This is a genomic window from Shewanella sp. BJSY2023SW007 (assembly GCF_047314525.1).
GTDB classification, from domain to species: Bacteria; Pseudomonadota; Gammaproteobacteria; order Enterobacterales; family Shewanellaceae; genus Shewanella; species Shewanella chilikensis.
In genome coordinates this window covers 115,344-171,617 of record NZ_JBKORL010000027.1, presented here as the reverse complement: position 1 = coordinate 171,617, position 56,274 = coordinate 115,344, and the positions used below count along the sequence as shown (strand labels likewise).

Annotated in this window: 56 protein-coding genes and 1 tRNA gene (2 of these 57 running past the window's edge); 38 read left to right on the top strand and 19 right to left on the bottom strand. The window is 53.7% G+C overall.

Annotated elements, in window-relative coordinates:
- The 4 genes in view from ACMHXE_RS05755 to ACMHXE_RS05740 are tightly spaced (at most 26 nt apart) and all read left to right on the top strand, a layout consistent with a single transcriptional unit that may run on beyond the window.
- On the top strand, positions 1 to 466 hold the 3' portion of the coding sequence (locus tag ACMHXE_RS05755) for a GNAT family N-acetyltransferase (protein ID WP_025011398.1). The gene continues 20 nt to the left of window position 1, outside the view; only the last 466 of its 486 coding nucleotides appear in the window; the start codon falls outside the window, past its left edge; it ends in the stop codon at positions 464 to 466.
- Positions 467 to 469: 3 nt separating this feature from the next.
- A complete protein-coding gene (locus ACMHXE_RS05750) occupies positions 470 to 820 on the top strand; it encodes a DMT family protein (RefSeq protein ID WP_025889282.1) in 351 nt (116 codons plus the stop codon).
- A gap of 26 nt (positions 821 to 846) precedes the next feature.
- Positions 847 to 1,098 carry a DUF2960 domain-containing protein gene (locus ACMHXE_RS05745; protein ID WP_109248044.1) on the top strand — a complete coding sequence of 84 codons (252 nt, stop codon included), beginning with the start codon at positions 847 to 849 and terminating at the stop codon, positions 1,096 to 1,098.
- Between the two features lie 25 nt (positions 1,099 to 1,123).
- Positions 1,124 to 1,633: an RDD family protein gene (locus tag ACMHXE_RS05740; protein WP_071237031.1), complete on the top strand. Its 510-nt coding sequence runs from the start codon at positions 1,124 to 1,126 to the stop codon at positions 1,631 to 1,633.
- Positions 1,634 to 1,833: 200 nt separating this feature from the next.
- On the opposite strand, the gene lptG is transcribed toward ACMHXE_RS05740, so the two are convergent.
- Both lptG and lptF read right to left on the bottom strand, forming a co-directional pair.
- On the bottom strand, positions 1,834 to 2,892 hold the full coding sequence (gene lptG, locus ACMHXE_RS05735) for an LPS export ABC transporter permease LptG (RefSeq protein WP_144168034.1): 1,059 nt from the start codon (positions 2,890 to 2,892) through the stop codon (positions 1,834 to 1,836).
- On the bottom strand, positions 2,889 to 4,001 hold the full coding sequence (lptF, locus tag ACMHXE_RS05730) for an LPS export ABC transporter permease LptF (protein WP_039033175.1): 1,113 nt from the start codon (positions 3,999 to 4,001) through the stop codon (positions 2,889 to 2,891). Before lptF ends, lptG begins: the two co-directional genes overlap by 4 nt.
- A gap of 238 nt (positions 4,002 to 4,239) precedes the next feature.
- On the opposite strand from lptF, the gene pepA reads away from it, so the two are divergent.
- The 7 genes from pepA (at position 4,240) to ACMHXE_RS05695 (ending at position 14,432) form a co-directional block, all read left to right on the top strand.
- On the top strand, positions 4,240 to 5,748 hold the full coding sequence (gene pepA, locus ACMHXE_RS05725) for a leucyl aminopeptidase (RefSeq protein WP_028781604.1): 1,509 nt from the start codon (positions 4,240 to 4,242) through the stop codon (positions 5,746 to 5,748).
- Positions 5,749 to 6,257: 509 nt separating this feature from the next.
- On the top strand, positions 6,258 to 6,863 hold the full coding sequence (locus ACMHXE_RS05720) for a TetR/AcrR family transcriptional regulator (protein ID WP_187575707.1): 606 nt from the start codon (positions 6,258 to 6,260) through the stop codon (positions 6,861 to 6,863).
- Positions 6,864 to 6,955: 92 nt separating this feature from the next.
- Positions 6,956 to 7,993: an NADP-dependent oxidoreductase gene (locus tag ACMHXE_RS05715; RefSeq protein ID WP_234556215.1), complete on the top strand. Its 1,038-nt coding sequence runs from the start codon at positions 6,956 to 6,958 to the stop codon at positions 7,991 to 7,993.
- Positions 7,994 to 8,434: 441 nt separating this feature from the next.
- Positions 8,435 to 8,899: a DNA polymerase III subunit chi gene (locus ACMHXE_RS05710; protein WP_234556216.1), complete on the top strand. Its 465-nt coding sequence runs from the start codon at positions 8,435 to 8,437 to the stop codon at positions 8,897 to 8,899.
- A 15-nt stretch (positions 8,900 to 8,914) separates the two neighbouring features.
- Entirely contained in the window at positions 8,915 to 11,794 is a 2,880-nt protein-coding gene (locus ACMHXE_RS05705) for a valine--tRNA ligase (RefSeq protein WP_226564731.1), read from the top strand.
- A 333-nt stretch (positions 11,795 to 12,127) separates the two neighbouring features.
- Positions 12,128 to 13,084, top strand: a complete 957-nt coding sequence (locus ACMHXE_RS05700; RefSeq protein WP_165565506.1) for a TerC family protein — start codon at positions 12,128 to 12,130, stop codon at positions 13,082 to 13,084.
- Between the two features lie 253 nt (positions 13,085 to 13,337).
- Complete coding sequence (locus ACMHXE_RS05695) at positions 13,338 to 14,432, top strand: calcium:proton antiporter (RefSeq protein WP_224867861.1); 1,095 nt, start codon at positions 13,338 to 13,340, stop codon at positions 14,430 to 14,432.
- Here the strand turns inward: ACMHXE_RS05695 and ACMHXE_RS05690 are convergent, their stop codons facing one another.
- Both ACMHXE_RS05690 and ACMHXE_RS05685 read right to left on the bottom strand, forming a co-directional pair.
- Complete coding sequence (locus ACMHXE_RS05690) at positions 14,433 to 14,966, bottom strand: GNAT family N-acetyltransferase (RefSeq protein WP_224867864.1); 534 nt, start codon at positions 14,964 to 14,966, stop codon at positions 14,433 to 14,435. It abuts the gene before it with no gap.
- Positions 14,967 to 14,979: 13 nt separating this feature from the next.
- On the bottom strand, positions 14,980 to 16,155 hold the full coding sequence (locus ACMHXE_RS05685; RefSeq protein WP_413731639.1) for an acyl-CoA dehydrogenase: 1,176 nt from the start codon (positions 16,153 to 16,155) through the stop codon (positions 14,980 to 14,982).
- A 203-nt stretch (positions 16,156 to 16,358) separates the two neighbouring features.
- Between ACMHXE_RS05685 and ACMHXE_RS05680 the strand changes: the two genes are divergently transcribed.
- The 4 genes from ACMHXE_RS05680 to ACMHXE_RS05665 are packed head-to-tail and all read left to right on the top strand — an operon-like array spanning position 16,359 to position 19,666.
- Positions 16,359 to 17,231 carry a MipA/OmpV family protein gene (locus ACMHXE_RS05680; RefSeq protein ID WP_101055619.1) on the top strand — a complete coding sequence of 291 codons (873 nt, stop codon included), beginning with the start codon at positions 16,359 to 16,361 and terminating at the stop codon, positions 17,229 to 17,231.
- Between the two features lie 5 nt (positions 17,232 to 17,236).
- Positions 17,237 to 17,656, top strand: a complete 420-nt coding sequence (locus ACMHXE_RS05675) for a DUF3019 domain-containing protein (protein WP_039033170.1) — start codon at positions 17,237 to 17,239, stop codon at positions 17,654 to 17,656.
- On the top strand, positions 17,656 to 18,369 hold the full coding sequence (locus ACMHXE_RS05670) for a response regulator (RefSeq protein ID WP_101055623.1): 714 nt from the start codon (positions 17,656 to 17,658) through the stop codon (positions 18,367 to 18,369). The genes ACMHXE_RS05675 and ACMHXE_RS05670 overlap by 1 nt, the downstream gene beginning before the upstream one ends.
- 19 nt (positions 18,370 to 18,388) lie before the next feature.
- Positions 18,389 to 19,666 (top strand): ATP-binding protein, encoded by a 1,278-nt coding sequence (locus tag ACMHXE_RS05665; protein ID WP_165565508.1) that lies wholly within the window; start codon positions 18,389 to 18,391, stop codon positions 19,664 to 19,666.
- On the opposite strand, the gene ACMHXE_RS05660 is transcribed toward ACMHXE_RS05665, so the two are convergent.
- On the bottom strand, positions 19,653 to 19,964 hold the full coding sequence (locus ACMHXE_RS05660; protein ID WP_101055629.1) for a DUF1289 domain-containing protein: 312 nt from the start codon (positions 19,962 to 19,964) through the stop codon (positions 19,653 to 19,655). The two genes, ACMHXE_RS05665 and ACMHXE_RS05660, sit on opposite strands and share 14 nt — an antisense overlap.
- A gap of 150 nt (positions 19,965 to 20,114) precedes the next feature.
- On the opposite strand from ACMHXE_RS05660, the gene ACMHXE_RS05655 reads away from it, so the two are divergent.
- Positions 20,115 to 20,642 carry a DUF4136 domain-containing protein gene (locus ACMHXE_RS05655; protein WP_226564738.1) on the top strand — a complete coding sequence of 176 codons (528 nt, stop codon included), beginning with the start codon at positions 20,115 to 20,117 and terminating at the stop codon, positions 20,640 to 20,642.
- On the opposite strand, the gene ACMHXE_RS05650 is transcribed toward ACMHXE_RS05655, so the two are convergent.
- A complete protein-coding gene (locus tag ACMHXE_RS05650; RefSeq protein WP_165565509.1) occupies positions 20,633 to 22,099 on the bottom strand; it encodes an AAA family ATPase in 1,467 nt (488 codons plus the stop codon). The genes ACMHXE_RS05655 and ACMHXE_RS05650 overlap by 10 nt on opposite strands.
- A 184-nt stretch (positions 22,100 to 22,283) precedes the next feature.
- Between ACMHXE_RS05650 and purT the strand changes: the two genes are divergently transcribed.
- Together purT and cyaB are read left to right on the top strand one after the other, a co-directional pair.
- Entirely contained in the window at positions 22,284 to 23,459 is a 1,176-nt protein-coding gene (gene purT / locus ACMHXE_RS05645) for a formate-dependent phosphoribosylglycinamide formyltransferase (protein WP_413731635.1), read from the top strand.
- 11 nt (positions 23,460 to 23,470) lie between these two features.
- A complete protein-coding gene (gene cyaB / locus ACMHXE_RS05640; RefSeq protein ID WP_413731633.1) occupies positions 23,471 to 24,019 on the top strand; it encodes a class IV adenylate cyclase in 549 nt (182 codons plus the stop codon).
- 16 nt (positions 24,020 to 24,035) lie between these two features.
- Here cyaB and ACMHXE_RS05635 read toward each other — a convergent pair whose 3' ends face one another.
- From ACMHXE_RS05635 to ACMHXE_RS05615, 5 genes are all read right to left on the bottom strand, one after another.
- Complete coding sequence (locus tag ACMHXE_RS05635) at positions 24,036 to 24,989, bottom strand: D-2-hydroxyacid dehydrogenase (protein WP_413731631.1); 954 nt, start codon at positions 24,987 to 24,989, stop codon at positions 24,036 to 24,038.
- Positions 24,990 to 25,011: 22 nt separating this feature from the next.
- The gene (locus ACMHXE_RS05630) at positions 25,012 to 25,626 is read right to left on the bottom strand and encodes an outer membrane beta-barrel protein (RefSeq protein WP_234556227.1); all 615 of its coding nucleotides are present in this window, start codon (positions 25,624 to 25,626) and stop codon (positions 25,012 to 25,014) included.
- A 58-nt stretch (positions 25,627 to 25,684) separates the two neighbouring features.
- Positions 25,685 to 26,458, bottom strand: a complete 774-nt coding sequence (gene djlA, locus ACMHXE_RS05625; protein ID WP_039033160.1) for a co-chaperone DjlA — start codon at positions 26,456 to 26,458, stop codon at positions 25,685 to 25,687.
- 81 nt (positions 26,459 to 26,539) lie between these two features.
- Positions 26,540 to 27,223: an N-acetylmuramate alpha-1-phosphate uridylyltransferase MurU gene (gene murU / locus ACMHXE_RS05620; protein ID WP_101055644.1), complete on the bottom strand. Its 684-nt coding sequence runs from the start codon at positions 27,221 to 27,223 to the stop codon at positions 26,540 to 26,542.
- Positions 27,220 to 28,278, bottom strand: a complete 1,059-nt coding sequence (locus ACMHXE_RS05615; protein WP_413731628.1) for an aminoglycoside phosphotransferase family protein — start codon at positions 28,276 to 28,278, stop codon at positions 27,220 to 27,222. Before ACMHXE_RS05615 ends, murU begins: the two co-directional genes overlap by 4 nt.
- A gap of 159 nt (positions 28,279 to 28,437) precedes the next feature.
- Between ACMHXE_RS05615 and lptD the strand changes: the two genes are divergently transcribed.
- The 11 genes from lptD to ACMHXE_RS05560 all read left to right on the top strand — a co-directional run bounded on the left by lptD (position 28,438) and on the right by ACMHXE_RS05560 (position 40,657).
- Positions 28,438 to 30,750, top strand: a complete 2,313-nt coding sequence (lptD, locus tag ACMHXE_RS05610) for an LPS assembly protein LptD (protein ID WP_101055646.1) — start codon at positions 28,438 to 28,440, stop codon at positions 30,748 to 30,750.
- Between the two features lie 114 nt (positions 30,751 to 30,864).
- Complete coding sequence (gene surA, locus ACMHXE_RS05605; protein WP_101055649.1) at positions 30,865 to 32,169, top strand: peptidylprolyl isomerase SurA; 1,305 nt, start codon at positions 30,865 to 30,867, stop codon at positions 32,167 to 32,169.
- A gap of 5 nt (positions 32,170 to 32,174) precedes the next feature.
- Entirely contained in the window at positions 32,175 to 33,161 is a 987-nt protein-coding gene (gene pdxA, locus ACMHXE_RS05600) for a 4-hydroxythreonine-4-phosphate dehydrogenase PdxA (RefSeq protein WP_413731626.1), read from the top strand.
- Positions 33,162 to 33,176: 15 nt separating this feature from the next.
- Positions 33,177 to 33,983, top strand: coding sequence for a 16S rRNA (adenine(1518)-N(6)/adenine(1519)-N(6))-dimethyltransferase RsmA (rsmA, locus tag ACMHXE_RS05595; RefSeq protein ID WP_101055654.1), 807 nt, complete (start codon positions 33,177 to 33,179; stop codon positions 33,981 to 33,983).
- A gap of 59 nt (positions 33,984 to 34,042) precedes the next feature.
- Entirely contained in the window at positions 34,043 to 34,423 is a 381-nt protein-coding gene (apaG, locus tag ACMHXE_RS05590; protein WP_025011370.1) for a Co2+/Mg2+ efflux protein ApaG, read from the top strand.
- 13 nt (positions 34,424 to 34,436) lie between these two features.
- Positions 34,437 to 35,258 carry a symmetrical bis(5'-nucleosyl)-tetraphosphatase gene (locus tag ACMHXE_RS05585; RefSeq protein ID WP_413731623.1) on the top strand — a complete coding sequence of 274 codons (822 nt, stop codon included), beginning with the start codon at positions 34,437 to 34,439 and terminating at the stop codon, positions 35,256 to 35,258.
- Between the two features lie 97 nt (positions 35,259 to 35,355).
- Positions 35,356 to 37,377, top strand: coding sequence for a methyl-accepting chemotaxis protein (locus tag ACMHXE_RS05580; RefSeq protein ID WP_101055657.1), 2,022 nt, complete (start codon positions 35,356 to 35,358; stop codon positions 37,375 to 37,377).
- Between the two features lie 300 nt (positions 37,378 to 37,677).
- The gene (locus ACMHXE_RS05575) at positions 37,678 to 38,718 is read left to right on the top strand and encodes an NADP(H)-dependent aldo-keto reductase (RefSeq protein WP_101055658.1); all 1,041 of its coding nucleotides are present in this window, start codon (positions 37,678 to 37,680) and stop codon (positions 38,716 to 38,718) included.
- A gap of 79 nt (positions 38,719 to 38,797) precedes the next feature.
- Positions 38,798 to 40,012: an aminotransferase class V-fold PLP-dependent enzyme gene (locus ACMHXE_RS05570; RefSeq protein ID WP_413731621.1), complete on the top strand. Its 1,215-nt coding sequence runs from the start codon at positions 38,798 to 38,800 to the stop codon at positions 40,010 to 40,012.
- A 3-nt stretch (positions 40,013 to 40,015) separates the two neighbouring features.
- Positions 40,016 to 40,468, top strand: coding sequence for a SufE family protein (locus ACMHXE_RS05565; protein ID WP_335916873.1), 453 nt, complete (start codon positions 40,016 to 40,018; stop codon positions 40,466 to 40,468).
- Between the two features lie 112 nt (positions 40,469 to 40,580).
- Positions 40,581 to 40,657: transfer RNA gene (locus ACMHXE_RS05560), tRNA-Pro, on the top strand.
- A 74-nt stretch (positions 40,658 to 40,731) separates the two neighbouring features.
- Here ACMHXE_RS05560 and ACMHXE_RS05555 read toward each other — a convergent pair.
- Entirely contained in the window at positions 40,732 to 41,331 is a 600-nt protein-coding gene (locus ACMHXE_RS05555) for a HupE/UreJ family protein (protein ID WP_335916874.1), read from the bottom strand.
- Between the two features lie 336 nt (positions 41,332 to 41,667).
- On the opposite strand from ACMHXE_RS05555, the gene trpS reads away from it, so the two are divergent.
- Together trpS and ACMHXE_RS05545 are read left to right on the top strand one after the other, a co-directional pair.
- A complete protein-coding gene (trpS, locus tag ACMHXE_RS05550) occupies positions 41,668 to 42,669 on the top strand; it encodes a tryptophan--tRNA ligase (RefSeq protein WP_224867885.1) in 1,002 nt (333 codons plus the stop codon).
- Between the two features lie 404 nt (positions 42,670 to 43,073).
- Positions 43,074 to 43,631 carry an acyloxyacyl hydrolase gene (locus ACMHXE_RS05545; RefSeq protein WP_101055668.1) on the top strand — a complete coding sequence of 186 codons (558 nt, stop codon included), beginning with the start codon at positions 43,074 to 43,076 and terminating at the stop codon, positions 43,629 to 43,631.
- A 24-nt stretch (positions 43,632 to 43,655) separates the two neighbouring features.
- On the opposite strand, the gene ACMHXE_RS05540 is transcribed toward ACMHXE_RS05545, so the two are convergent.
- On the bottom strand, positions 43,656 to 43,913 hold the full coding sequence (locus tag ACMHXE_RS05540; protein ID WP_198552048.1) for a DUF333 domain-containing protein: 258 nt from the start codon (positions 43,911 to 43,913) through the stop codon (positions 43,656 to 43,658).
- Between the two features lie 316 nt (positions 43,914 to 44,229).
- Here ACMHXE_RS05540 and ACMHXE_RS05535 point away from each other — a divergent pair, with 316 nt between their 5' ends.
- Together ACMHXE_RS05535 and ACMHXE_RS05530 are read left to right on the top strand one after the other, a co-directional pair.
- Positions 44,230 to 45,765: an MFS transporter gene (locus ACMHXE_RS05535; RefSeq protein WP_101055672.1), complete on the top strand. Its 1,536-nt coding sequence runs from the start codon at positions 44,230 to 44,232 to the stop codon at positions 45,763 to 45,765.
- Between the two features lie 137 nt (positions 45,766 to 45,902).
- Positions 45,903 to 46,985 (top strand): methyl-accepting chemotaxis protein, encoded by a 1,083-nt coding sequence (locus ACMHXE_RS05530; RefSeq protein ID WP_224867887.1) that lies wholly within the window; start codon positions 45,903 to 45,905, stop codon positions 46,983 to 46,985.
- 15 nt (positions 46,986 to 47,000) lie between these two features.
- Here the strand turns inward: ACMHXE_RS05530 and ACMHXE_RS05525 are convergent, their stop codons facing one another.
- Both ACMHXE_RS05525 and ACMHXE_RS05520 read right to left on the bottom strand, forming a co-directional pair.
- Positions 47,001 to 47,714, bottom strand: coding sequence for a 16S rRNA pseudouridine(516) synthase (locus ACMHXE_RS05525; protein ID WP_165565525.1), 714 nt, complete (start codon positions 47,712 to 47,714; stop codon positions 47,001 to 47,003).
- Positions 47,704 to 48,342, bottom strand: a complete 639-nt coding sequence (locus tag ACMHXE_RS05520; protein WP_101055678.1) for a helix-turn-helix transcriptional regulator — start codon at positions 48,340 to 48,342, stop codon at positions 47,704 to 47,706. Before ACMHXE_RS05520 ends, ACMHXE_RS05525 begins: the two co-directional genes overlap by 11 nt.
- Positions 48,343 to 48,481: 139 nt before the next feature.
- On the opposite strand from ACMHXE_RS05520, the gene ACMHXE_RS05515 reads away from it, so the two are divergent.
- From ACMHXE_RS05515 to ACMHXE_RS05505, 3 genes are all read left to right on the top strand, one after another.
- Positions 48,482 to 49,084, top strand: coding sequence for an NADPH-dependent FMN reductase (locus tag ACMHXE_RS05515; RefSeq protein WP_101055679.1), 603 nt, complete (start codon positions 48,482 to 48,484; stop codon positions 49,082 to 49,084).
- Positions 49,085 to 49,126: 42 nt separating this feature from the next.
- Positions 49,127 to 49,546 carry a VOC family protein gene (locus tag ACMHXE_RS05510; RefSeq protein ID WP_101055680.1) on the top strand — a complete coding sequence of 140 codons (420 nt, stop codon included), beginning with the start codon at positions 49,127 to 49,129 and terminating at the stop codon, positions 49,544 to 49,546.
- Between the two features lie 251 nt (positions 49,547 to 49,797).
- Positions 49,798 to 50,685, top strand: a complete 888-nt coding sequence (locus tag ACMHXE_RS05505; RefSeq protein ID WP_101055686.1) for a universal stress protein — start codon at positions 49,798 to 49,800, stop codon at positions 50,683 to 50,685.
- Between the two features lies 1 nt (position 50,686).
- Here the strand turns inward: ACMHXE_RS05505 and folM are convergent, their stop codons facing one another.
- A complete protein-coding gene (folM, locus tag ACMHXE_RS05500) occupies positions 50,687 to 51,394 on the bottom strand; it encodes a dihydromonapterin reductase (protein ID WP_413731615.1) in 708 nt (235 codons plus the stop codon).
- 283 nt (positions 51,395 to 51,677) lie between these two features.
- Here folM and ACMHXE_RS05495 point away from each other — a divergent pair, with 283 nt between their 5' ends.
- Both ACMHXE_RS05495 and ACMHXE_RS05490 read left to right on the top strand, forming a co-directional pair.
- Entirely contained in the window at positions 51,678 to 52,148 is a 471-nt protein-coding gene (locus ACMHXE_RS05495) for a DUF4920 domain-containing protein (RefSeq protein WP_224867896.1), read from the top strand.
- Positions 52,138 to 52,698, top strand: a complete 561-nt coding sequence (locus tag ACMHXE_RS05490) for a PepSY-associated TM helix domain-containing protein (protein WP_226564769.1) — start codon at positions 52,138 to 52,140, stop codon at positions 52,696 to 52,698. Before ACMHXE_RS05495 ends, ACMHXE_RS05490 begins: the two co-directional genes overlap by 11 nt.
- Positions 52,699 to 52,781: 83 nt before the next feature.
- Here the strand turns inward: ACMHXE_RS05490 and ACMHXE_RS05485 are convergent, their stop codons facing one another.
- The 3 genes from ACMHXE_RS05485 to ACMHXE_RS05475 all read right to left on the bottom strand — a co-directional run.
- On the bottom strand, positions 52,782 to 54,785 hold the full coding sequence (locus tag ACMHXE_RS05485; protein WP_224867898.1) for a TonB-dependent receptor plug domain-containing protein: 2,004 nt from the start codon (positions 54,783 to 54,785) through the stop codon (positions 52,782 to 52,784).
- Between the two features lie 108 nt (positions 54,786 to 54,893).
- Positions 54,894 to 55,703, bottom strand: coding sequence for a class I SAM-dependent methyltransferase (locus ACMHXE_RS05480; RefSeq protein WP_413731613.1), 810 nt, complete (start codon positions 55,701 to 55,703; stop codon positions 54,894 to 54,896).
- A 40-nt stretch (positions 55,704 to 55,743) separates the two neighbouring features.
- On the bottom strand, positions 55,744 to 56,274 hold the 3' portion of the coding sequence (locus ACMHXE_RS05475; RefSeq protein ID WP_039033131.1) for an ABC transporter ATP-binding protein. Its footprint extends 210 nt past the window's final position; 531 of the gene's 741 nt are visible here — the last part of the coding sequence; the start codon falls outside the window, past its right edge; it ends in the stop codon at positions 55,744 to 55,746.

Sequence of the window (56,274 nt, the reverse complement as noted above, 5' to 3'; positions counted from 1 at the left end):
CCAGGATGACTGGCAAGCCATAGGCGAAATTCAAGCAGAGTGCTACCACGCTCTGGCCCCCGAACCTTTACATGTACTCAAGAGCAAGTGGCAGGCATCACCGCAAACCTGCTATGTCCTTGAAAAGAGTGACCAGGTGGTAGGCTATTGTCTGGCTCATCCCTGGACCGAAGACACCCCTCCGCCACTGTACAAGGCGATTACCACACTGCCCAAGGCCGACACCCTTTATCTGCATGATATTGCCATCAGCAACAGGGCTCAGGGATTCGGCGCCGGACGCAAACTGTTTGATACCCTCAAACTGCAGGCGGAAAAACTGCGCCTGGGTTCCTTGTCACTGGTTGCAGTACAGGGCGCCTGTGGTTACTGGGAAAAGCTCGGCTTTAACCACAAGCGTATCGAAAAATCGCTGGCCACCTATACAGATGACGCCAGTTATATGGTCTATCCGGTAGCCCGCTGACAGATGCAACCCACACTCATCACCATAGGCTTGTTGTGCCTGAGCAATATCTTTATGACCTTTGCCTGGTACGGCCACCTCAAGTCCCTTTCAGGTAAACCCTGGATCATTGCCGCTTTGGTCAGTTGGGGCATAGCCCTGTTCGAATATCTTTTGCAGGTACCGGCCAACCGTATTGGTTATAGTGTGATGAATGTGGGCCAGCTCAAGATACTTCAGGAAGTCATCACCCTGAGTCTGTTTGTTCCTTTTTCATTCTATTACCTAAAGGAACCACTGAAACTGGACTATCTCTGGGCCGGGTTGTGTATGCTCGGCGCCGTTTATTTTATATTTCGCAGTAAGTTCGCTTGAGCCCACTGCTTTAATGAGGACACAAGATGGCACGTCAGGTCGCCTATGAATACAAGGGGGTCGCGAAAGTGATCAACTTTGCCTATGACAAATACCACGACATGTACGAGGCTATTGCCGCGGCCGAGGGAATAGATCTCAGCCGTTTTCTGGCGATGGAGCAGCAAGTCGCCATGACAGCCAAAGGCGGTGGCGCCCTGAAGAGCTATCGCACTAGTGAATTCGCCCGTATGGGATTTCGTCATATCCACTTTGTCAAAGAAGAAGAGCAGGGTTAATACCTGCCCAAAAGAGGGTTAAGCCATGATAAATCCAGAGCACGCCAATTTTCCCCGAGCCGGCTTTTTCAAGCGCCTCGGTGCCGCCGTCTATGATCTGCTGCTGGCGGTAGCCGTCTACATGTTTGCCGGTGCCATAGGGTTTGGGATCTTTACCGGCCTGACCGCCTCCGGCCTCATTCCCATGGGGAACTATGAACATGTTTCGGATCTGCTCAATGGCAACAGCCTCTATCACGGCATCTATCAGCTGTGGCTGGCCTGCTGTGTGGCCGGTTTCTACGCTCTCTTTTGGTCCAAGGGCGGCCAGACGCTGGGCATGCGCGCCTGGCGCCTCAAGGTGCAACATCCCAACGGCCAAAACCTGAGTTTTATTACCGCGCTGGCACGAGTGGTTTGGTCCTTGTTGGGGATAGGCAACCTGTGGATCCTGTTCAATGGTGACAAACTGGCTCTGCAGGACAGCATGACCCGCTCAGAAGTGGTTCTTCTCAGTAAAGAAGCCAACTCACTGCGTAACTGGCACGGAGCCTGAGACACGGATTCTGAGATAATAGCCTGAAATACCCAGGTAGCGATGGCATTAAAATAAAGCGTTCTAGATGCCTCCAATACGCAAACCACAGCAAAAAGCCCTGTCAATGACAGGGCTTTTTCATAACGTTAATCAACAAGGGAGGCTTTTAAACCTGCAGCGACTTTACTCTCACAAGCCCTCAATCCTCAGCAGCGTCCTCAGCGGCGGATATAGTAGATAGCCGCGCCGGTAAACAGCACACTTGGCATCATGGCGCCCATCAAGGCCGGCAGTTCATAGACTATGCTCATGGGGCCGAAGATCTCATTACAGATATAGAAGGTAAAGCCGGCTATCACCCCGAGTAGTACCCTGGCCCCCATGGTGACGGTTCGCAGTGGCCCGAACACAAAAGAGAGCGCCACCAGCATCATCACAGCCACTGTAATGGGCTGCATCACCTTGCGCCACAATGCCAACTCATAGCGACTGGCGTCCTGATTGTTGTTCTTCAGATAATCGAGATAACCGACCAAACCACGGATAGACAGGGCATCGGGTTTAACCGACACCACGCTCAGCTTGTCCGGTGTCAAACTGGAGGGCCATCTGTCTTCCTTGAGGTTATCCAGCACTACTTGCTCATTTTTGAACACAGTGCGGCGAACCTCCAATAAACGCCAATATTCCTTGGTGTAGATAGCCTGCTCGGCATGCACCACACTGGCCAGCTTCTGCTCTGAGTCAAACTCATAGAGGGTAATATTGCCAAGACGGGTCACATCTTCAATCTCGCCGATGTTGACGAACAGGTTTCCATCTCTGGCCCAAATCCCGCGGTGGGACTTAATCAGGTTGCCGCCGGAGATCTTGCTGGTCTTAAGCTCATAGGCCTTTTGCTCCGCCACCGGTGCGCCCCATTCACCCAGAACCATCACCATCAGCATCAAAGGAACCGCCGTCTTCATCGCCGACAGGGTGATCTGCAGCCGCGACATGCCGGAGGCCTGCATCACTATCAGTTCAGAGTTAGAGGCCAGCATGCCCATGCCGATGAGCGCCCCGAGCAGCACGGCCATGGGGAAGAACATCTCCACATCTCTTGGGATCAAAAACAGCACATAGACGGCGGCATCCATCATGGTATAGCTGCCCCGGCCTACCAGACGCAGCTGATCGACCCATTTGATGATCCCGGAAAGCCCGGTCAAAATCAGCAGACACAAGGCAGAGGTGCTGAGCAGTACTCTGGCAATATACCAGTCCAGTATCTTCATGCTGCGGCCCCCCGGCGTTTAAACAAGCCGGTCAGGCGAGTGCCCAAAGGTCGGCCCTTACCTATAAGCAAGATGCCCATCACTAATGCCGAGGCATGGATCCACCACATCCCCAGCCAGGCCGGGATCACCTCATCCTGCAGCGCCTTGCGCCCGGCGACCATCAAGCCGAAATAGCCAAGATAGAGCAATACCGCCGGGAACACCTTGGCAAACTTGCCCTGGCGCACATTAACCCGCGCCAGTGGCACAGCAATCAGCGTCATCAAGGGGATAGCCAGCGGAATGGCCAGTCGCCAGTGGAATTCGGCCACGGCTTCCGGCCCCGGCGTATTGAGCAGTTCCTTGAAAGGCACGGCAGATAACTTGCGATCCCTCTCATCCACTTCCTGCTCTTTGAGCTGCATCTGATAACCGCCGAACTCAATCACCTGGTAATCCACCCGGTTCGGGGCTCCCTGATAACGCACGCCATCATCGAGCTTGAGCCGCTGACCACCGGTTGCGTCTTCCACTACCCGGCCACCATGGGCCACGACCAGGTTGGTAACGCCGCTCTCATCTTCCGCATCGGGAAGCTGGGCCACAAAGACTTTTTCCAGCTCATTGTCTTTACTGATTTTTTCAACAAAGAGCACAGCCCGGCCATTGGCACTGGTTTGAAATCGCCCTTGAACCAGGGCGGCTAACCCGGCCTCTGACTGAGCCTTTTCCAAAACCGCGTGCTGTTTGTCCTGCGCCCAAGGCGCAACATAAAGCGCCAGATAACCGGTAAACAGGCTGTTGAGCAACGCCAGGATCAGGGTTACCCGGGTGACATACCATTCGCTGATACCGACCCCGTGAAAGACCACCATCTCGTTTTCTGCATACATGCGGCCATGGGCGAGCAAGATCCCCAGAAACAAACTCAGGGGCAGGATAAGCACCGTCAATTCGGGCAAATTAAGGCCTATCAGAGTCAGCACCAGGGAGGCGGGAAATTCGCCGTCGGAGGCATCGGCCAGGATGCGGACAAATTGCTGGCTGATAAAAATAGCTAACAAGACTGAAAGCACCGCTATTTGTGCCTTCAAAACTTCGCGGATCAAGTATCTAAATACAATCACAGGCTGAATCCGGTATCCAAACTTATCTTTTTGCTGGTGTCAGTGTTACTTTCATGTAGACTGTCTACTTTTGATAGTTTTCTGACCATAACAGGCGGCATTTTGGTTGTTTCAGGCGTATGATTCTTGTCAGCCAAACCAGCCCCCTGCTGCAGGAAATTTTCCGCCTTTGGGCGGCACAAGCAGACATTATCCAATAAATAAAAAAGTTTGTCTTTAAAAGAATCTAGGAGAGCTCATGGAGTTTAGCGTAAAGAGCGGCAGCCCCGAAAAACAGCGCTCGGCCTGCATAGTTGTAGGCGTTTACGAACCCCGTCGCCTGTCCGGCATCGCCGAACAACTGGACAAAATCAGTGAAGGTTACATCAGCAACCTATTGCGTCGCGGCGATCTGGAAGGTAAGCCCGGGCAGATGTTGCTCCTGCATCATGTACCCAATGTACTGAGTGAGCGGGTTCTGCTGGTAGGTTGCGGAAAAGAACGAGAACTAGACGAGCGCCAATACAAGCAGATCATCACCAAGACGATCAACACCCTCAATGATACCGGCTCAATGGAAGCCGTTTGCTTCCTGACCGAGCTGCACGTTAAAGGCCGCGACACTTATTGGAAAGTGCGCCAGGCCGTGGAAACCACCAGCTCTACCCTCTACAGCTTCGATGGACTCAAGACCCGCAAGGGCGAGACCCGCCGCCCACTGCGCAAACTGGTATTCAATGTCCCGACCCGCCGTGAGCTGACGGTCGGCGAACGCGCCATCGAGCACGGTGTAGGTGTTTCCGCCGGTATGCAGCTGTGCCGCGACGTGGCCAATATGCCACCCAACATCTGCAACCCGGCTTATCTGGCCTCGCAGGCCCGACAACTGGCCGAAGTGCATGAGAACCTGAAGGTCAGCACTGTCGGTGAAGAGCAGATGGCCAAGCTTGGCATGAACGCCTACCTGGCCGTGGGCCGTGGCAGTGCCAATGAGTCCATCATGACAGTGATGGAATATCAGGGTGCCGTCGACACGACCGCCAAGCCGATAGTGCTTGTGGGTAAGGGCCTGACCTTTGACTCAGGTGGCATCTCGCTCAAGCCGGGCGAAGCCATGGATGAAATGAAATACGACATGGGCGGCGCTGCCGGGGTACTGGGTACCATGAAGGCCATTTGTGAAATGAAGCTGCCTATCAATGTGGTTGGGGTACTGGCCGGCTGTGAAAACATGCCTTCCGGCAACGCCTATCGCCCAGGTGATATTCTCACCACCATGAGCGGCCAAACCGTGGAAGTGCTCAACACAGACGCCGAAGGCCGTCTGGTGCTTTGTGATGTACTCACCTATGTGGAGCGCTTCGACCCTGAACTGGTGGTCGATACCGCCACTCTGACAGGTGCCTGTGTTATCGCGCTGGGTAAACACGCCTCAGGTCTGTTCTCGGCCCATAACCCACTGGCGAGCGAGCTGCTCAATGCCGGTGAGCAGAGCGGTGACCGCGCCTGGCGCCTGCCGATATGGGATGAGTACCAAGAGATGCTGGACAGCCCATTTGCCGATATGACCAACCTGGGCGGACGCCCTGCCGGTTCTATCACGGCGGCCTGTTTCCTGTCGCGCTTTACCAAGAAGTATCACTGGGCCCACCTGGATGTAGCAGGTACAGCCTGGAACAGCGGCGCCAACAAGGGCTCAACCGGTCGTCCGGTTCCTATGCTGGCGCAGTTCCTGCTCAACCGCGCCGGGGTCGAGCAAGGCGAATAAGCGCCTGACTCCCTGCCAATAAAAAGCGAAGCCCAGTGCTTCGCTTTTTATTGGCTATTTTATAAAGCCAATCTTCCCTTTGCCCTGCTCCTTCCCCGTCTTTTGATGATCGCCCCCGCCTTTTGATTATCGCCGATAGAGCCGGCACTTGGGCAAAATGGTATTCATCCAGGACTCAAACCACAGAGCTAAGCCACAGAGCTAAGCCACAATAAACCGACCTGTTGAAAGGCAGTGGCTCAATACGGCCCATAAAACTCGGCTTCAGACTAAGTTTGCACAGCTGAGTTTGCACAGCTGAGTTCGTACAACTGAATTTGCAAATACAGTTTCTACCGACATGCCCCGTTTACTTTAACGCTGAACGCTTTAATTCATAGCTTTTCATCCAGTTACTTCCTGTCGCGTTTCCTTTGTCACTTGATAGTGCTAACGAGGCTCCATGCAAAACAAGTGCTGTTCAAATAAAACACTAGACGACTGGTCTAATGGTGATTATACTGGCCGCCATGAACACACAGACACAAAGCACACGCCAACACATACTGGACACGGGTTACCAGCTCGTCGTAACCAAAGGCTTTTCCAATGTTGGCCTGTCACAACTGCTGCAACATGCCAAAGTCCCCAAGGGCTCCTTCTACCACTACTTCAAATCCAAGGAGCAGTTCGGTGAAGCCCTGATAAAAGACTATTTCAACGATTATCAGGATAAGCTGCAGGCACTGCTGGGCCATGAGCGCACTCCGGCGCTGCAGCGGCTGCAAAGCTACTGGCAACTCTGGCTGGACTGCGACGCCGATGTCTGTGGCGCGCAAAAGTGCTTGGTAGTAAAGCTGAGTGCCGAAGTGGCCGATCTCTCTGAGCCTATGCGTATGGCGCTGCTGCAAGGCGCCAAGCGGATCATTGCCACCATTGCCGAATGTATCGAAGCCGGTAACCGGGATGGCTCTGTCAAAGTCAGCAACAGTGACCAGACGGCGCAGCTACTATACAACCTCTGGCTGGGAGCCAGCCTGATGAGCAAGCTGACCCAGGATAAAAACGCCCTCAACCTGGCGATGCAAACCACTGATAGCATACTCGCAGGCAGGCTGGACAACAGCGGCCAATAACAGATACTCCCCGCCACACAGGTGGCGGGATTTTTTTAACCGAGCACTAGACGACCGGTCTAATCAAGCAATGAAACCCAATGGAGCCTATTATGACTGCCAATCAAAACCCACATCAGCGCATTGTGCTGGCCTCTCGCCCGAGCGGCGCTCCCAACGCAGACAACTTCCGTCTGGAAAGCAGCAGCAAGCCGGTGGCAGGCGACGGCCAGGTGTTGCTGCGCACCATCTACCTGTCGCTGGATCCATACATGCGCGGCCGCATGAGTGATGCAGAATCCTATGCCGAGCCGGTAGCCGTGAACGATATCATGGTCGGCGGCACGGTTTGCCAGGTTGAAGAGTCCCGTCATCCGGACTTTGAAGTCGGTGAGTGGGTGCTCGCCTACACCGGCTGGCAAAACTATGCCCTTTCAGACGGTGAAGGGTTGTTGAAACTCGGCAAAGCGCCTGCAGCCCCTTCATACGCCCTCGGAGTCTTGGGCATGCCGGGTTTCACCGCCTATATGGGACTGCTGGATATTGGCCAGCCCAAAGCAGGAGAAACTCTGGTGGTTGCCGCAGCCACCGGACCGGTTGGCGCTACCGTAGGTCAGATAGGCAAACTCAAGGGTTGCCGGGTTATAGGTATTGCCGGCGGCGCAGAGAAATGTCGCCACGCCAAAGAAGTACTGGGTTTCGATGAGTGTCTGGATCACAAGGCCGAGGACTTCGCCGAGCAGTTGGCCCGAGTCTGCGACCAGGGAATAGACATCTATTTCGAAAACGTCGGCGGCAAGGTGTTTGATGCCGTATTACCCCTGCTGAATACCAGCGCCAGAATCCCCGTATGTGGTTTGGTGTCTCAATATAACGCCACTGAGTTGCCGGCCGGACCGGATCGCCTGCCACTGCTGATGAACACCATTCTGGTGAAGCGGATCAAGATGCAGGGCTTTATCATTTTTGACGATTATGGTCACAGATATGAAGAGTTCGCCAACGAGATGGCTGATTGGGTTTCTCAGGGCAAAATTCAGTACAAGGAGCAACTGGTCGAAGGGCTGGAGCAGGCACCACAAGCCTTTATCGGCCTGCTTGAAGGTAAAAACTTCGGCAAGCTGGTGATCAAGGTTGCCGAACCGCTGTGATAAAAACTGATGGCTGCACCAAATTGATTGCTGCGGCCATGCGCTAACCAGCAAAGCAAGACTTGCGGCCCTCTTAAACATAAACGCCAAGAGGGCCGTAAATTTTGAAGACTCAATTCAAGTTAATCACTCCGTCTTTAACAAAGCTTTGGATCAAGTCTGTAGGCCGACGCAGAGCACACATGGGACTTGCTCGCACCTTCCTTAGGTTTCCTCAAAATAACCTCACACTTAACATCAAACAGCAACTCAACATGGTTAACAGCAAGACAACGCCAAACTGAATCCTTATCCCTTTTATGCATGTGTGACTTATCACCCAATAGCTCAAGAGCCTTATCGGGATGGCGCTGACCATTTCAACCTTTGGCCAAAAGGTGTAAAATCCTCCTCTTATGTCAAACGGCTATCAGTGTTCTGTGCAGGGGTGAGATGCAGGCGATGAGCAAGGCAACTTTTTATCTGCTGCCGAATGCAGCACAGCAACCAAGTGCCGAGCAGTTACAACTGCTTACCTGTCAGTTGGCCGGGCAGCACTATGCCAAGGGTGAATGGCTGTATATTCACTGTGAGGATCTGGCTCAGGCCCATGGGATTGACGAGCTGCTGTGGCAGTTTGAACCCAGTGCTTTTGTGCCCCACAACCTCAAAGGGGAAGGCCCTGCCGCCGGTGCACCGGTTGAAATCGGCTTTGACAAGCTGGGGCCCAATCAACGCCGCCCGATACTGATCAATCTGGCCAATGAAGCCCCGGCATTTGCGGTAAACTTTGGCAGGATCATAGATTTTGTTGCCGGAGATGAGCAACACAAGGCCCTGGCCAGGGACAGATACCGCCAGTATCGTAATCTGGGAGTCACGCTCAGCACCCAGGATTTGGCAACACAACCACTTAATTTTGTTTGAGAAACGACAGTTCCCATGGAAAAAACATACAATCCGCAGTCTATTGAACAAGCGCTCTACCGTGTATGGGAAGAGAAAGGTTACTTCAAGCCCCACGGTGACGAGTCCCAGGGCAACTATTGCATCATGATCCCGCCGCCAAATGTCACCGGCAGCCTGCATATGGGACACGCCTTCCAGGATACCATTATGGACACCCTGATCCGTTACCAGCGGATGAAAGGCAAGAACACCCTCTGGCAAGTGGGTACCGACCATGCCGGTATCGCCACCCAGATGTTGGTGGAGCGCAAAGTCGCCGCCGAAGAAGGCAAGAGCCGCCACGACCTGGGCCGTGAAGCCTTTATGGACAAGGTATGGGAATGGAAGAACCAGTCCGGTGGCACCATTACCCGCCAGATGCGTCGCCTGGGCGCCTCGGTAGACTGGGACCGCGAACGTTTCACCATGGACGAAGGTCTGTCGGAAGCCGTGCAGGAAGTGTTTGTTCGCCTCTATGAAGATGACCTCATCTATCGCGGTAAGCGCCTGGTTAACTGGGATCCCAAGCTGCACACTGCAATTTCCGATCTGGAAGTGGAAAACAAGGAAAAGCAGGGCCACATGTGGCATTTCCGCTATCCACTCGCCGATGGCGCCCTGACCGCCGACGGTAAAGACTATCTGATTGTCGCCACCACACGTCCGGAAACCATGCTGGGTGACAGCGCCGTTGCCGTGCACCCTGACGATGAACGTTATCAATCCCTGATAGGCAAAGAGATCATTCTGCCAATCGTTAACCGCCGTATTCCTGTGGTGGCCGATGACTATGTGGATATGGAGTTCGGTACCGGCTGCGTGAAGATCACCCCGGCCCACGACTTCAACGACTATGAAGTCGGCAAGCGTCACAATCTGCCCATGTTCAACATACTCACCCAGGATGCCGCCATCCGCACCGTGGCCGAAGTGGTGAATGTCGATGGTAGCCTCAACACCGAATTGGACGCCTCTTTGCCAAGCCGTTACGCCGGTATGGACAGATTCAAGGCCCGCGATGCCGTTGTCGCCGAATTCGAGACCCTGGGTCTTTTGGAAAAAATCGAGCCCCACGGCCTGAAAGTGCCTTATGGCGACCGCAGTGGCGTGGTGATTGAGCCCCTGCTGACCGACCAATGGTATGTGTCTGTCAAACCACTGGCCAAGACAGCCATAGAAGCGGTGGAAAACGGCGATATCAAGTTTGTGCCTCAGCAATACGAGAACATGTATTTCTCCTGGATGCGTGACATTCAGGACTGGTGTATTTCACGCCAGCTGTGGTGGGGTCATCGCATTCCGGCCTGGTATGACGACAGCGGCAAGGTCTATGTCGGCCGTAACGAAGCCGAAGTACGCGCCAAGCACAACTTGGCAAGCGATATTGCTCTGCGTCAGGACGATGATGTACTGGATACCTGGTTCTCCTCTGCCCTGTGGACCTTCTCAACCCTGGGTTGGCCACAGCAGACTCCTGAGCTGAAAACCTTCCACCCCACAGACGTGCTGGTGACAGGTTTCGACATCATCTTCTTCTGGGTAGCCCGGATGATCATGATGACCATGCACTTCATCAAGGATGAAGACGGCACACCTCAGGTGCCTTTCAAGACTGTCTATGTGACCGGGCTTATCCGTGATGAGCAAGGCAACAAGATGTCCAAGTCCAAGGGTAATGTGCTGGATCCTCTGGATATGATCGATGGCATAGATCTCGAATCTCTGGTTGGCAAGCGCACCGGTAACATGATGCAGCCGCAACTGGCCGCCAAGATAGAAAAGAGCACCCGCAAGGAGTTTGCCGACGGCATCGAAGCCCACGGTACCGACGCGCTGCGCTTTACCCTGGCCGCCATGGCATCCACCGGCCGTGACATCAACTGGGACATGAAGCGCCTGGACGGTTACCGCAGTTTCTGTAATAAGCTGTGGAATGCTTCCCGCTATGTACTGATGAATACCGAAGATCAGGATTGCGGCCCCAACTCACCCAACGGCAAGACCGGCGGTGAGATGCAGCTGTCACTGGCGGATCGCTGGATCACAGGTCTGTTCAACCAAACGGTCAAGACCTTCGAAGAGCATATGGGCGCCTATCGTTTCGACCTGGCCGCCAATACCCTGTACGAATTCACCTGGAACCAGTTCTGTGACTGGTATCTTGAGCTGACCAAGCCTGTGCTGCAAAACGGCTCTGAAGCCGAGCAGCGTGGCACCCGTCATACTCTGGTGACTGTACTCGAGCAGCTGTTGCGCCTGATGCATCCACTGATGCCATACATCACTGAAACCATCTGGCACCGTGTCAAACCACTTGCCGGTGTGGAAGGTGAAACCCTGATGCTAGCCGCCTTCCCTGAGTATCAGGCCGACAAAGTCGATACCGAGGCCATGGCCGACTTGGAATGGGTCAAGCAGGTGATTGTTGCCGTGCGTAACATCCGCGCCGAGCTGAACATAGCTCCGTCCAAGCCGCTCAACGCCTTACTGCGCAGTGTCAGTGCCCGCGACAAGGCCCGTGTCGAAGCCAACCAAACCTTCTTCACTACCTTGGCCAAGCTGGAAAGCATGACGATTCTGGCCGATGGCGACAACGCGCCCATGTCCACCACCCAACTGGTGGGCGAGATGGAACTGTTGATCCCTATGGCAGGGCTTATCGACGTAGCCGCCGAGATGGCTCGTATCGACAAGCAGCTGGAGAAGCTGAGTGGCGAAGTGGCCCGAATTGAAGGCAAGCTGTCCAATGAAGGCTTTGTTGCCAAAGCCCCGGCCGCCGTTATCGACAAAGAGCGCAGCAAGATGGCTGATCTCAAGCGCGATATGGACAAGCTCAAAGAGCAGCAAGCCGAGCTGGCCAAACTGGAAGCCTAACGGTTAACCCTAGAGCGATAAACGTAAGGGCAGTCAATGGACTGCCCTTTTTTTATTATTCGCTTGCGCTCTGCTCCAAGTGACTAGCAAGATTAAGATAATTTCATCAGTCAGATCTGGCTATCGGAATGACATATTGTTAGATTGGGGAAATATTCCAAGGGGAGTAACTTCTCGCCGGCTTGTCGTCATTACGGTGTTTGCGCACCCGGCAACCGGGCAAAGCCACTGAGCTGTTGCTTTGTAAGTGAGACCTTGCCGACAGGCAAGATCCGTGCTCCTTCAGCTGGCCTGCCGTCGGTGGCGGGCTTTGTTGTATTTGGAGATAACGAAATGGGTACCTGGTGGTTGTGGAGCGGATTTCTGGTAATAGTACTGGGGATCCTTTGGATAGATCTTAAGTTTGTCGGCGGTGGTCACAGCCATAAAGTCTCTATCAAAGAAGCTGGGATCTGGACCCTGGTATGGATAAGTGTCGCCATGCTGTTTAACTTGGGAGTCTGGTTCTATCTGAAACAGACCGCAGGTCTCGAAGTCGCCAATCAGCAAGGGCTGGAGTTTCTCACCGCCTACCTCATCGAAAAAGCCCTGGCCGTGGACAATGTGTTTGTCTGGTTGATGCTGTTTAGCTATTTCGCTATCCCCGCCGAACTGCAAAGACGGGTGCTACTCTACGGGGTACTGGGCGCCATAGTGATGCGTACCGCCATGGTATTTGGCGGCACCTGGCTGATTAATCAGTTCCATTGGGTGCTGTATCTTTTCGGGGCCTTTTTGCTGTTTACCGGCGCCAAGATGCTGTTTGCCAAGGAAGATAATGAAACCGATCTCTCCAACAGCAAACTGCTCGGCTGGCTCAGAAAACACCTGAGAGTGGTGAAAAATCTTCAGGGTGAGCATTTTGTGGTGCGTCGCCGCGGCATATTATTTGCCACGCCTCTGCTGCTGGCGTTGATCGCTGTGGAAATCAGCGACATCATCTTCGCAGTAGACAGTATCCCGGCCATCTTCGCGGTCACGACAGATCCCTTTATCGTACTGACGTCCAACATCTTCGCCATCATGGGACTCAGGGCCATGTACTTTCTATTGGCGGGCGCCGCCGAACGTTTTGTCCTGCTCAAATATGGCCTGGCGCTGATCCTGATATTCATAGGTATCAAGATGCTTCTACTGGATATCTATCATCTGCCTATCATGCTGGCACTGGCGGTGATCGCAATTATTCTACTGGTCAGCATACTGGGTAGTTTGTGGCTGACCCGAAGTCAGCAAGCACCAAAGCAATAGCTTATTTTTTCAGCTAACTGTGAGTCACTCAAGAGATATCAAAGCGCCGGACAAAATGTCCGGCTTTCCCCAGCAGCAACTTACTCCACGACAACTCACCGCCTTATGATAATTAAATAGGAAATGAAAAAAATCGCCCAACGGGTCTGTTTGAATCACACCTGAAAACAATGAGAAAAACAGTGCATTGGTGTTTTTTTTATCACCAATGCCAAAGTATAATGCCGGTTTATCGCGACAACGGAAACCTGCCATGCCGGCTTTTATCAAAGAAGAAATATCGCTGCTTATCGCCTTGGTCACCCTGCTGTTCTTTAAGACAGGTGGCGCCGAGTATCTGGCGGACGGCGCTCCCCTCGCCGTTTATATCCCGCTGTCGATATTGCTGCTCGTGGTCGTGATCTGGACCATTTTTGGGGTCGTAAAGCATTCGGACATTCTGGCGATTCGACTGGGCGATCCCTATGGGACCCTGATCCTCACCCTGTCGGTGATCTCACTGGAAGTGGTGATGATCTCCTCTGTGATGCTGACTGGTGACTCCAACCCAACCTTGGCCCGAGACACCATGTTTGCCGTGGTGATGATCATCTCTACCGGCCTGGTGGGGCTGACGCTGCTGCTGGGCGGTTGGCGTTATCATACCCAGCAATTCAACCTCGACGGGGTAAAATCCTACCTGGTCGCCATTATCCCGCTGGCCCTGGTGTGTCTGGTGCTGCCCAATTTTACCGAAGGCGGCAGCATAGGCGGCTTATCGGTTTCCATGTCCTGGATGCTTGGCTTGGTGTCAGTAATGCTCTATGGCATCTTCCTGATGATCCAAACCAAGAGCCATAGCCATTTCTTTGTCGACGCCGATCACCTGGATGATGAGCACCATCATCATGCCTCCAGCCACTCCAACCTCTACCACGGAGTGCTGTTGCTCATCTGCCTGCTGACCGTGATGCTACTGGCCAAGACCCTGGCCATGCCCATCAACTACAGCATTACCACTCTGGGCGCACCGGCGAGCCTGGGGGGCTTCCTGGTAGCCTGTATTATTCTGGCGCCGGAAGCCGTGGGAGCAATAAAAGCCGCGCTCAACAATCAGTTGCAAAGAGCGATGAATCTCTATTTTGGATCTGTACTGGCCACCATAGCCCTGACCGTACCTGCGGTACTTCTGGTGGGCAGTATTGCCGGTGAAGAGGTCAGACTGGGGCTCAGTCCCGCAGATATGGTACTGCTGGTGACCACGCTTATGGTTTGTAAGGTGAGTTTCAGCAGTGGCCGCACCCATGCACTGCACGGGGCGACTCACCTGGTGTTGTTTGTGGTCTATCTGTTCTTGATGTTTGAATAATCATTCGCGGATGTTGGCCATGAAAAACACATCCACATATTCGCCATCACGGAAGGCATAGTCCCGCGCCTCGCCCTCAATCACAAAGCCATGGCGTTTGTAGAGCGCTATGGCGGCGTGATTGTCGGTATAAACCGTCAGCTCTAGGCGTCTCACCGCCAACCAGTTATGGGCCAAATCCACAGCGGCTGCCAGCAGCGTAGAACCCACGCCGATACCGCGGCACTCTTCACTCACCGCCATCCCCAGATCGGCCACATGCTTACGTCTGGGGTTGGTTTGTACCTGTAAGGAGAGTTGACCGGCCACCTCCCCTTGCCACTCTGCGACCAGTGAATAATAACCATCCGGCAGTTCGCCCAGACGCTTATACCACTTTTCGAGTGACGGAAAGGGCTGCTGCAAGGTGCCGGCATAACAGCTGGGCTGAGTAAAGAGCGCCCGTATTGCCGGAATATCCGTGTGCTCGCTGTGGCGCACCACAACCTCTTGTTGTGACTGACTCACCTTGGGTTCAAACTCTGTTACCTGCACTCTGTTATTCTCCTTAACTAAAAGCCGCCAAGCCTGTCTGGGCCCGTCCCAGGATCAAGGCATGAATATCATGGGTCCCCTCATAGGTATTGACCGCTTCCAGGTTCATCAGATGCCGGATGACATGAAACTCATCACTAATACCATTACCACCGTGAATGTCCCTGGCCTGGCGGGCGATCTCCAGCGCCTTGCCGCAGGAGTTACGCTTGATTAGCGAGATGGCCTCGATAGCCAAACTGCCCTGATCCAGCAAACGACCGGCCTGCAAGCAGGCAAACAGCGCCGTGGTGATCTCTGTCTGCATGTCCACCAGCTTTTTCTGGATCAGTTGATTGGCCGCCAGCGGCCTGCCAAACTGGACTCGGTCCAGACTATATTGCCGCGCGGCATGCCAGCAAAACTCGGCCGCGCCCAACGCGCCCCAGGCGATGCCGTATCTGGCCTTGTTGAGACAACCAAAGGGTCCCTTGAGCCCCTCGACGTTGGGCAGCAAGGCCTCGACACCCACTTCAACCCCGTCCAGCACGATTTCGCCGGTTATCGAGGCTCTGAGAGAGAACTTGCCCTCTATCTTGGGCGCCGACAACCCAGGAGTGCCCTTTTCCACTAAAAAGCCGCGGATAACCCCATCCAGCTTGGCCCAAACCAGGAACAGATCAGCGATGGGAGAGTTGGTGATCCACATCTTGTTGCCATGGAGCCGATACCCTCCCGGGATGGCTTCGGCGCGAGTCTTCATGCCGCCGGGATCTGACCCCACATCCGGCTCGGTCAGGCCAAAACAGCCAATCAGCTCTCCCCGTGCCAACCTTGGCAGGTATTTCTGTTTCTGCTCTTCACTGCCATAGGCAAAAATCGGATGCATCACCAAAGAGGACTGCACACTCATGGCCGAACGATAACCACTGTCGACCCGCTCTATCTCCCGGGCAATCAGGCCATAGCTGACATAGTTGACCCCGGCGCCGCCATATTCAGTCGGCAGAGTCGCCCCGAGTAACCCCAGAGCACCAAGCTCTGTCATGATCTCGGGATCAAAGTATTGCTCGCGATTTGCCTGCAGGATCCTGGGTTGCAACTTGCTTTGGGCATATTCATGCACAGTGTCACGGATCATCCTTTCTTCCGGCTGCAACAGACTGTCAAACTGCAAGGGATCTTGCCAATCGAAGGGATTACGGGCCATAGCTTTGTCCTTTTTTTCAGCTGATTTTCATCATGCTACCTCAGTCCCGGATTTCTGCCCAGCGCTGAAACCTCCGCCAAACAAAGATTACGTCTGTATCAAATTGCTACTTTCATGAAAGAAATCTCTGAATTTGCGCCGGACAAATGTTAGTCTTCAGCACTATTCTTAGTCATAGCTTTTAGTAATATTTTCGGTATTCAATGTCTGTACGGCTCTGCTTATTCATAATCGGCCTCTTGTCTCTCAATGCCTGGGCGCATCCCTATTGCAAAGAGACAGAATGCATCCCTACTGATAAATGGGATCTTGGACTGGCCTTGGGTTACGGTCAAAAAACCAACCCCTTACGCCAGCAGGACGATATTCCTCTCTATGTCATTCCCAGTATTGCCTACTATGGTGAAAACTGGTTTTTTGACAATGGTAATCTGGGACTGACCCTGGCAGAGTCGGAGAACTACACCATTAATCTGGTGACGGCTTACAGCAGAGAGCGGGCTTTTTTCTATCGCTGGGATCCCAGCAATGTGTTTACTTTCGGTGGCAGCTCTCAGATGTCCAAGGCCACCGAGAGTCGCGCGGCACCCATGATGTTAATGCAAGCCAATGAACCACCAAAAGTATTTAATGAATTGGAAGACAGACACTTTACATTTCTTGGCGGAGCCGAGGCTTTTTTTTACACTCAATACGGTATACTGAATCTTTCGCTTACTCATGATATGTTCAATGTTCACCAGGGCACTGAGGCCAAAGCCAGGTGGTTGTATCATCTGAATTTGGAACGCTGGAAACTTGAGTTCGCCCTGAATATAGAGTGGAAGAGTAAAGAAATAGTCGATTATTACTTTGGCGTAAGACCAAGCGAGAATGCCTATTGGAGTCAGGCTTACCAGGGGAGTTCAGGCTTTAACCGCGGGCTGGAGTTTACCGGCCGTTATAGCCTCAACGAGGACTGGGATCTTGTATTGGGACTGCGTTATACCAAACTTGCCGATGAAATAGCCAAGAGCCCTCTGCTGGATGAAGATGATGTCAGGGCTTTTTTCATTGGTGCTGCCTATAGGTTTTAAACAAGGTGCGCATAGCAAACAGCTGGCGTTGGCTGTTCCTGCTGCTGATGTTGTCAATGATATTTGCAACCAAGGTGCAGGCTGACCCAGATAATAACAATCAAGAAATCAAGCTGGCTATCACACCTCAGCTCTGCATTCTCAAGAGTGAAGAGGACACCTGTTCGCTTGACGTCAGTTTAAGCTGGACAAATACAAATGGTGCGGTTTGTATCCTTTCTGATTATGAAGGGTTACAACGTTGGTGCAGTGAAACTGAAGATGTGCACAGCCTCACATTCCGGCTTACAACCAGTGAGGACATTCATTTTGTCATGGTAGATAAAGACACATGGCAAACCTTAGCCGGCGTTTACTTTAGAACGACCCCCGTATCTGACACCAATGTCAGGCGCAGATATCGCAACCCTTGGAGTTTATTCTGATGACCTCAGCTCAATCGACTCACCGAGTTTTATTGGTAGAAGACGACATTCGTCTGGCCAACCTTATTGTGGATTATCTCAAGTCCCATGGCATGCATGTAGAAGTTGAGCGCCGCGGAGACACAGTACTGACCAGACTACTCAACTACAAGCCGGACATTATCCTGCTGGACATCATGTTGCCGGGCATGGATGGATTATCACTTTGCGAAAAACTACCGGATTACTTTGCCGGCCCGATCCTGCTGATGAGCGCGCTTGGCTCCAATGAAGATCAGATCAAAGGCCTGGAACTGGGCGCCGATGACTATGTGGTAAAACCGGTTGACCCGGCGCTCCTGGTCGCACGGATCAACAATCTGTTGAGACGTCATACCAAGCCACCTATGGCCGAATCCCACTGCCTGAGTTTTGGTAAGCTGAGCATAGATCCTCACACTCAGGCAATTCGTTTAGGCGAGAAAGAGGTGGATCTCACCAGTCACGAATTTGAACTCCTGTGGCTGCTGGCATCCCAGGCCGGCCAAGTACTGAGCCGCCAATATATCTATCAGTGCCTGCTCAATATCGACTTCGACGGTAAGGATCGCAAGATAGACGTACGTATCTCCCGCCTGCGCAAGAAGCTGGGCGATAACATAGAAACGCCATTCAGGATTAAAACGGTTTGGGGCCAGGGATATCTATTTGCCCCCGAAGCTTGGAACAGCTAATCCCCAAATAGGTTACCGCGTGAAACGCCTCTTCATCAGTTTGTATCTACTGATCAGCCTGAGCTTTCTCGGGCTGGGATGGACCCTAGACGCCCTTTGGCAGCAACACGATGACGAGGCGGAACTATTGGCCGATGCGCCGCTTATGGCCATGGCTGCCATCTTGAAGCCCATGAGCCCAGAACAGCGGCAACAGGCGATCGCTGCCGCCAATGTCAATGCCACCTATCCATTGCGTCTGTTCAGTGCCGACAAGATCACCCTGGCCGATGATGGCGAGTTGGCTCCCGGTGAAGTCTTCACTACCCTGACCAACTCAGGTAGACAGATGCAGTTTATCCGCCTGGACCAACAGGTGCTAATGACAGGCCCGATAGACACAGATCCCAGAGCCAGACTACGTGGCCTATTCACCCTGTTTTTCTATCTGTCGCTGGCCGGTGTGGCCTTGGTTTGGGTCTGGCCGCTATCGAGAGACCTCAAGGTGCTCAAACAAGCAACCGAAGCCCTCGGACAAGCCAAATGGGATACCCGTATCAAGCTGTCACCCCGCTCTCAGGTAAAACCCCTGGCACAAACCTTCAATGAGATGGCGCGGCATATCGGTGCTCTTATCGACAACCAACGCCACCTGGCCAATGCCGTCTCCCACGAGATCCGCACGCCGCTGGCCAGGCTCAAGTTTGCCCTGGCGCTGATCCCCAACTATTGCCGTGAAGGCGCCGATGAAACCGCCAGAGCCGACTTTATTGCCGGCATGACAGAAGATGTCAAAGAGATGGAATCCTTGCTGCAGGAGATGCTCACCTATGCCAGCCTGGAGTCGGCCCAAACAGGGCTGAGGCAGGAGAACTGCGATCTCAGCGCCCTCTGCCGTCAAGTGATAGATAGACTGCAGAGCCTGAGCCCGATTCCAATAACCCTGGATAGCTCCGTCGCCAAACTACTCTTCACCTGTGAACCGGCCCTGATTGAAAGAGCACTGCAAAACCTGCTCACCAATGCCCAGCGCTTTGCCGAAAGCCAAATTCTAGTAACCCTAAGTGATGAAAAAGACAGAGTGACTATCGAGGTTAAAGACGATGGTGAGGGGATCCCCGAAGAGGAACAACGCAAGATATTCGAACCCTTTGTTCGCAGCGACACCTCACGCAACAACAATAAAGGCTTTGGGCTGGGACTGGCAATAATCAAGCGTATAGCCGAACGCCATCATGGGGAAATCCTGCTGTTCAGCCGCCCCGGGGAAACCCGTTTTTGCATAAGCCTGCCCAAGCGAGAACTCAATCGAGACTGAAATCACTGAAATCCAGAGATTCGTCTTCGTCGCCTTTGGCATCAAAGTCCAGGCTGTGATTCAACTGCAGCTCTTCCACCTTTAGCTGCTCCCTGCGAGCCTTTATCTGCGCCAGTTGCCAACGCCTTTTACGCGCCTTGCAAAGGCGAATAACATCCAACTTGCGGGCGTTGGAGAAGTTGAGCCAATCGAACCTCTCTTCGCGGTTCCGAAAACAACCTTTGCAATAGCCCTTGGCATCTGTCTGGCAGACACCGATACAGGGGCTGGGGATATCAAAAAAGACCAGTTGTTCCATAGGGGCGTAAATGCAGGCTCTCTCTGACGGCTGAACCTTAGGTATATCATCTCATTCTTAAAAAGGCGATTTTTTATCCACACCTTGCACAGACGGCCGCTTTGGCACAAAGTCACAGGGTAAGGTATATCCTTTCACGGAGGACAAGCGATGAAATTCAGGACACTCTTGCTGCTGTTACCCCTACTGCTGACAGCCTGCGCCCAGCAGCCGAAACAAGACTACGACCCAGGATACAGCTTCGCCAAGCTACAAAAGTTCACCCCGCTGCCGATTTCCAGCAGTGATGATCCCCTGAGCGCCGAGCGGATCAATCAGGCGATTATCGACACGCTGAAAAGCAAACAATTTATCGAAGTCAAAGAGTCAGCAGATTTCAAGGTTTCCTTTGCCTTTCGCACTACAGATAAGCCGAAAGATTCAGGCCTCTCCATCGGCCTTGGCAGCGGCACCTGGGGATCTGGCGGCGGCATAGGTGTGGGCACAAGTGTGGGTGTGCCTCTGGGAGCCGATGCCAAACTCCAAACCATACAAATCGATATCATAGAAGCGAGCAGCAACCGCCTCATCTGGCGCGGCAGCGATCAGTTCAGCTTCAGCGATGGCGGCGAAGGTAAGGCAGAGGCAACCCGGGAAACCGTGATGCGGATCCTGAGCCAGTTTCCGCCTCAACCGTGAGCCATCACAGTGCGGCCGTTAGCCCATTGACGCAAAGCGTTGAGCTTTTCGGCCATCACCACAGATAAGGGGCGAGTCCGACTCAGAGCATCGAGCAGCCAGGCCTGATTGGCCTCCTGCCCCGCGGCCCTCGCGGCATAACGGGCAGAAATAACCGCCTGCTCTATCTCGGCGCCGGAGAAACCTTCACTGGCGCTTGCCAGAGTCGCCAATTCCAGCGCGGCCGGATCGATATTGCGCTTACGGCAGTGGATGCGGAAGATCTCCTCCCGGGTGGCGCTATCCGGCAGGTCGACAAAAAATATCTCATCCAGGCGTCCCTTACGCAGCAGCTCGGGGGGCAACGCGCTGATATCGTTGGCGGTTGCCACCATAAAGACTTCTGACTTGCGCTCTGCCATCCAGGTCAGCAGGGTGCCGAGGATCCGCTTCGAGGTGCCTTCATCGCTGTTACTGCTGCCCAGCCCCTTTTCAATTTCATCTATCCAGAGTACGCAGGGCGCCATCAATTCCGCCATCTCCAGCGCTTTTTTGAGGTTACGCTCCGTCTCGCCTATGTACTTATTGTAGAGTCCGGCCATATCCAGGCGCAGCAATGGCCGCTGCCAGATACCGGCCACCGCCTTGGCCGCCAGGCTCTTGCCGCTGCCCTGCACCCCTAGCAGCATCACGCCCTTGGGCGTATCGAATGCTTGCTCATCGCTGCCAAGGCGCCTGTGGCTCAGCCACTCCTTGAGTCTCGAAAGCCCGGCAACATCGGCAAAGTCACAGGTGTCGTACTCAAATTGCAACACACCTTCCATATCCAAAAGCGCAAACTTGGCCTTGTTGACCACGGGAATATCCGAGTGGCACAAGGCGCCATCATCCCAGATGGCCTTACGGGCAAGACGGCGGGCATCGGCATGGCTCAGACCGCGAAGATTACCGGCAAGCAGCGGGATCACGGCTTCATCGAGACGATTCAAAACCCCTTTGGCTCGGGCCAGGCGCGCTTCTTCTATGATGAGGTTTTCCAACTGGGCCTGCCCTGGCATGGAGAGGGAGAAATGAGCGCAGTATCGGCTCAGTTCAGGGGGCACATCAAAGGCGTGGCTAACCATCACCAGGGTGTGTTGCAAGGTTTCGTGCTCAAGGGCAATCTCCTTGATCATTCTCACGTTACGCGGCGCCTCAACCACATAGGGGTGAAAGTCACAGAGCACATAGATCCCCTGCTGCTGGCTGGCCTTGATGTGCGCCAGAATATCGGTCGGTTCGGCATTGAATTTCTGCACACCTACTTCCCTGTCCAGCCGCTTGAGCCCCTGGGTAACACTCCAGCCATACAGGGGCCGCATCAGCACACCGGCCACTCGTTTGAGCAGCTCCAATACCCTGGGCTCCTCATACGTTTCAATTATCACCAGGGGCGTACCGCCCCTTAGCACTCCGGTTAAGTCTTTGACATCCTGCATTCTGGCTTCCCGCACGATAATAGCGGACTTAAGAATAACAAAGTTTCAACATCCGCCACAGCAGCGCAAGCAGTGATCCAGCGCACAATTTATCAAGCCTTCCGCCCAAGCTGATTGCCAAAGGGTAAACTAGCAAAAAAATCCGCTGCCACAGGCAGCTACAATAACCAAAGGTACCCACACTATGTTAGGCACTCCCCTTAGCCAAGGCGCCGTGCGCGCCATGCTGCTCGGCTGCGGCGAACTGGGCAAAGAAGTTGCGATTGAACTGCAGCGCCTGGGCGTCGAAGTCATCGGCGTCGACCGCTACCCCAATGCCCCTGCCATGCAGGTCAGCCATCGTTTTCATGTGGTGAACATGCTCGATCCCGAGGCGCTGCGCGCCGTCATCGAGCTGGAAAAACCCCATCTGGTCATTCCGGAAATCGAAGCCATAGCCACAGCGACGCTGGCGCAAATGGAGGCCGAAGGCCTGAAGGTAGTGCCCACCGCCAGAGCCACCCAGTTGACCATGGACAGAGAAGGCATTCGCCGCCTGGCAGCAGAGACGCTGGGGCTCCCCACCTCGCCTTACGTCTTTTGTGACACTGAGGCAGAATTCAATCAGGCGGTGGCCCAAATAGGTTTGCCCTGTGTGGTCAAGCCTGTGATGAGCTCATCGGGCAAGGGCCAGAGCGTGATCCGCGAGCAAGCCCAGATAGCCGCGGCCTGGGAGTATGCCCAGCAAGGTGGCCGCGCCGGTCAAGGCCGGGTGATAGTCGAAGGCTTTGTGCCTTTCGACTACGAAATCACCCTGCTCACCATAAGTGCAGTCAACGGCATTCATTTCTGTGCGCCTATAGGCCACAGGCAGGAAGACGGTGACTACCGCGAATCCTGGCAGCCACAGGCCATGAGCCAAACGGCCCTGGAAAAGGCGCAACAGATAGGCGCCAAAGTAGTTGAGGCGCTCGGCGGTCATGGTTTGTTTGGGGTAGAACTCTTTATCAAGGGCGATGAAGTCTACTTCTCTGAAGTCTCGCCCCGGCCCCACGACACCGGCATGGTGACCCTGATAAGCCAGGATCTGTCCGAGTTTGCCCTGCATGTGCGTGCCATTCTCGGATTGCCGATCGCCAATATCCGCCAGCACGGCCCCAGCGCTTCGGCTGTGGTGCTCAAAGAAGGCGACTCAAACAACCTGCGCTACACGGGCCTTGCTGCAGCGCTGAGCGAAGCCGACACCCAGCTGCGACTGTTCGGCAAGCCGGAGATCCATGGTCGCCGCCGTCTGGGAGTTGCCCTGGCAAGGGATCTGGATATTCAAAGTGCCATAGACAAGGCGCTGCGCTCTGCTGCCAAAGTGGAAGTGATTTTTTAAAAGAGACCGCCATGAGCCAGCATTTTCAGGGTAAGTATGAAGTGGAACTCAAGTTCCGTCTGAATGAATCTTGCAGCAAACAACAACTGCTTGAGCGCATCAATGCCATGGAGCATGAGTGCATGTTTGCCGATAATCAGGAGGACGACTGCTACTTCGATACCCCGGATGGTCAACTGGCCGCGGCGGACAAGTCACTGTGCATCCGGGAGATGCAGCCATCCAACAATCTGCTGTGGATCCTCAAGGGCCCAGGAGCGGATTGCTGTGAGGCGGTCAATATCTCGGATGCCGCCAGGGCCCGCAGCATGCTCAGCGCCATGGGCTATGTGCCGGTGCAGCGGCTGCAAAAATGCCGCAGCATCTACTTTATCGGCAAGTGGCATATGACGCTGGACAGCCTGGCGGGGCTCGGCGATTTTGCCGAGCTGGCAATCATGACCGACGATAGCGATAAGCTGGAGCAGCTTCGCAGCGAGCTTTGGCAACTGGCGGCCCGGTTCGGGCTGACCCAAGCCATGTTGGAGTCCCGCTCCTATCGGCAACTGTGCAACAGTTAAACTCGGTTAATAGCGTCTAAACCTGGTTAACAGAGTCTCCGCCAATAAAGGCGCGCAGATTGTCCACGGCAATATCCAACAGCTTCTGCCTGGCTTCTCGCGTCGCCCAAGCATTGTGCGGACTTATGCTGACTCCTTTGGCCTTGAGTAAGGGGTTGTCAGGCATAGGGGGTTCACTGGAGAGCACATCCACTCCGGCCCGCAACTTACCCTGATTGAGTGCTGTGGCAAGCGCAGTTTCATCCACCAGCCCGCCACGGGCGGTATTGATCAAAATCACTCCGGGCTTTAACAGCTGCAGCGAGTCTTGATTGATCATCTTCTCGGTCGCCGCGGTCAGCGGGCAGTGCAGCGAGATCACATCGGCTTCACGATACAGCTGCTCCAGTGGCGCCCAGCTGATGCCTTCGGCCAGGTCATGGCGCTCGGTTCGGGTATGCAGCAGCACCCGCATCCCCAGCGCCCTGGCAATATTCGCCACTCGCGAGCCTATATCACCATAACCGACTATTCCCATCACCTTGCCCGTGAGTGACATCAGCGGTGACAGCGTAAAACAGAAGTCGGCGCACTGGCTCCAGGCCCCCGCCGCCACAGCCTGGTGGTGCTGCGCCACTTGTTGGGTGTGATACAAGAGATGGGCAAAGACCATCTGCGCCACCGCATCCGGACCATAGCCAGGCACATTGGTGACTGTGATGCCAAGGTCACCGGCGGCCTGTAAGTCAACCACATTGGTGCCCGTGGCAAGAATGCCTACGTACTTGAGCCCAGGCAGCGCCGCCAGTTGCTGCGCCCCGAGCACTGTCTTGTTGGTGAGTAAAACATCGGCGCCTTGGGCGCGCTGCAGCACAAGCTCCGCCGGAGTTCTGTCATAGATGCTAAGCTCTCCAAGCGCCTTGAGTGGCGACCAATCGAGATCGCCGGGATTGAGACAAAAGCCATCCAGAACCACTATTTTTAAGCTCATACTCACCTCTTTGTTACTCCACTCAGAAACGGTATCTTAACCCCAGATTGGCCTGTCCCTGCCACAGGGTATCGCCCTTGATATGCCATAAGCACTGATTGGCATCGCAAAACAGGCTGCTGTCGCTGCTTATCAGGGTCGCATAGCCGCGCACATCGACAAACAGGGATAGCTGCTCCAGCAGTTGATAATCCAGCCCCAGCCCAAGCCCCATGGAAAAACGGGTTTCGTTGCTGCCATACTCGGGACGCAATTGCGTCAAACCGGCACTGGCGGTGACATAGGGCCGCAGCTTGTCTTTGGGGAAATAGAGCGTGCCCCCCAGATGCAGATAATCGACGCTGAGGTCCATCAGCTTGTCAGTGCCCGGGAAACCGCTGCCACTGAGCTCTGTGCCCTGGTGGGAGTAAAGCAGATACATGTCACCCGGCTCTGACGTCGTCAGCCCCAACATAAAGCCGAAATGACCGGCCTCGGTAATATCCGCACTACTCTTGTTATTAACCGTGCTTTCGCTGGGTCTGTAGTCCAGATCATTGCCGCCAAAGCTGTAGCCGCCGAACGGCGCAACAAACACTTCGGCCTGAGCCTGACCGCTCAGGGCCAATAGCAAGGGAATTGAATAAGCAAGTTTCATGGCGCTCTCCTAGGGTGAACCCTCTTTAACGGCATGAGCCGACACCCAAGGGCGAGGCTCAGCGCATTCCTCTACTGCTCTTGACCCTGTCATAAGCCGCCTGAATATCCTGGGCCTTACGCTTGGCCAACTCCATCATCTCTTCCGGTAAGCCCTTGGCTACCAATTTATCCGGATGGTGTTCATTCATCAATTTACGATAGGCGCGTTTGACATCCTGATCGCTGGCGGACTCCGACAGCCCCAAGACTTCATAGGCATCGGCAACCGATGGTCTATGATCACCGGGCGCTTGCTGGAAGCGAAACTCTGCCTGCCAACGCTTGAGCAGCTCATCGAGCTGAAAGCTGCTGAACCCCAGCTCTCTGGCAATCACCTGCAGTATTGCATATTCCTTGTCCTGCAGCTCACCGTCTGACAGGGCTGTCTGGATTTGAATTTCCAGAAACATCTGCTGTACTTCCCGGCGACCAAAGGTAATACGCCGAAAACGGCGCAGACTGGCTTCCAGTTCAAAATCCGGCTCCTTACCCTCGCGAAACGCCTGCTGGGCATCTTTTCGCGCCGCGCCGCTGAGGCGCAGCATATCCATCAGACTGGTGGCCATGCGGATATCATTTTCAGTCACCCGTCCAGAAGCCTTGGCGATATGCCCCATAACGGCAAAAGTGGTGTTGAAAAACTCTGCCTGCCGACTGCCGGCACTTTCCCCTTGAGCAGCCGCCATCCGCTTGTCATATAGATGTCCAAGCCAGATCCCCAGCAAGGCGCCGAAGAAACGCCCGAACATAAAGCCGATGACACCGCCGAAAAATTTACCCCAAATACGCATCTGTTATCCCATAGTTTGCCCACGCTTGGCCGGGCCAATATTCAATCTTGAACTGTCTTGTGTCCGCTTGCTGACTCGTGGTTAAACAGCCCCTTTAGCCTGCCTCAGCTCCAGCTGTTGCAACCTGTCCAGAGTGCCGACATCACACCAGTAACCCGTGAAATGACTGCCGCTGATAAGCCCCTGCGCCATCTTTTGCCGCAGCAGCGGCGCCAAGGCGAAATGTGTTTCTGTTATCCCATCGAATAACTCTGGGCGATATATTCCCACCCCGGAGAAAGTGTATCTGGGCGCGCCACTGTCGCAGACCCTCGAATGGCCGGATGTTTGCGGCTGTAAGGCGAAGTCTCCCTCGGGATGCTGCGCCGGGTTATCTACCAGAAACAGGTGCGCCAGCGTATCGGCAGCCAAATTGGGCAGCTCAGGCATGACATCGATAAACACATCGCCGTTAATCACTAAAAAAGGCGCGTTGCCAAGTAGCGGCAGAGCCTTTTTGATCCCACCGCCGGTTTCCAGCGCCTCAATCTCACGGCTGTAATGAATCGTCACGCCAAAACGGCTGCCGTCTCCCAGGTGTTCAATCAGTTTGTCCGCCTGCCAGGCGCAATTGATCACCAATTCAGTCACGCCCATGGCGGCCAAACGTTCAATGTGATACTCAATCAAGGGCTTACCGGCCACGGACACCAGAGGTTTAGGCAGCTTGTCGGTCAATGGACGCAGACGCTCCCCTCTGCCGGCTGCCAGAATCATCGCCTTCATTTGTGCTCCTTTGCCTCTGCTTGTGGCCTGGACTGTGATTGAGATTCTGGTTGAGCCTGCTGCTGAGTCAGCGGCAATAACCTCAGCCTGACCCAGGAGGAAAGCGCCTGCAACTGAGGATAACGCTCGCAGATATCGGCCACATAGCCGAGTGTAAGCGGTATATCCTTGAGATAACCTGACTTGCCATCTCTGTGGTGCAAGCGGGCAAAGATACCCGCCGCCTTCAGGTGTCGCTGCACTCCCATGAGATCGAACCAGCGACTGAAGGTGGCAAAATCAACATCTTTGCCAACCAACCCCTGCTCGCGGCACTGTTCAAAGAAGGCTTTGAGCAGCGGCTCGACTATCGCATCCGGCCAACGTATATAGCAATCTCTCAACAGCGAGACTGCATCATAGGTCACAGGCCCCAACACGGCATCCTGAAAATCTATCACCCAAAGCTTACCGTCTTTAAGCATCAGATTACGGCTGTGAAAGTCCCTATGCATGCCGACTTGGGGTTGCGCAAGCGCGCTCGCCGTCAAAATAGCAAAGCTTTCAGTCAACATGGTATGCTCAGCGGCTGTCAGGGAGACTTGCCAGTGTTTATCCAGCAGCCACTCGCTGAAAATCGCCAGCTCGCGCTCGACAAAGGCCGCATCATAGTCAGGCAAGGGGCCAAGCTCACTTTCCCGCACCGCCGCGATATCCGGCAAAATCGCCAGCGCCTTGAGATACCAAGCACTCACATTGGTTTCAGTCAACTCGGGCAACAATAACTTATCACCAAGATCCTGCTGCAGAATAAAGCCCTCCGCCTCATTGAACTCAAGCACCTTGGGCACTCGGATACCCGCTTGATGATACGCCCGCGCCAAGGCAATAAAGGGCTTGTTATCCAATAAGTTGGGCGGAGAGTCTGTGACTATGTAGTCACGACCATCCACATTGAGACGAAAATAACGCCTAAAGCTGGCATCACCGGAAATCAGCTTGGGTTGCAAAGGCTTACCGAAAAGTTGCTGCAACCAGCACGACATGGAAAGAAATCTGGGATCAGACAAGGTCATCTCATGGCTCTTGACGAAAAATTGCTTTATTATACCGAGGTAAAAAACAGGAAACAGCCAATAAATACAGAGTTTTTATGGCTGCGTTGCCCGAGGCAGGATGCAACTTTTCCCTCCGAATACTTGTCCAGACAAAGAAATCTAAATAATTGACCTAAGATGCAGATCCGATATTTTCTGGCACTGAGCCTTTTACCCCCCCTGACGCTGGCTGAACCCCTTCCTCAGGAGGGCGGCAACAACGCTCAATGTGTTATCTTGCCTCCGGTTCCCTACCATCAGGATGGGGAAAGCAGCGGCCCTTTGGCCGATCAAAAAATACAGATCCATTCGGATGCTTCTTCGGCGCAATTGGGGCTCGAGGCCAGCTTTGAAGGCAATGTGACCTTTTCTCAGGCCGGGCGCAAAATTTCCGCCGAAAGGGCTACTGTTAATCAGCAGGAACAACAATTAACCGCTCAGGGTAACTTGGTATTTCAAGACCCGCTGTTTACCGTGACCGCCGACTCGCTGATGGCGCAGATGCGTTCCAACAACGCCACCCTTGAAGGGGCACAGTACTGGCTCCACGGTCAACAGGTTCACGGTGATGCCCAGAAACTGGAAATCACCCAAAACAACAACCTGATCCTGAACAACACCAACTTCACCACTTGCCCACCGGATAATGTCTCCTGGCTGCTGGAAGCCGAGAAGATCAAAATCGACAGCAAAGAAGAGTGGGGGGAGATCTGGGACGCCAAACTCAGAATAGGCGGAGTGCCGGTATTCTACATCCCCTATATGACAGTGCCGGTTTCGGAGAAACGCAAGACAGGTTTCCTGTTTCCCAGTTTCAGCTCCAGCACCACCAACGGGGTGGAATTTGCCGCGCCGTTTTATTGGAACATAGCCCCCGAGTACGATCTGACCTTTACCCCGCACTATATGTCGTCGCGGGGCTTGTTTACCAAGACAGAATTCCGCTATCTGCTGGGCGACCCCGGCGATCGGCAAACGCCTACAGGCCAGTTCAATCTGGAGTACCTGGGCAGCGACAACATGCTCGATGGCAGCCCCAACCGCTATATGTATCACTGGGAACACAGCGATGCCCTGGATGAAAACTGGCGGGTACTGGCCAACTATACCGATGTTTCGGACAACAACTACTTCAACGATCTCAATTCTGATGTCAATCGTGCCACGGACAACCAGCTGTCCCGGGTTGGCGAAATCGCCTATTTCACCGATAACTGGGACTTCAGTGCCAGGGTGCAAGACATTAAGGTACTGGGCAAGGAAGAGCGGCCCTATCAGGTGATGCCGCAGTTGAACTTCAACTACCGCACTCCGGGAATGTGGCAAGGCCTGGATTTCAACTTCGCCTCAGAGATAACCAACTTCCGTCACAAAGAAGATATCTACACCACGGCAACACGGGTACATATGGAGCCCAGTATCCTTTTGCCTATACATGGTCCGGCTGGGTCGCTGACCAGTGAAGTCAAGTTGATGCAAACCAACTACTGGCAACACAATATTCAGCAGCCCGACCAGGAGAGCAGTATCAGCCGTACCTTGCCTCAGGTGAGGATTCACGGTCAGATAAACTTCGAGCGCTATACCGACTACTTTAACCAGAACTATCGCCAGACGTTGGAACCTCAGTTCCAGTATCTGTATGTCGGCTATGAAGACCAGTCCAAAATCGGTCTTTATGACACGGGTGAACTGCAACAGGACTATTTCGGTCTGTTCCGCGACCGCCGGTTTTCGGGGCTGGACCGCATCGCCGATGCCAACCAGTTGACCCTGGGTCTGACCACCCGCCTGTTTGATGAACGTAACCTGGAACAACTGAAGTTCAGCCTGGGCCAGATCATCTACTTCGACGACAGCAAGGTCAGCCTCTATGAAGATGACCTCACAGAGCAGCCATCCACCTCGGTACTGGCCGCTGAGCTGGATGCCAGAGTCTACAAAGACTGGTTTGTCAGCGGTGCGATTCAATACGATACCCGTAACAGCTCCAACAAGAAGAGCGAAGCATCTCTGGACTACCGCCCCGGCCCTAACAAACTGCTGCAGTTCAGCTATCGTTATGTGCCGGATCTGCTCAACAGTAACACCAACGACAGAGTGGATATCTCCCAGGCTGGTTTCCGTACTACCTGGCCTATTACCGATGAACTCTATTTTGTCGGCAACTGGTATTACGATCTTAAAGAGGAACGCTCGGTGGAAAGCTATACCGGCTTCCAGTACGAATCATGCTGCTGGGCAGTGCGTTTGAGCTACCACTACCGCATCAAGACCAACTATGAGGACGACCTCAGGAGTGCGGCCCCCAACGAACGCGAAATGTTCGAAACCGGCGTCTACCTCAACTTTGTGATCAAAGGTCTCGGCGGCTCAGGCCCGCTGGGGGTCAACGACATGTTGGATGAAGGTCTGTTCAACTACCGCAAACCACTTTATCTGAGGAATTAATCAAGATTTGTGGTAGATTGCTGAACCTCGGACAGGACAGAGAGTCCAATCTGGACAACCCGGGCCGCTGCCATCGGCGGCCAACGAAACGAAAATGTGGCAAGGATTTTGTGGATGAAACCCTGTAAGAAACTGATTTTTGGATTTTTTGCTCTAGTCATGAGCCAGGCTTCCCTGGCTGCACCACAACTGCTGGATCGCGTTGCGGTGCAAATCAACGACGGCATAGTGCTGGAAAGTGAAGTCCAGAACATGGTCGACACAGTCAAGGCCAACGCCAAAGCCGCTGGCCAGAGTCTGCCTTCAGATCAGGCACTGCGTACCCAGGTTATTGAGCGTTTGATCCTGACCCGTCTGCAACTGCAGATGGCCGATCGTATCGGCCTGCATATCGGGGATCTGCAGCTGGATCAAACTATAGAAAATATCGCCAAGCAACAGAACATGAGTGTCGCCCAGATGCGCGCCGAGATTGAAGCCGATGGCAATAGCTTCAGTCAATACCGCGAACAACTGCGTGAAGAAGTGACTCTGGGTGAAATCCAGCGCATTCAAGTGCAACGCCGAATCCAGGTTTCGCCCCAGGAGATCAACAGCCTGGTGAAACTGATCAAAGAACAGGGCCTGAAAGACGTGGAATATCAGGTTGGCCATATACTGATTGAAGTGCCTTCCAACCCAAGCTCAGAGCAATTGGAAGCGGCCAGTAAACGTGCCAATGCCGTATTGGAACGTCTGAAATCCGGCGCAAACTTCCGTGAAACCGCCATTGCTTCCTCAGCAGGCCCCAAGGCACTGGAAGGCGGTATCTGGGACTACATGAACATCAATGAGATGCCGACTCTGTTTGCCGAAGTCATCACAGATGCCAAAACAGGCGACATCATAGGCCCCATCAAGAGTGGTGCCGGTTTCCATATCATAAAAATCATGGACGCCCGCGGCCTGCAGACCCAGGAAGTTGAGGAAGTCAAAGCCCGCCATATTCTGCTCAAACCGTCACCGATTCTGTCTGAAGACAGAGCCAAGGCGATGCTGCAGCAGTTCCTCAAGCAGATCCGCAGCGGTGAAGCCAAGTTTGAAGATTTGGCGCGCCAGTATTCGGAAGATCCCGGCAGCGCCACCAAAGGCGGTGAGCTGGGTTGGGCCGACCCAAGCATTTATGTGCCCGAGTTCGCCCAGACACTTAACAGCCTGAAGCAGGGTGAAATCAGTGAGCCGTTCCGTTCAACTCACGGCTGGCACATCACTCAATTGGAAGAGAGACGCAAGACAGATGCCACAGATCAGTTCAACACCAACCGTGCGCATCAGTTGATCTTCCGCCGCAAATTCAATGAAGAGTTACAAAACTGGCTGGACGAAATGCGGGCCGACGCATACATTGAACTCTTCGACCCAGAAACTGATAGAGGTTAAGTCGCTTGGATATTAAACGTATTGCCATTACCCCCGGAGAGCCTGCCGGCATAGGCCCGGATCTGGTAGTACAGCTGGCGCAGCGCGACTGGCCGGCCGAGCTGGTTGTGTGCGCGGATCCTGCCTTATTGCAGGCGCGCGCCAAGATGCTCGGGCTCAGTCTCCAGCTCAAGCCTTATCAGCCAAGCCAAGCAGCCAAACCACAACAAGCCGGTAGTTTAACCATAGTGCCCTTCCCCATGGCCTGTGAGCCTCGCTGCGGCGTGCTCAATGAGCAAAACAGCGCCTATGTGGTCGACACCCTACGCTATGCGGGTGAAAAAAACATGAACGGCGAGTTTGATGCCGTGGTGACAGGCCCGGTCCACAAGGGCATTATCAATCAGGCCGGGATCCCTTTTTCCGGTCATACCGAGTTCTTTGCCCATCAGGCCGGTTGCCAGGATGTGGTGATGATGCTCGCCTGCCCTGGTCTGCAGGTAGCCCTGGTGACTACTCACATTCCACTGGCTTACGTTTCCAAGGCAATCACCCGCGAACGCCTGCATCAGATCATTAAGATACTGCATCAGGACTTAGTGAATAAGTTTGCCCTGGACAACCCCAAGATTTATGTCTGTGGCCTCAACCCCCATGCCGGTGAAGATGGCCATCTGGGACGGGAAGAGCTGGATGTGATCATCCCGGCGCTGAACGAGCTCAGAGAGCAGGAGCGGATGCGCATTATAGGCCCCCTGCCTGCCGATACCCTGTTCCAACCCAAGTATCTGCAAGACGCCGATGTGGTGCTGGCCATGTACCACGACCAAGGCCTGCCTGTGCTCAAGTCACAAGGCTTTGGCAAATCGGTTAATATCACTCTGGGCCTGCCCTATATCCGCACTTCGGTGGATCATGGCACGGCGCTGGAACTCGCAGGCACAGGCAAGGCCGATATCGGCAGCTTCGTCTGTGCACTCAACAAGGCCATAGAACTGGCCGGTAAAAACTGATCCAACTGAGTATCAATGAGCAATAAAGTACACTTAGGCCATACCGCCAGAAAACGTTTCGGACAAAACTTCCTGACCGATGACAATGTGATCAACCGTATTGTGGCGGCTATCGCCCCGGATAATGAGCATGTCATGGTCGAAATCGGCCCGGGTCTCGCGGCTCTGACCGAACCTGTGGCCAGCGCCATCGACAAGCTGACCGTGGTCGAACTGGACAGAGATCTGGTGGAGCGTCTAAAGCAGCATCCTGTGTTGAAAGACAAACTGGAAATTCATCAGGGTGATGCCCTGCAGTTTGACTTCAACAAACTGATGGTAGAAGGCAAGAAGCTCAAGGTCTTCGGTAACCTGCCATACAATATCTCCACACCGCTGATGTTCCATCTGTTCGAATACGCCGAGCAGATCACCAACATGCACTTCATGTTGCAAAAAGAGGTGGTGTTGCGGCTTTCGGCCAGCCCGGGAAGCAAGGCCTATGGCCGCCTGACCGTCATGGCCCAATATTATTGCCAGATAGTGCCGGTACTGGAAGTGCCACCGGGCAGCTTCACGCCGCCACCTAAGGTCGATTCCGCCGTGGTGCGCCTGGTGCCCTATGAAACCAAACCCTGGCCGGCCAAAGACGTTGCCATGCTCAGCAAGGTAACCAGCACCGCCTTCAACATGCGCCGCAAGACCCTGAGAAATAACCTCAAGGGGCTACTTGATGATGCCGATTATGAGGCCCTGGGAATTGATCCCGGCCTCAGACCCGAGCAGATCAGCGTCGAGCAATATGTTGCCATCGCCAACTTGCTGAGCGACCGTCAGGCATAACATCCGGACGCCGGGCGGCGTCCTTCCTTTCCATCAGAGATTTTGGCCAGGAACTTAAGATGAATCCCCAGAAGAGCCGTATCAGAGTCGAGGTGCAGACCCAGTATATAGAACACCAGTCCGCGCCGGATGAAGACAAGTATCTTTTCAGTTACACCATCACTATTATCAACCTGGGTGATGAGGCAGCGACCCTCAAGAGTCGCCACTGGGTGATAACTGATGGCAATGGCCAACAAAGTGAAGTCCAGGGCGCCGGTGTCGTCGGTGAGACCCCGAGGATCAAGCCCAATACCGCCTACCAATACAGCAGCGGCACAGTGCTGGAAACGCCGCTGGGATTTATGGAAGGCCGTTATCTGATGGAAACCGATGCGGGCGAGAGTTTCTACGCCCAGATCCCTCCTTTTCGCCTGGCCGTACCCGGCCAGGTACACTGATGGGCAGATAACAGTGGCTCACTATTTTGTCGGCGATATTCAGGGCTGTTTCAACGAGTTGCAACGCCTGCTGGAGAAAGTCGATTTTAATCCCTCCAAGGACGAGCTTTGGGCGGTCGGCGATCTGATCGCCCGCGGTCCGGATTCTCTCTCGACCTTGAGGTTCTTCCGCGACCTCGGCGATTCGGCCAAGTCTGTGCTGGGTAACCATGATCTGCATCTACTGGCGGTAAAGGCCGGGCTCAAACGGGTCAAACCCAGCGACAAGCTGCAACCGCTGCTGGAAGCGGCGGATATCGGCAGCCTCATCGACTGGATTCGAAGCCAGCCCCTAATGCGCGAGTTGCCCGAGCATAAACTCATCATGACCCATGCAGGCGTGCCGCCCCAGTGGGATATCCAAACCTTACGCCAGGAAGCGAATGCCGTCAGCCAGGCGTTGCAGCGAGCCGACTATTTAGACAGTCTCATCGCCCGGATGTACACAGAAGAGCCGGAAGACTGGTCTGATGCGCTCAGCGGCCTGCCCAGACTCAGGTACTGTATCAACGCCCTGACCCGGATGCGTTACCTCTATCTCGACGGCACTCTGGATTTCAGTTGCAAAGTGCCGCCGACCAAATGTGACGACCCCAATCTCAAACCCTGGTTTTTATTCCCATCCAACACCGCTGACTACACCAAGGTCTTTGGCCATTGGGCCGCCCTGATGGGTAAAGTCGACGGTAAAAAACTGCAGGCGCTGGATACCGGCTGCTGTTGGGGAGAACACCTAACACTCTGGCACCTGGAAACCAATCAAAAAATTACCCAATCCAGGTTAAAAAAAGGTTAAGCTTAGCAAACATACGCCGATAACCAATTGGTAACGTGCCTATGAAAACTAAAAGATTTTTCCAAGAGAAAAACCATAACCTTTTCCGGAGTAGCCTATGAAGTTGAACGTAGCAACCCGAGTCATAGCAGGGTTTGCCTTAGTCACCCTGCTATTGATTCTGCTTGGTGCTGTTTCCTGGTTCACCAACAATGAACTGAAAAACACCACCGAAGTTCTGCAACAACTGAGTATTCCGGCACTGAAATCAACCGGCTCGCTGAGTGAGACCCTCAGCGAACAACAAAGATTGGTTCTGGTAGGCTACCATGTCACCAAGGCCAATAAGCTTCCGCCGCTCCAACAGCAGTTTGCCAGTCAAAAGCAAAGCTTCAAGGCGCAATTTGCCAGTCTGTCGAAGCTGGTACAGCAGGAGCCCGGGCTCAAAGAGATCCTGCCCCAGGTAGAGCGCAATTATCAGGCTTTTATTAACACCAGCGAACGCATGATGGCTGACCACCTCAGAGCGCTGGAACAGCAGGAAAGCCTCAATGAACAGCGAGATCAACTGGAGACAACCGCCGATGATGCCGCCAGTTTGCTGCTGGACCTGATGGATCTTGAGCAAAGTGAAAACACCACTGAGCGGGAAATTGCCGCCTCAGCTGCAGCACTGGACAGCAATGTCACCAATGTGATCAGTACTGTCTACGATCTGGTCGCCACCGAAGAGCGCAGCAAGTACGAAATCATAGTCAAAGAACTTAGCTATATCAGCAACGAAGCCGAGGCCAAACTGGAGTACATCGGTCGCCATGGCGCCGGTGTCATTGATGCCGATGTGCTCAGCGAAATAAACGCCGAACTTGGCAAGCTCAGCCAGCATCTTAAGGGCAATAACTCGATTCAGGCCCAGAAAGCGACCCAACTTGAACTTCAAGCCAGTACTCAGGCAGCACTGGCTCAGGTGGAAACCGACAAACAAAATGTCAATCAGGCAATGGCTGCCCTTTCCGGAGCCATCGAAACCCTGACCAATGAGATCAACGCCAAAACCCTGGCTAGTATCGACTCGGCCAGTATGCAGACCCTTTTGGTGGTGCTGGTGGCAATAGTGGTTGCCATCGCCGTGAGTATTGCCGTGGTGAAACCTCTTACCGCCTCACTCAACCGTATCAATCAAGCATTGAATATCCTCGCTTCCGGTGACTTGACCCATAAGCTGGACGACTCTGGCCAGGATGAGTTTGCCGAGCTTTCCCGCAACTGTAACCGCCTTATCGACAGTCTCAGAGGCCTTATTCGCGGCATTTTGGATAGATCCAACCAATTGGCAGCCGCTGCCGAACAAACCTCGGCGGTCACCTCACAAACCACTATCGGGATCCAGGAGCAGAAGAGTCAGGTGGATCAGGTAGCCACAGCCACCACAGAGCTGAGCTCCAGTGCCCAGCAGGTATCCCACAGCGCCGATCACGCCCTGAGCCAGATTAAGCAGGCCGATGAAGAAGCTCAGCATATGCGAATCATTGCCGAGGAAAACCGTCGCACCATAGAAGCGCTGGCTGAGGAAGTTGCCAAGGCAGGAGAAGTGATTAACAAGGTGCACTCCGACAGTGACGCCATAGGCTCAATTCTGGATGTGATTCGTGGCATTGCCGAGCAGACCAATTTACTGGCACTCAACGCCGCCATCGAGGCCGCCAGGGCCGGTGAACAGGGACGCGGCTTTGCCGTTGTCGCCGATGAGGTACGCAATCTCGCATCCCGTACCCAGGAGTCGACCCAAGAGATCCAGCAGATGATCCAGGTGCTGCAAACAGGCACCCAAGAAGCAGTCGCTGTCATGGAACAGGGGCGCGCCCAGACCAACTCCTGCGTCGCCAAGACAGAGCAAGCTAATCAGGCTCTGGAAACCATCAGCACATCTGTACATCAAGCCTTTGATGCCGGCACCCAAATCGCCAACGCGGCTCAGGAGCAGAACCAGGTCAGTCAACAGGTTTCAGAAAAACTGGAACAGATCGCGCTGATCTCGGAAGAAACTGCCTCAGGCGCCGAACAGACCGCCCAATCCAGTCACCAGGTAGCACAACTCGCCGAAGAGTTGCAGGCTTCCGTTGGCGAGTTCAAAGTTTAATGCCAATAGTTGGCCTGAGCCGAGAATGTTTTATCGTCTGAATAGAGAAAAAATTCGGCGCTCAATCCTGAGGTCGGTGGATTGACGCCCCACAGACTCCAAAGCAGAACCAAGCTTTAGGAGCTCAAACAAGGTATAAGTTCGTCATTGGTTATTTCCCTCATCGATTACTTCTGTGTTTCGCCTCTCTACAGCAACGGGCACAAGCAACAAAAGTGACACAAAAACCTGTTTTATTTATTGACAATCAACCTCTGTCGCTTGTTAGCTTGCAGATAAGGAAATTAGCGGGAGCTTTCAATGGAATACAGACGTATCCCCCACTCTACTCTGGAAGTGAGCAAACTGTGCCTCGGCACCATGACCTGGGGCGAGCAAAACAGCCAGGCCGACGCCTTCGACCAGTTGGATATGGCCCTAGCCGAAGGGATTAACTTTATCGACACTGCCGAGATGTATCCGGTGCCGCCAAAACCCGAAACTCAGGGTGAGACCGAACGCATCCTTGGCGCCTACCTCAAGGCCCGCGGCAACAGAGACAACCTGGTGATAGCCACCAAGGTGGCGGCTCCCGGCGGCAAGAGTGACTATATCCGCAGTAAAATGGCACTGGACTGGCGCAATATCCAGCTGGCGGTGGATGCATCATTGCAGCGCCTGGGCGTAGACTGTATCGATCTCTACCAAATCCACTGGCCCCACAGAAACTGTAACTTCTTCGGCGAACTCTTCTATGAGCAGCAGGAGCAGGAGTCGATGACTCCCATCCTGGATACCCTGGAAGCCTTGAGCGAAGTGATCCGCGCCGGCAAGGTGCGCTATATCGGGGTTTCCAACGAAACCCCATGGGGCCTGATGAAATACCTGCAACTGGCCGAGAAACATGGCCTGCCGCGAATTGTCAGCGTGCAGAATCCCTATAACCTGCTGAATCGCAGCTTTGAAGTAGGCATGAGTGAAATAAGCCACCGTGAAGAATTGCCACTGCTGGCCTACTCGCCATTGGCCTTCGGTACCCTCACAGGCAAGTATCTCGACGGTCAGTGGCCAGCAGGTGCCAGGTTGACCCTGTTCAAGCGCTTCGCCCGCTATACCGGCACCGAGTTGGCGCTTGAGGCCACCGAAGCCTACGTCAAGCTGGCCCAAAAATTCCACCTGAGTCCGGCGCAGATGGCACTGGCATTCGTCAACTCCCGTCCCTTTGTGGGCAGCAATATCATAGGTGCCACCAATCTGGAGCAGTTAAAGGAGAACATTGCCGCCTCGCAGCTTAAGCTGAGTGATGAACTGCTCAATGAACTCAACTCGCTGTCGAGCCGCTTTCGCCTGCCCTGTCCTTAAGGGCTGAGATATTTCGCCTTGCATTGGGCGCACAAATCCATAAAGATCTGTGCGCCCTTTTGATTGAAGATCCACAGCAATGAGCACTCCACAGTTGCGCGCCCAGTTTCCCGCGCTCACCCAAATGCTGGGGGATTATCCCCTGGTCTATCTCGACACGGCCGCCACCAGCCAAAAGCCTCAGCGGGTGCTGGAAGCGATGACGCGTTTTTACCGTGAAGATTGCGCCAATGTGCACAGAGCGGCCCATCAGCTTTCCGCCCGGGCGACCCAGGCCTACGAAGCTGTGCGTGATGCCTTGCAGCATTTTATCCATGCCGCTCGGCGGGAAGAAATTATCTTCACCCATGGCACCACCGAAGCCATCAACCTGCTGGCCTGGGGCCTTGGTAAACGCTTTGGCAAGGATGACCTCATTTTGGTCGACAGCTGCGCTCATCACGCCAATCTGCTGCCCTGGCAACAACTGGCCAAACGCAGTGGTGCCAGGCTGGAACCCATACCACTGGATAAAAATCTGCGCCTCGATAAGGCGGCCTTTAGCCTGCTGCTCCAGCAAAAGCCCAAATTGGTGGCCCTCAGCCATGTTTCCAATGTATTGGGTACAGTCAATGACATACAAGCCCTGTGTCAGGATATTCGCGCCGCCGGCGCCATCAGTGTGGTGGACGGTGCCCAGGCCGCCGCCCATCTGCCGCTGGATATGCAGCAACTGGGGTGCGACTTTTATGCCTTTTCCGGCCACAAGATGTATGGCCCCAGCGGCATAGGCGTACTCTGGGGCCGCTATGAATTGCTCGACACCTTGGAGCCACTGCTGACCGGCGGTGAGATGATAAAAACCGTCAGTTTCCAAGGCAGTACATTTGGCGACTTGCCCAACCGCCTCGAGGCCGGCACCCCGCCGATAGCCGAGGTCATAGGTCTGGGAGAGGCCGTCGCCTTTCTAAAACAGCAGGACAGACAAGCCCTGGCACTTGCCGAACAAAAACTGCTAAGCAAGTTGCAACAGGGGTTATCCGCCATTGCCGGGGTCGAACTTTACGCCGCCCACGGGGATAATCTGGGCGCCGTGGCCTTTAACCTCAAGGGTGAGCATCACCAGGATGTAGGCATACTGCTGGATCAACAAGGCATAGCGGTACGCTGCGGCCATCATTGTGCCATGCCACTGATGTCGCTGATGGGTATCAAGGGCTGCTGCCGGGCCTCTGTGGGGATCTACACTGATGAGCAAGATATCAAACGTTTTCTCGATGCCTTAAAGGCAAGCGCCGAACTATTGGGATACTGAACCATGACAGAGCAAACACTCACTGCTGCCGACTTTATCCAGTTTGCCAAGCAAACCCAGGCGCCCCTGGCCGACTTATTTGAAGCCGTTTCCTCAGCCAATAATTGGCAGGACAGATACCGCCAGTTGATGCAAGGAGCCAAACTGTTGCCGGCCCTGCCACCCGAGCTGCAAACAGAAGCCGCCCGGGTACGCGGCTGTGAAAGCGCCGCCTGGCTCTACCACTGCCAAGTCGAGGGCAAACATCTGTTTATTGCCGACAGCGAGGCCCGCATCGTCAAGGGGCTAATCGCCCTGTTGCTGCATGCGGTGAATAACAGCGACAGCCAAACCCTGGCGCAATTTGAGCCCGAGGCTTATCTCAAGCGACTGGGTTTGGAGGGGCAACTGAGCCCATCCCGCAGCAACGGCCTCTATGCCCTGATAAGCAGGATCATCGAGCTCAGCCGAGAGTAATGGCATGCTGATTTTTTCAGCGTTTCAACTATCCAGCTCACATCGGAGAATAATTTTGCGGCCTGGTTGGCATTTTTCCAATTAAGCTTCACTTACCATCTGGTTCCAGAGTCGGAGCGTAGCTCAGCCCGGTAGAGCGCTGTCTTCGGGAGGCAGGGGTCGCAAGTTCGAATCTTGTCGCTCCGACCAATCAAACCGCTATCCAAGCGGCACAAAGACTCAAGGGCAGGTTCATTGAACTTGCCCTTGTTGTTTCTGTTTCGTCACACAGCCACAACCATCATCAAGCCGGCCAGCAACATACAAGTGCCGAGCACGTATTGCAGCTGTTTCTTGGCCAGCACTTTACAGGTTACCTCCCCCACCATGCTGAGGATCAACACAGTCGCGCCGATCCCCACCAGATAGCCCAAGAACAAATTGGAGCCACTGAGGGTCCAGTCGGCTACGCCCAGATTGGTGCTGCCCAGGGTGTAGCCATGAGCAAATGCCAACATGGCAACCATGGCCGCAGCGATATGGGTGGCAAAACAGATATTGCCGGCAATCAACATGCCGAGCACAAACATGGATAAGAGGACAAAGGATTTACTGACGATAAGCGCCACAGAGGTTTGCGCCGTCAAAGTGCCGGCCAACATCACCAGCACAAAAGATAGCGGCACCACCCACAAGGCTTTGCCGCCAAGCTGCGCCGACCAGACGCCGACTCCTACAGCCACCAGCAGACTGGCCAACAACATCAATGGGTTGAGTTGCATCACCTGCTCGGGAAAGCGTCCCACAACCCCCAACGACAACAGCAGACTGGCGCCAACACCCAAGAACAGCCAAGATCTGCCAGCAAACAAGGACCGCATCATAAGCACCTCTCACTTGCCGAGTGACTATTCTTTAACTTTATACCTTAGGGCCAGAAAATGCTTGACCTGGCACAAACTCCTGACAAATAACCCAGCTTTATTAACTTGCATAACACAGACTCAAGCCTTACTATCCTTGGGTCTTTAAATCGATTGTTATTTCAAAGCCTATGTATTCCCCAGCAGACTCACTGCTCATGCTACAGACTTGGTGGCGCAGCCCAAACCGGCGGCGTCAGGATTAAACATAGGTAAAATCATATCTTCCGGGCCGCCATAAGGCGGCCTTTGTGTATCTGTACGTCTTATGGCTCCGGCAATTTCAAGGAGAACAAGATGAAACAGATCATACTCACAGGCGACAGACCCACAGGCAAACTGCATATCGGTCACTATGTCGGTTCACTCAGGCAAAGAGTCCAAGTTCAGGACGAGTTCGATCAGAACGTGATGATTGCCGACTATCAAGCCTTAACCGACAACGGCCATAACCCGGCCAAGGTGACCGAAAACATTCTCGAAGTCATGGCCGACTACCTGGCGGCCGGGCTGGATCCTATCAAGACACGTTTTTGCCTGCAAAGCACACTACCGGCGCTGTCGGAACTCACCTGCATCTACTTGAACTTGGTGACGGTTGCCCGGCTTGAGCGCAATCCCACAGTCAAGGCCGAAATTCAGCAAAAAGGTTTTGAGCGCAGCCTACCGGCGGGTTTTCTGGTCTACCCCGTCAGCCAGACCGCTGATATTACCGCCTTTCGCGCCACTCATGTGCCAGTGGGTGAAGATCAGTTGCCCATGCTGGAGCAAAGCAATGAAATCGTCCGTCGCTTCAACAATCTGGTGGGGACTGAAGTGCTCAAGGAGTGTCAGGCTATTCTCAGTGACACAGGCCGCCTGCCTGGGCTCGACGGTAAAGCCAAGATGTCCAAATCCCTTGGCAATACCATAGAACTGGGAATGAGCAGTGACGAACTCAAGCAAGCGGTGTTTTCCATGTATACGGATCCCAACCATCTGAGGGTGGAAGAACCAGGCAGAGTCGAGGGCAATACGGTATTCAGTTATCTCGATGCTTTCCACCCGGACAAGGCGCTGGTAGCTGAGCTCAAGGCCCATTATCGCCGAGGAGGCCTCGGGGACATGAAGTGCAAACGGATACTCAATGACTGCCTGCAGGAGTTACTCGCGCCCATGCGTGAACGGCGCAGTCAGGCTATGGCAGACAAGGGGCAACTGCTGGCGATACTGCAGCGGGGCACGGAAGAAGCCAGAGCCATCAGTGATGCTGTACTGCAAGATGTCAAAGCCGCCATGGGGCTTAATCTATTTCGCTAACCAATGGGTCACTCAGCTGTACTAGCTCAGCCCAAGGGGCCATAAGCCCGCCCCTTGGCTGAGCCTCTCGCAGCGCAATCGGTCGGACTTTTCGCCGGCCGGCATTGCCCGCCAAGATGCAACACACTGTCACCGTCTGAGTGACTAATCCTGGCATACCAACAGAGTTAGAATAGTCACATACAGCGAGATCCCCTCTGTAATACCCCTTAAAGGCGTTAAATCCACTTGGCCTTAACCAACTGAATCTAACCACCTCATTTGCTTACCCCAAACAAGGCTCGGTTTGCATTCGATTTGGCACAGGTAAATAGTTCTATTTATTCAGAAAAATGCCTTTATGGCGACATTGTTATGATTTTACGGATTTAAACTGCCGACATCATTCGAGAGGCAGAAACGAGATGAAACACTCACAGAAACGATTCCCCTTGCTGGCACTCATGCTCAGCTTGATATTGCCGGGCTCTATATTGCCGGGAGATGCCAACGCCGCCGAACAGGGCGTGGCAATCAACTATATCCATGGCGAAGGCCAGGCCAACGGTATCAAACTGGCTTATCAGCTGTATCTGGATACCCTGACACCTATCAGTGAAGATTTGGAACTGACCCTGGAAGCCAGTATCAACTTTTGGGAATATGGCGAAAATAACCAGCATGATGTCAATCATGTGCTGGCCATGTCACCCATATTGAGATATCCGCTGATGAGGGGGCAGTGGCTGGACTTTTATCTGGAGGCCGGGATCGGCTTTGCCCTCTTGGATGACAGCCAATTTGCCGGTAAGGATGTCGGCTCACACTATCAGTTTGAAGACAGATTGGGCTTTGCCTTCAAATTTGGCCGGGAGCGCAAACAGACTGTCTCCATCACCTACCTGCATTATTCCAATGCCGGCCTCAGCAAGCCCAACCCTGGGCTCGACTTTGTCAACCTGGCCTACAGCTACCGTTTCTAACCCCTTTTTAGGGAATCGGGCCAATCAATTTAGCGGATGATTGGCCCGAAAATAGGCCCACTCTTCCACAATGCTGCCATCCGGCAGGTGACAATAGCCTATTGTGCCCTTTTGTTCCTGAACCAGCTGCAGCCTACCGCCGGATTCGACACAAAATACCGCTGCCGGATTAGGGCTTCCCACAGCATCTTTCAGACTCTCGGGCTCGGTTTTTGCCGCCTCTTCAGAGCAGCCCCCCAACAACAACAGAGTGCCCACAGTCATTACCGTTAATACTCGCATCTTGGCTCCTTACTCAGTCCCTTGGGCGCGCTCAATTGCAGCCAAAGATTGTCCGCGGTCAGCACTCCCCCTCTTCAGGCTACAAAGGCACGAACAATTTATCCAAGTTAATAAATTGAAAATGATAAATATTGTTAAAAACGAGCAGCAGTTTTTGCCAGGCAGATCGTGATTTTTCCAATTTGATCAGGCTTGTTTTTTGGTGTTTGACAGTAAAGCGGGTAAAGTGTCGCGGTTATCACCTTTTTTGATACAAGGCATTAGCCTGCAATTGATAAAAGACCTACAAACATAATAATACAGACAAGGGAAGAGTATGAGCGACTCCAACTCCTGTGCGGGCAATGACCTGCGCGAAGTCAAGCAACTGGGAATGTGGGCCTCCATCGCCAGTTTAAGCTATATCTTCTGGCTGGTCGGCGGTATGGAACTGGTTGAACGTATCGCCTACTACGGCGTTAAGGCCAGTGCCGGACTCTATGCCAAGGCACCGGCTTCCGAAGGTGGCCTAGGTATCAGCCTCAGCGATTACGGTATCATTATTTCAGTCTGGGCCTTACTGCAGACCTTTGTGCCGGTATTTACCGGCGGGATCTCAGATAGGGTCGGCTACAAAGAGACCATCTTTGCCTCAACCATTATCAAGATCTGTGGCTACCTCTGTATGGCCTTCTTCCCCAGCTTCTGGGGCTTTTTGTTCGGCGCCATGTTGCTGGCAGCCGGTACCGGCATCTTCAAGCCCGGCATCCAGGGGACGCTGGTGCTGTCCACCAACCGTAACAACACCTCCATGGCCTGGGGTATCTTCTATCAGGTGGTGAATATCGGTGGCTTCCTTGGCCCCTTGGTGGCAGTGCATATGCGGCAGCTGTCCTGGGACAATGTGTTCTACGCCTGCGCCGCCATTATCTCGCTCAACTTCCTGTTCCTGCTGACTTACAAAGAGCCGGGTAAAGAGCAACGTCTGGAGCGGCAACGTAAGATCAAATCCGGCGAACTCAAGCAGGAAATGCTTTGGAAAGATGCCTGGAGCGAGCTGAAAAAGCCGGTAGTCATCTACTATATGCTGGTGTTCTCCGGCTTCTGGTTCCTGTTCAACTCCCTGTTTGACGTGCTGCCTATTCATATCGCCGAATGGGTGGATACCAGCGTGATTGTCACCAGCCTGTTTGGCCCTGAAGGCACCAGTAATGGCATACTGCAATTCTGGCTCGGGCTGAACAACGAAGGCACCAAGGTGATGCCGGAAGGCATGCTCAACCTCAACGCGGGTCTGATTATGACCAGCTGCTTCCTGATAGCCGCCCTGACCGCCAAGTACCGCATCACCAGCGCCATGTTGGCCGGCTGTCTGCTGTCTATATTTGCCTTTGTGTTGATTGGCGCCACCCATGCGGCCTGGTTTATCGTGTTGGCTATCGCCATGTTCTCCCTCGGCGAAATGATGATAAGCCCAAAAAAGAACGAGTTTATGGGCAATATCGCCCCCGAAGGCAAGAAGGCCATGTACCTCGGCTTTGTGATGTTGCCACAGGGCATTGGCTGGGGCCTGGAAGGCTATTTCGGCCCCAAACTTTATGAAATTTTTGCCTCCAAAGAGATCTTCTCTCGTGAGATGCTGCTGGATAAGGGCATGTCACAGACCGATGTGGCCGCCATTCCGCAGGGGGAAGCCTTTCATAAACTGGTTGAGTTCACCGGCCAAAGTGGCCGCGAGCTGACAGAAATCCTCTACCAGAGCCACAATATAGGTATGGCCTGGTACATCATAGGCGCCATAGGCACCATTTCCGCCGTCGGCATCTATATCTACGGTAAGTGGCTGCTGAGAATGCAACAAGCCCAAGCCTAATTGGAAACGCCACCTTAGGGTGGCGTTTTTATATATTGATTGTAAATGAGAGCTTGATCCCGCCAAGGGAACGGGCCAAATCCTATGCTTAAAATAGCCATAAATAGAATGCAACCATTTGTATCCAAGGAAGTTTCATGCTTTTTAACCATCGTCTTCACCGACAGATAGATTCATTGAAACAACGACTCGAGGAACAGGGCCAGCAGCACCAGGCGACACTGGAGCAACTGCAGCTGCAACTGGGGCAGCTCAAACAGGAAAGGGACCAGGCACTGGCGCAAAACCGCGACTTCGCCGCCATGCTGGCCTGCCAGAACCAGGGGGGGCTCATGTTGCAATCGGTACGCGAGGCCATGGCCGAAGACGCCGGACATCTGCTTGAGGAGCAGAGCAAACTGCAGCAGCTCAACGCCCTGTTCGAGCAAACCCGCAGCGCCGTTGCCAGGCTGGGAGAGCGAGCCCATCTGCTCAGTTCACAGTCACAGCATAGCCTGAGCACTGTGGCTCAGCTGGATACCAGTACCCAAAGCATCAGCCAGTTTGTCAGCGCCATTCAGGGTATTTCGGCACAGACCAACCTGTTGGCGCTCAATGCCGCCATCGAAGCCGCCCGCGCCGGAGAGGCAGGTCGCGGCTTTGCCGTGGTGGCCGATGAAGTCCGGCAGTTGGCGGCCAAGGCCAGTGACGCCAGCCAACAGATAGAGCAGTTGGTGCAACAGATCATCACTCAGTCGGAAAGCATACGAACCCTGACAGATGACAACCAAGGCTGCGCCGATGAAGTGGCCAGCTCAGCGGTGCAGATAGACACTGTGGTCACTCAGGTGTTGGCGCAATCGGCGCAGATGCAGCAGGTGATCAGCCATGCCGCGACTGTGTCTTTCCTCAACACCACCAAGCTCGATCATGCGGTATGGAAGCAGAATATCTATGAACTGCTGCAAAACCAGTGTTTTGATCAGCCGGTAAACAGCCACCATGACTGCCGTTTGGGTAAGTGGTACTACGAAGGACAAGGCGCCAGCCTCTATAGCTCACTCCCGGGTTTCCGCGAGTTGGAAGCGCCACATGCATTGGTGCACGAGAGTGGCCGCCTGGCGCTGGAGCACGCCGCTGCCGGCGCCACCACAGAGCAGGTGATGGCGCTGCAACGGATGGAAGATGCCAGTATGCAGGTGGTGCAGGCCATAGATAGCATTATCGCCGCAGTTCAGTAGCCGTCAGTAAAATCGTCAGTAAGCGACCGACTCCACCTCTTCCCGGGTCAACTCTCTGGCTTCGCCCTCGGCCAGAGAGTCATCCAACACTATCTGACCTATCTGGCTGCGATGCAGCGCCAGCACAGGGTTACGAAAGCGGCCGAACATGCGTTTTATCTGGTGATATTTGCCCTCAGTGAGTATCACCTCTGCCTCATGGCTTGCCAAAATTCTCAGTTCGGCCGGCGCTGTAATGACGTTTTCAAACTCAAAGAAAAATCCGTCCCTGAAAGCCTCGATATAAGTGTCATCCAGCGGATTGGCCAGACGCACCCGATAACGCTTGGCCTTACTCGATGAAGGCAGGGTCAACGCCTGGGTCCAGCGGCTGTCATTACTGAGCAGCACCAACCCGGTACTCTGCTTATCCAGGCGGCCGGCGATATGCAGCCCCGGCACCAATGCCGCCGGGGGCAGGCAGTCGAGTACGGTTTTATGCTCGGGATCTTGAGTGGCACTCACTACTCCGGCAGGCTTGTTCAGCATCCAATAGACAGGGTTTTGCCGCTGCAGCCATTGCTCATCGAAACGAATATGACTGAACTCATGGATAAGCCTGTCTGCGGCAAACACCTGCTCGTCATCGAGCCAAACCCTGCCATCGGCAAGCAATTGCCTGGCCTGTTTGCGGGGAATATTCAGTTGCCCAGCGAGAAACCTGTCCAGCCGCCCCCTCTTACTGCGCATCGTTTAAAGTACCTTTAGCTTCAATCCGATAAGCACAGCGACGTGAGCCATCCAGCATGTGTTCACGGCGACTGACTTCCACCTCAGGCCCCAGCAGCTGCCGGAACAATGCCAGCTCAGAGCGACAAAAGTTCTGGCAACTCGTGGCCGCCGCACAAATAGGACAATGGTTTTCCAGCAGCCAAAAGCCGGTACTGTCCACTTCAATCTGCGCCATATAGCCTTCACGGCTTCGGATCTCGGCCAGGCATTCCAGCTTATCGGCAAGGGAAGCGGCAGCGGCCATCTGGCTCGAATAGCTCTCGAGGCTTTGCTGCTCTCTGTGACTGATGAGTTTATCCAAGCCCTCGTCACCAAAGACCTGACGCACTGAAGTTATCAGCTGTAGGCTCAGCTCATCGTGACGGTCGGCAAACAGCGAGCGACTCTGCTCGGTCAGCGTCCAATAACGTGCAGGTCTGCCGCGGCCTTCGGCCCTGTCTTCGGTCCGCACCAGCCCCTCGGCTTCAAGGGCTTGCAGATGTTGACGTACCCCCATACTGGTCAGCCCCAGCTCTGCGGCCAGGCTTTGGGCCGTCTGGGCTCCGTTCAACTTGAGAATATCGACTATCTTGTCTGTGGTCTTCATGGTACCTCCAGCGCTGATTATGCCCGGATCAGGACGCCGCATCCAGAATAAATAAACTTTTTTGTTTATTTTATCTTTACATCATTAAGTAAAGCACATACCTTATAAAATAATAAATAAACAAAAAGGTTTACTTAAAATGAAATACCTAGTCGTCAGCGCCAGCCAACGTTTCCAATCCCAGAGTGCCAAGGTCGCAGAATTCATCACCCGGGAAATAAAGACCAAGCAACTCGCAGAGGCGGAGCATTTGGAGCTCTGCGGTTTCAATCTTCCCTTCTGGGATGGTGAGCAACAAAACAAGGGCGCCGACTGGCAACGGATAGAAGCCAAGGTGACTGAGGCCGATGCTCTGGTGCTTATCACTCCAGAATGGGGCGGCATGGCGACACCTTTGCTGAAGAACTTTCTGCTGATGTGTGACAGCCAACATACGGCCCATAAGCCAGTGCTACTGGTTGCGGTTGTCTCAGGCATAAGCGGCGCCTATCCCATCAGTGAATTGAGAATGAACGCCATGAAAAACAACAAACTGGTGGCCGTTCCGGATCATTTGATCGTCCGCGATGTCGAGAAAATGCTCAACCCCGAATGCGACAGCATCCGCGATGCCAGATTAAGAGAAAGGATCAGCTATAGCCTGCATATGTTGGCCCAGTATGCAGCCGCACTGGCACAGATACGTTTTGCCCACAGGGACGCCCCCTTTCCCAAACAACAGGAATATTGCTACGGCATGTAAACAAAAGGCCCAAATAAAGGACAAATACCAAGGAGAACGCAAATGATACAACTGGAACATCTGAACCTGGTGGTTGCAGACCTGCCCAAGACCCTGGATTTTTACCGCGCCGCGTTTCCTCACTGGCAGATCCGCTGCCAAGGAGAAGGAAGCTGGTATGGCAAGCCACGAAAATGGCTCCACTTCGGTGATGACTATCAATACCTGGCTTTCAGCGATAATGGCGAAGGCAATAACCGCGACTTGAGCGGTCATCAACCCGGGCTGGCCCACTTCGCCTTTGTCACTGCTGACATAGACGGGGTGATCGAGCGCCTGCAGGACGCTGGCTATAGCATAGATAAAGACGGAGCCGACGAGCCCTGGCGCCGCAATGTGTACTTTATCGACCCGGCCGGGTTTGAAGTGGAGTTTGTCCAGTACCTGAGCGATCTGCCAAAGCAGCGCAATCGCCCTAGCTAAGCAAGCTAAGGGCAGTCAAACATAACCTTACAGGCTCCCTCACCTTCGCTCACTGGGTGGGGGAGCCGCCTTGATTCACTTCTTGGTAAACAAACTGTATAACCAGCCCAGGGTGAGTTCAAAATAGACCTGCACAAAGACCTAAAGCCGCTATTGACGTGGGTTTCAAGAGCAAAAGGATCTGATGGCGTAGCCTGGTATGACTAGACTTATACGAAGCCAAGATTAGACTTGGCTTCGAGGATAGGATCATGAGTGTCTTTACACGCCTGCTGGCCGTTTCAGACGACAGCAATAGAGGAAAGCTGGCCCTGAGAAAGGCGGTGCAACTAGCCAATGCCAGCCATGCCGAGCTCACATTACTCAGAGTCAAAACACCCCAGTATCAGGGTATTGGTCAGTGGTTACAGCAAAAAGTGCATCCACAGCCCTTGGTTTCCCATCTAAGAGAAAAACGCCCCCATTATCCATCGAGAGAGTTGAACCTTTGCGTGAAGCAATGTCAGGCCAAAGATCTGCCTACCGCCATTCTTATTGAGCTCAAACAAGCAGATTACGATCTGCTGTTGGTAGAGCATCACAGTTACTCAGCCCTGCAGTGTGAGTTGGGCCATACCTATGACTGGCAACTGCTGCAACGTGTGTCTCTGCCGGTGATGTTTGTCAGCGACTCCCCTTGGGAACAACAAGGGTCGTTACTGGCGGCTTTGGAGTTGGATGAAGACACGGAAGATCATGCCCATTTCAATCACAGCTTGTTACTACAAGCCAATGAATTTGCCGGATTACTAAAGCAAAAATTACATCTGCTCAATTGCTATCAGGAAGCAGACATCAGCATGGCCTTCGATAACCAGCAACTCGGCTGTCGTTCACTAAAGGACAACCAGTGGCAAAAACTGCGACAGGTTGCCAGGCCTTTGGCCTTGAGTGACGAACAGTTACATCTGGCCAGCGGCATGCCGGATCATGTGGTGCCGGAAGCCGCTCAAAAATGGCACAGCAACATAGTCATCATGGGGGCGGCCGAACACAGGGGCTTGTTGAGTGAACTCAACGGCCACGCCTCAGAACAGATGCTCAATCAGCTGCGCTGCGATGTACTGGCGTTAAAACCCAGTTGCCCCTTACTGCATTGAATCACTTGAGTGGCCGCCCGCCATCGAGCGACAGAGTGCGGCCGGTCATATAGCGACTGCTCATCAGATACTTCACCGCGGTCAGCATCTCCTGCTCACCGCCCTCTTTGGGCAATAATGCCTTGGCAAGCGCCTTTTGCCGGTAGGCAGTATCATCCTGATCATTAAACAGCATCAGTGCCGGCGCTATGCCGTTGACCTTGACACCCGGCGCCAGCTTGGCGGCAAATGACAGGGTCAAATTATCCAGCGCCGCCTTACTGGCGGCATAGGCTATGTGCTTCTTACTGCCCTTCTGCGCCACATAATCGCTGATATGGATGATATCCCGGCAGCCTATCTCATCAGTCTCCAGTAGCGGCGCCAGTGCCAGATTCAACTGATAAGGCATAGAGGCGTGGATCTGCATCATGCTGTCAAAAACCTTTGCGGCGTCTGTGTCAGGCCGCTCCGGCATCCAATCCGAGGCGTTGTGAATGATTGCCCGCAGAGACTCGTGCTTGTTTTTTACCTCGGCAATAAAGGCTTTGATCTCGCTATTTTGCAAAAGATCCACTCGATACAGCTCGGCGCCCGCGGCCTTGAGATCCTCGATAGCAGTATAGTGGCTGCGATAGGTACCGATAAGTGGATAGCCCTGAGCCATCAAGTCCTTGGCCATTGCCAGTCCCAGACGCTTTCCTATACCGGTGATCAAAATAGGCTGCATGTGTTTTCCTTTCATGTTTCAGTCACACTATTGTTTCACGTTAGGCCGCACTCTGACCAGTCTCGGACTATGCTCTCATCTGAGCGCAGGTGCTAATCTGAACATCTTAGAAACCCTATTGAAAATAAACAGATAACCTTGACTAATCGGCAAAGTGCCAACCCGCTCGCATATTTGAATTTCAATGCCATAAATACTGCTACACCTGTGCTCGCTTCAACAGTATCGTCATACAAATACCCAGTATTATCAGTTAAAAATTCAACTACAAAGGTCACCTCCCATGCGTTTCAATCAGTTAATCTTATTGGCAGCCCTGTTTATTTCCCCTCTGGCCTACAGTGCCGACAGCCTGTTCGGCGAACCGGTCAATCTGAATATCTTGGTGCCCATTTCCACGTTGATGGCATCGCCGCATGACTATCTGGGTAAGGAGCTCACAGTGGAAGGCACCATAGTCTCAGTGTGCAGTAAGCGAGGCTGCTGGATGGAGCTGGCAACCGACGACAGCTTTGATCGTTTGAGAGTCAAGGTTCGTGACGGTGAGATGGTCTTTCCCATCAGTGCCAGAGGACAAAAAGCCTATGCTACCGGAGCGTTAGAGGCAATTAAGTTGGATCTCGAACAGACCCGCGCTTATCTCGGGCATCAGGCCCAGCAACACAACAAGCCCTTCGATCCTGAGTCCGTAACTCAAGCAGTGACTTTCTATCAGTTGCATCCATACGGAGTCGAAATCCGTGATGCTGAGTAATACGCTGCGCAAAAGGATACGTTTATTACATAGAGACCTAGGGTATCTGTGCATAGGTATGACTCTGGTGTATGCCATTTCGGGGATTGCCGTCAATCATATCAACGACTGGAACCCCAACTACCAGATAACCCAGAGTGAGAGCCGGGTCGAAGGGCTGAGTCCTTCTCTGGGCAATAATGACATTCAAAGCCTATTGAGGCGCCACTTTTCACTGCAGGATAAAATCCGCAGCGGTTACCGCGCCAGCGCCGATGAGTATCAAGTCTTTCTCAAAGACGGCAGCCTGCTGAGCGCCAACCTGGTATCCGGTACTGTCTCGGCCGAGATGGTAAACAACAGACCATTGCTGCAGGCGCTCAACTATCTGCACCTCAACCATGCCCGTGACGCCTGGACCTGGATTGCCGACATCTATGCCGCCATGCTGCTGTTTTTGGCATTATCAGCGCTGGTAATGTTACGTAGCGGCAACCTGCTCAAGAGCCGCAAGACCTGGCTGACTCTCACGGGCATCCTGCTGCCATTGCTGTTTATTCTGCTGCGCTAACGCTCTCTGAGCAAAAAACACTATTAGATAACAAAGAACCCGGTCATAGCCGGGTTCTTCCGTTTTCTCTCCCCTTGAAAGGCTTAACGACCGAAACGGTACTCCACTCCCAGCCAATAGTTACGTCCCTCCTCGGGGAAGCCCTCACTGTAGGCATAGTTGCGGTCAAACAGATTATTGACCGAGGCATTAACACTCAGCCCCTGCCAGAGACGATAATCGAAGCGAATGCCGGTCACACCAAAGCCACTGGCTACCTGAGTACCTCTGGAGCTACTGAGGCTGTCGCTGCGAGCTTCCTGACTCAGGATGATGTCCAGCTTATCCAGCGGGGTCAGCTTAACCCAGGCAAAGAGTTGATGATCCGGCAGGCCGGTAACATCGAGCTGCTCATCCTCAACATCGGCGTGAATATAGCTGTAGCTCAGACCAACACTGGCCCAATCGCTGAGATCGCCATAAAGCCCCAGATCCAGCCCGCTGTAATCTACCCTGCCGCTGTTGCGGTTTTGGATAAGCGTCGGGGTAATGTTATGAGTCAAAATCGCATCGGACACCCGGTTATAGTAGACACTGCTGTCCAGTTGCCAATTAGCGGCCAGAGTTGCCTGATAACTGAGTTCCAGGTTAGTCGCCCGCTCAGGCTCCAGATGCGGGTTGACTATGGCGGTTTGGCCATAGGCGGGCCTGAAAGTGGTGTAGCGTTCTTTCAATGTCGGAAAGCGACTGCGCTGGGATAGAGACAACTGCAGTGTATCCAGGTTTGCCAATTCATAACGGGCCATCACTTGCCAATTGAAGGCGTGCTGCGAGTTGTCTTCATAGCGGGTCAGGCTGCCATCCTTTTCATGCTTGTAGCCTTCAAGGCTCTTGCGGGAGTCGTAGCTGATGCCCCCTACCAGATCCAGGTTATCCCTTAGTGCCCATTGATACTCCACTGCCGCCGACAGGGTTCTGTCCTTGTACTTGTCAAACTCACCGCCTGGCTCCCCTTGTTCCTTGTGCAGGTCTTCCTTCCAGTGAGCGGCAAACGACAAGATGTCGTCTTTGCGCATATCGATACTGAGCTGCAGACCGGCACCATTGCTGGCATCGTCATAATGACTGTAGGGGCCTTTTTGTTGCTGCAGGTTTTCCAGGCTCTTGTATATCCTCAGAGTGTTTTCAAATTCATCACGATAGAGGCGACTGTGCAACACAACCCCAGGGCTGAACTCTGTATAGCCGCTGTAGTAAAAACTCTGTTTGTCGTACTGCGGCCACTGCCAATAGGTAGGACGAATATCGGCTTCCGTGCCGGCATAAGGCGGACTGTTCTTTTCCCCTTCCTGACGGATATAGGTAAAGATGTACTCGTCGGTTTCATTGGGAGTCAGACCCAATTTGGCGGTGCCGCGGCTATCACTATATGCCGAGTTGGCGCGTTTGCCGTCACTGCCGGCAATCGGGTTGTCGTTATCGTGGGACAGGCCGACAAAGTCTTTGTCCAGCTTGTTGCCGCTTAATTGGATAAAGCCCCAATCATTACTACCGGCCAAGCTGGCATCCAGGCTATAACCGTTGTCCTCTCCACGGGCCCAACCTTGGGAAGCGCTCAGTTGTGCTTCAAAGCTATTCTTGGGTCTGCGGGTCGTCAGGTTGATGGCACCGCCCATCATATTCGGCCCCTGCAGCAAGGAAGCATACCCCTTGGAGACTTCCACCGAGGCAAGATCCGATGCCAGAAACCGCCCTAAGTCCAGATTGCCATCATAGGGGATATAAATCGGAACCCCATCGAAAAACAGCGGTACCTGCCTACTGTCAAAACCCCGAACCTTGACCTGTACCTCGTTCCGGCGACCGGATTTTTGCAGGCTAACCCCGGGAATAATATTCAGCGCCTCTGCCACGTTCTGCTTATTCAGCATCTTGATGGTGTCTTGATTGACACTGTCCTGATTGGCGGCAATCGGGCTGCCCCAGACACTGATCCTTTCTATTTTGGTTTCGTTTTTACTCTCAGGTTCAGCCACGCTGCCATCGGCAAGCGCCAACGGAGAAGCCAGCATCAGCGGCAGAATAGAGTAATAGTGCTTTGGTTTCATACTACAGACCTTCAACATCCAATCGATATATAAATCTCTATATATCGATAATTAAAAAAATACCCGGAGCTCGGTGCGAGTCCGGGCAATAACTAATCAGACTCTGACTCAGGACAGGGGAGTCGCATCCCAATAGACCATGGCCCAGCTGCGATCGCCGGTTCGCAGAGGTTTGCCTTGTTGCTTATGACGCTGATAATACTCTTGCAACCGCAGTTTTTCGGGTTCATCCAGCGGCCCCAGCGACCAGGCAACGTTGTCTTCAAACTGAGCGTAACTCTCAGCCTGGTTCATGCAACCACTGGACTCGATGAAGTCCACCTTGGGCTTAATACCCATCTGCTGCAAAATATTAACCGCATACAGATAGTTAGGCAGAGTCACCAGCTTACGACCTATGGCTTGAATAATGGCGGGGTCGATAAAGGTTGAGCTGACTGTATGTGTGGTATAAACCCTTTTGCGGGCCTGACGATTGAGCTTTTCCAGGGCACTCTTGAGGCAGCCCACCAGAGTCGAGCGCGACGCTACTGCGATATCACACACGGGGATGTCGCTCCAATCATCTTCCCAGGCTCTCTTAATCAGAGTGACATTGCTCAAACCTTCCGCATCGGCGCGGCGTTTGGCCACTTCCAACATGCCGCTGCTGTAATCCAGGCCATAGACGGCCTGCATCTTGTCGGCCAACCCCAGACACACTGAGCCAGGGCCACAGCCCATATCCAAAAGCGTGTCGCAATCACTCAAGTCCATCAGCTTAAAAAAGCCCTCCAAGTAACTGTCCTTGGGTCTGGCGCAGTTTTCGGCCATCTTTTCCGCGCGCTTGTCCCAATGTTCGGCACTCTTGTGGCTACGTTCAGCCCTTTGCAGGTGCTCGCGGTACATGGCGGCAAAGTCCAGCTCTTCTATTATCATGAAATCACCTTGCTTAAAATTTAGCGCTCCCGTCAACACCTCAAAGGTGCTCGGCAATCGCAGATTCACTGACGCCATAGAGCTGCGCCAGTCCTGATACTTGCAACTGCCCGGCCACCGCACCTTGTCTCAGGCCATGACCGGGTTCCACCAAGGCCACGCTATCGGCCAACAGCTCGGCATGACGTGGATGGTGAGTCGACATCAATACTGCGATTCCCTGCTGCTTGAGTCGTTTAACCTGAGCCAGCAACTTGATTTGATTGCCGAAATCCAGGCTGGCGGCCGGTTCATCCATCACCAGCAGTCTTGGCGATTGCAATAGGGCCCTGGCAATCAATACCAGTTGTCGTTCGCCGCCGCTTATCTGATCCATGGCGCAATCGGCCAAGTGAGCTATATCCAACTGCTTCAAAGCCGCCAACGCCCGCTTCTGCTCATTGGCGCCGGGCACGGCAAACGGCCCCAATCGCGACTGGCAGCCCATGAGCACCATTTCCAACACCCGAAATGAAAAACGGCTCAACTGCGCCTGCGGCACATAGGCCATCTGCTGTGCCAGCTCGCGCTG

Excerpts from the sequence above, each read along its gene's own strand:
- cyaB (WP_413731633.1), top strand. The coding sequence starts at position 23,471 with ATGAGCCAGCATTTTCAGGGTAAGTATGAAGTGGAACTCAAGTTCCGT.
- apaG (WP_025011370.1), top strand. The coding sequence starts at position 34,043 with ATGAATCCCCAGAAGAGCCGTATCAGAGTCGAGGTGCAGACCCAGTAT.
- folM (WP_413731615.1), bottom strand. The coding sequence starts at position 51,394 with ATGCAGCCTATTTTGATCACCGGTATAGGAAAGCGTCTGGGACTGGCA.
- ACMHXE_RS05650 (WP_165565509.1), bottom strand. The coding sequence starts at position 22,099 with ATGCAGGATGTCAAAGACTTAACCGGAGTGCTAAGGGGCGGTACGCCC.
- ACMHXE_RS05710 (WP_234556216.1), top strand. The coding sequence starts at position 8,435 with ATGAGCAAGGCAACTTTTTATCTGCTGCCGAATGCAGCACAGCAACCA.
- ACMHXE_RS05700 (WP_165565506.1), top strand. The coding sequence starts at position 12,128 with ATGGGTACCTGGTGGTTGTGGAGCGGATTTCTGGTAATAGTACTGGGG.
- ACMHXE_RS05545 (WP_101055668.1), top strand. The coding sequence starts at position 43,074 with ATGAAACACTCACAGAAACGATTCCCCTTGCTGGCACTCATGCTCAGC.
- trpS (WP_224867885.1), top strand. The coding sequence starts at position 41,668 with ATGAAACAGATCATACTCACAGGCGACAGACCCACAGGCAAACTGCAT.
- ACMHXE_RS05630 (WP_234556227.1), bottom strand. The coding sequence starts at position 25,626 with ATGAAACTTGCTTATTCAATTCCCTTGCTATTGGCCCTGAGCGGTCAG.
- ACMHXE_RS05750 (WP_025889282.1), top strand. The coding sequence starts at position 470 with ATGCAACCCACACTCATCACCATAGGCTTGTTGTGCCTGAGCAATATC.
- ACMHXE_RS05485 (WP_224867898.1), bottom strand. The coding sequence starts at position 54,785 with ATGAAACCAAAGCACTATTACTCTATTCTGCCGCTGATGCTGGCTTCT.
- ACMHXE_RS05615 (WP_413731628.1), bottom strand. The coding sequence starts at position 28,278 with ATGACCTTGTCTGATCCCAGATTTCTTTCCATGTCGTGCTGGTTGCAG.
- ACMHXE_RS05490 (WP_226564769.1), top strand. The coding sequence starts at position 52,138 with ATGCTGAGTAATACGCTGCGCAAAAGGATACGTTTATTACATAGAGAC.
- ACMHXE_RS05505 (WP_101055686.1), top strand. The coding sequence starts at position 49,798 with ATGAGTGTCTTTACACGCCTGCTGGCCGTTTCAGACGACAGCAATAGA.
- ACMHXE_RS05540 (WP_198552048.1), bottom strand. The coding sequence starts at position 43,913 with ATGCGAGTATTAACGGTAATGACTGTGGGCACTCTGTTGTTGTTGGGG.
- ACMHXE_RS05740 (WP_071237031.1), top strand. The coding sequence starts at position 1,124 with ATGATAAATCCAGAGCACGCCAATTTTCCCCGAGCCGGCTTTTTCAAG.
- ACMHXE_RS05510 (WP_101055680.1), top strand. The coding sequence starts at position 49,127 with ATGATACAACTGGAACATCTGAACCTGGTGGTTGCAGACCTGCCCAAG.
- surA (WP_101055649.1), top strand. The coding sequence starts at position 30,865 with ATGAAACCCTGTAAGAAACTGATTTTTGGATTTTTTGCTCTAGTCATG.
- rsmA (WP_101055654.1), top strand. The coding sequence starts at position 33,177 with ATGAGCAATAAAGTACACTTAGGCCATACCGCCAGAAAACGTTTCGGA.
- ACMHXE_RS05680 (WP_101055619.1), top strand. The coding sequence starts at position 16,359 with ATGTCTGTACGGCTCTGCTTATTCATAATCGGCCTCTTGTCTCTCAAT.
- lptG (WP_144168034.1), bottom strand. The coding sequence starts at position 2,892 with ATGAAGATACTGGACTGGTATATTGCCAGAGTACTGCTCAGCACCTCT.
- lptD (WP_101055646.1), top strand. The coding sequence starts at position 28,438 with ATGCAGATCCGATATTTTCTGGCACTGAGCCTTTTACCCCCCCTGACG.
- ACMHXE_RS05565 (WP_335916873.1), top strand. The coding sequence starts at position 40,016 with ATGACAGAGCAAACACTCACTGCTGCCGACTTTATCCAGTTTGCCAAG.
- ACMHXE_RS05635 (WP_413731631.1), bottom strand. The coding sequence starts at position 24,989 with ATGAGCTTAAAAATAGTGGTTCTGGATGGCTTTTGTCTCAATCCCGGC.
- ACMHXE_RS05705 (WP_226564731.1), top strand. The coding sequence starts at position 8,915 with ATGGAAAAAACATACAATCCGCAGTCTATTGAACAAGCGCTCTACCGT.
- ACMHXE_RS05535 (WP_101055672.1), top strand. The coding sequence starts at position 44,230 with ATGAGCGACTCCAACTCCTGTGCGGGCAATGACCTGCGCGAAGTCAAG.
- ACMHXE_RS05715 (WP_234556215.1), top strand. The coding sequence starts at position 6,956 with ATGACTGCCAATCAAAACCCACATCAGCGCATTGTGCTGGCCTCTCGC.
- ACMHXE_RS05530 (WP_224867887.1), top strand. The coding sequence starts at position 45,903 with ATGCTTTTTAACCATCGTCTTCACCGACAGATAGATTCATTGAAACAA.
- purT (WP_413731635.1), top strand. The coding sequence starts at position 22,284 with ATGTTAGGCACTCCCCTTAGCCAAGGCGCCGTGCGCGCCATGCTGCTC.
- djlA (WP_039033160.1), bottom strand. The coding sequence starts at position 26,458 with ATGCGTATTTGGGGTAAATTTTTCGGCGGTGTCATCGGCTTTATGTTC.
- murU (WP_101055644.1), bottom strand. The coding sequence starts at position 27,223 with ATGAAGGCGATGATTCTGGCAGCCGGCAGAGGGGAGCGTCTGCGTCCA.
- ACMHXE_RS05720 (WP_187575707.1), top strand. The coding sequence starts at position 6,258 with ATGAACACACAGACACAAAGCACACGCCAACACATACTGGACACGGGT.
- ACMHXE_RS05575 (WP_101055658.1), top strand. The coding sequence starts at position 37,678 with ATGGAATACAGACGTATCCCCCACTCTACTCTGGAAGTGAGCAAACTG.
- ACMHXE_RS05695 (WP_224867861.1), top strand. The coding sequence starts at position 13,338 with ATGCCGGCTTTTATCAAAGAAGAAATATCGCTGCTTATCGCCTTGGTC.
- ACMHXE_RS05495 (WP_224867896.1), top strand. The coding sequence starts at position 51,678 with ATGCGTTTCAATCAGTTAATCTTATTGGCAGCCCTGTTTATTTCCCCT.
- ACMHXE_RS05525 (WP_165565525.1), bottom strand. The coding sequence starts at position 47,714 with ATGCGCAGTAAGAGGGGGCGGCTGGACAGGTTTCTCGCTGGGCAACTG.
- ACMHXE_RS05570 (WP_413731621.1), top strand. The coding sequence starts at position 38,798 with ATGAGCACTCCACAGTTGCGCGCCCAGTTTCCCGCGCTCACCCAAATG.
- ACMHXE_RS05555 (WP_335916874.1), bottom strand. The coding sequence starts at position 41,331 with ATGATGCGGTCCTTGTTTGCTGGCAGATCTTGGCTGTTCTTGGGTGTT.
- ACMHXE_RS05520 (WP_101055678.1), bottom strand. The coding sequence starts at position 48,342 with ATGAAGACCACAGACAAGATAGTCGATATTCTCAAGTTGAACGGAGCC.
- ACMHXE_RS05745 (WP_109248044.1), top strand. The coding sequence starts at position 847 with ATGGCACGTCAGGTCGCCTATGAATACAAGGGGGTCGCGAAAGTGATC.
- ACMHXE_RS05660 (WP_101055629.1), bottom strand. The coding sequence starts at position 19,964 with ATGGAACAACTGGTCTTTTTTGATATCCCCAGCCCCTGTATCGGTGTC.
- ACMHXE_RS05580 (WP_101055657.1), top strand. The coding sequence starts at position 35,356 with ATGAAGTTGAACGTAGCAACCCGAGTCATAGCAGGGTTTGCCTTAGTC.
- pepA (WP_028781604.1), top strand. The coding sequence starts at position 4,240 with ATGGAGTTTAGCGTAAAGAGCGGCAGCCCCGAAAAACAGCGCTCGGCC.
- ACMHXE_RS05655 (WP_226564738.1), top strand. The coding sequence starts at position 20,115 with ATGAAATTCAGGACACTCTTGCTGCTGTTACCCCTACTGCTGACAGCC.
- ACMHXE_RS05515 (WP_101055679.1), top strand. The coding sequence starts at position 48,482 with ATGAAATACCTAGTCGTCAGCGCCAGCCAACGTTTCCAATCCCAGAGT.
- ACMHXE_RS05480 (WP_413731613.1), bottom strand. The coding sequence starts at position 55,703 with ATGATAATAGAAGAGCTGGACTTTGCCGCCATGTACCGCGAGCACCTG.
- ACMHXE_RS05670 (WP_101055623.1), top strand. The coding sequence starts at position 17,656 with ATGACCTCAGCTCAATCGACTCACCGAGTTTTATTGGTAGAAGACGAC.
- ACMHXE_RS05685 (WP_413731639.1), bottom strand. The coding sequence starts at position 16,155 with ATGGCCCGTAATCCCTTCGATTGGCAAGATCCCTTGCAGTTTGACAGT.